This is a genomic window from Methanocorpusculum sp. GPch4, from assembly GCF_012062385.1.
GTDB lineage: Archaea > Halobacteriota > Methanomicrobia > Methanomicrobiales > Methanocorpusculaceae > Methanocorpusculum > Methanocorpusculum parvum.
This window is the reverse complement of the sequence record NZ_SIJA01000076.1, coordinates 167,980-225,650: the sequence shown is the minus strand read 5'-3', so window position 1 is coordinate 225,650 and position 57,671 is coordinate 167,980. Positions and strand designations below refer to the sequence as shown.

General features: G+C 50.4%; 46 protein-coding genes and 1 other RNA gene (2 of these 47 only partly in view). 23 read left to right on the top strand and 24 right to left on the bottom strand.

Annotation, left to right across the window (positions count from 1 at the left end; all coding sequences use genetic code 11):
- Positions 1–1,630, top strand: the 3' portion of a protein-coding gene (locus EYA77_RS07665) for a cation:proton antiporter (protein WP_167816357.1). Its footprint begins 431 nt before the window's first position; the window shows 1,630 of its 2,061 coding nt (coding positions 432–2,061); its start codon lies off the left edge, out of view; the stop codon is at positions 1,628–1,630.
- Positions 1,631–2,751: 1,121 nt separating this feature from the next.
- Here the strand turns inward: EYA77_RS07665 and EYA77_RS07660 are convergent.
- Positions 2,752–3,786, bottom strand: a complete 1,035-nt coding sequence (locus tag EYA77_RS07660) for an MBL fold metallo-hydrolase (RefSeq protein WP_167816356.1) — start codon at positions 3,784–3,786, stop codon at positions 2,752–2,754.
- A 35-nt stretch (positions 3,787–3,821) separates the two neighbouring features.
- Positions 3,822–4,508 carry an HAD family hydrolase gene (locus EYA77_RS07655; protein ID WP_052320061.1) on the bottom strand — a complete coding sequence of 229 codons (687 nt, stop codon included), beginning with the start codon at positions 4,506–4,508 and terminating at the stop codon, positions 3,822–3,824.
- Between the two features lie 86 nt (positions 4,509–4,594).
- Between EYA77_RS07655 and EYA77_RS07650 the strand changes: the two genes are divergently transcribed.
- On the top strand, positions 4,595–4,990 hold the full coding sequence (locus tag EYA77_RS07650) for a hypothetical protein (RefSeq protein WP_167816355.1): 396 nt from the start codon (positions 4,595–4,597) through the stop codon (positions 4,988–4,990).
- Positions 4,991–4,995: 5 nt separating this feature from the next.
- Here EYA77_RS07650 and EYA77_RS07645 read toward each other — a convergent pair whose 3' ends face one another.
- The 3 genes from EYA77_RS07645 to rnpB all read right to left on the bottom strand — a co-directional run bounded on the left by EYA77_RS07645 (position 4,996) and on the right by rnpB (position 6,108).
- A complete protein-coding gene (locus EYA77_RS07645) occupies positions 4,996–5,253 on the bottom strand; it encodes a hypothetical protein (protein ID WP_052320060.1) in 258 nt (85 codons plus the stop codon).
- Positions 5,240–5,725, bottom strand: a complete 486-nt coding sequence (locus EYA77_RS07640) for a YkgJ family cysteine cluster protein (protein WP_042700953.1) — start codon at positions 5,723–5,725, stop codon at positions 5,240–5,242. Before EYA77_RS07640 ends, EYA77_RS07645 begins: the two co-directional genes overlap by 14 nt.
- A 72-nt stretch (positions 5,726–5,797) precedes the next feature.
- Positions 5,798–6,108, bottom strand: an RNA gene (gene rnpB / locus EYA77_RS07635) — RNase P RNA component.
- A gap of 169 nt (positions 6,109–6,277) precedes the next feature.
- Here rnpB and EYA77_RS07630 point away from each other — a divergent pair.
- Together EYA77_RS07630 and EYA77_RS07625 are read left to right on the top strand one after the other, a co-directional pair.
- A complete protein-coding gene (locus tag EYA77_RS07630; protein WP_167816354.1) occupies positions 6,278–7,315 on the top strand; it encodes a pirin family protein in 1,038 nt (345 codons plus the stop codon).
- Positions 7,316–7,485: 170 nt separating this feature from the next.
- On the top strand, positions 7,486–8,052 hold the full coding sequence (locus EYA77_RS07625) for a TATA-box-binding protein (protein WP_042700947.1): 567 nt from the start codon (positions 7,486–7,488) through the stop codon (positions 8,050–8,052).
- A 24-nt stretch (positions 8,053–8,076) separates the two neighbouring features.
- Here the strand turns inward: EYA77_RS07625 and cas1 are convergent, their stop codons facing one another.
- A complete protein-coding gene (gene cas1, locus EYA77_RS07620; RefSeq protein ID WP_052320059.1) occupies positions 8,077–9,009 on the bottom strand; it encodes a CRISPR-associated endonuclease Cas1 in 933 nt (310 codons plus the stop codon).
- Entirely contained in the window at positions 9,006–9,614 is a 609-nt protein-coding gene (locus EYA77_RS07615) for a hypothetical protein (protein WP_042700944.1), read from the bottom strand. The genes cas1 and EYA77_RS07615 overlap by 4 nt, the downstream gene beginning before the upstream one ends.
- 46 nt (positions 9,615–9,660) lie before the next feature.
- Between EYA77_RS07615 and EYA77_RS07610 the strand changes: the two genes are divergently transcribed.
- Positions 9,661–10,059, top strand: coding sequence for a UPF0146 family protein (locus EYA77_RS07610; protein WP_042700942.1), 399 nt, complete (start codon positions 9,661–9,663; stop codon positions 10,057–10,059).
- Here the strand turns inward: EYA77_RS07610 and thiL are convergent.
- From thiL to EYA77_RS07580, 6 genes are all read right to left on the bottom strand, one after another.
- Entirely contained in the window at positions 10,047–10,907 is an 861-nt protein-coding gene (gene thiL / locus EYA77_RS07605; RefSeq protein WP_167816353.1) for a thiamine-phosphate kinase, read from the bottom strand. The genes EYA77_RS07610 and thiL overlap by 13 nt on opposite strands.
- The gene (locus tag EYA77_RS07600; protein ID WP_167816352.1) at positions 10,907–13,219 is read right to left on the bottom strand and encodes a DUF460 domain-containing protein; all 2,313 of its coding nucleotides are present in this window, start codon (positions 13,217–13,219) and stop codon (positions 10,907–10,909) included. The genes thiL and EYA77_RS07600 overlap by 1 nt, the downstream gene beginning before the upstream one ends.
- The gene (locus EYA77_RS07595; RefSeq protein ID WP_042700938.1) at positions 13,216–14,076 is read right to left on the bottom strand and encodes an RIO1 family regulatory kinase/ATPase; all 861 of its coding nucleotides are present in this window, start codon (positions 14,074–14,076) and stop codon (positions 13,216–13,218) included. Before EYA77_RS07595 ends, EYA77_RS07600 begins: the two co-directional genes overlap by 4 nt.
- A 103-nt stretch (positions 14,077–14,179) precedes the next feature.
- Positions 14,180–16,891, bottom strand: a complete 2,712-nt coding sequence (locus EYA77_RS07590; protein ID WP_042700935.1) for a DEAD/DEAH box helicase — start codon at positions 16,889–16,891, stop codon at positions 14,180–14,182.
- Entirely contained in the window at positions 16,888–17,643 is a 756-nt protein-coding gene (locus tag EYA77_RS07585; RefSeq protein WP_167816351.1) for a metallophosphoesterase, read from the bottom strand. Before EYA77_RS07585 ends, EYA77_RS07590 begins: the two co-directional genes overlap by 4 nt.
- A 2-nt stretch (positions 17,644–17,645) precedes the next feature.
- Positions 17,646–18,344, bottom strand: a complete 699-nt coding sequence (locus tag EYA77_RS07580; RefSeq protein ID WP_167816350.1) for a hypothetical protein — start codon at positions 18,342–18,344, stop codon at positions 17,646–17,648.
- 119 nt (positions 18,345–18,463) lie between these two features.
- On the opposite strand from EYA77_RS07580, the gene EYA77_RS07575 reads away from it, so the two are divergent.
- The gene (locus tag EYA77_RS07575) at positions 18,464–19,141 is read left to right on the top strand and encodes a metallophosphoesterase (RefSeq protein ID WP_167816349.1); all 678 of its coding nucleotides are present in this window, start codon (positions 18,464–18,466) and stop codon (positions 19,139–19,141) included.
- Here EYA77_RS07575 and EYA77_RS07570 read toward each other — a convergent pair.
- Positions 19,128–19,685, bottom strand: a complete 558-nt coding sequence (locus EYA77_RS07570; RefSeq protein ID WP_052320057.1) for a uracil-DNA glycosylase family protein — start codon at positions 19,683–19,685, stop codon at positions 19,128–19,130. The genes EYA77_RS07575 and EYA77_RS07570 overlap by 14 nt on opposite strands.
- A 19-nt stretch (positions 19,686–19,704) precedes the next feature.
- Positions 19,705–20,262, bottom strand: a complete 558-nt coding sequence (cyaB, locus tag EYA77_RS07565; protein WP_042700967.1) for a class IV adenylate cyclase — start codon at positions 20,260–20,262, stop codon at positions 19,705–19,707.
- Between the two features lie 90 nt (positions 20,263–20,352).
- On the opposite strand from cyaB, the gene EYA77_RS07560 reads away from it, so the two are divergent.
- The gene (locus EYA77_RS07560; RefSeq protein WP_042700922.1) at positions 20,353–20,736 is read left to right on the top strand and encodes a hypothetical protein; all 384 of its coding nucleotides are present in this window, start codon (positions 20,353–20,355) and stop codon (positions 20,734–20,736) included.
- 2,039 nt (positions 20,737–22,775) lie between these two features.
- Positions 22,776–23,807, top strand: coding sequence for a site-specific DNA-methyltransferase (locus EYA77_RS07555; RefSeq protein WP_167816348.1), 1,032 nt, complete (start codon positions 22,776–22,778; stop codon positions 23,805–23,807).
- 26 nt (positions 23,808–23,833) lie between these two features.
- On the opposite strand, the gene EYA77_RS07550 is transcribed toward EYA77_RS07555, so the two are convergent.
- The 4 genes from EYA77_RS07550 to EYA77_RS07535 are packed head-to-tail and all read right to left on the bottom strand — an operon-like array spanning position 23,834 to position 32,493.
- Entirely contained in the window at positions 23,834–24,700 is an 867-nt protein-coding gene (locus EYA77_RS07550; RefSeq protein WP_167816347.1) for a phosphatidylserine/phosphatidylglycerophosphate/cardiolipin synthase family protein, read from the bottom strand.
- On the bottom strand, positions 24,697–26,541 hold the full coding sequence (locus EYA77_RS07545; protein ID WP_167816346.1) for a DUF1998 domain-containing protein: 1,845 nt from the start codon (positions 26,539–26,541) through the stop codon (positions 24,697–24,699). Before EYA77_RS07545 ends, EYA77_RS07550 begins: the two co-directional genes overlap by 4 nt.
- Positions 26,541–29,960, bottom strand: coding sequence for a helicase-related protein (locus tag EYA77_RS07540; RefSeq protein WP_209315033.1), 3,420 nt, complete (start codon positions 29,958–29,960; stop codon positions 26,541–26,543). The genes EYA77_RS07545 and EYA77_RS07540 overlap by 1 nt, the downstream gene beginning before the upstream one ends.
- Positions 29,947–32,493, bottom strand: a complete 2,547-nt coding sequence (locus EYA77_RS07535) for a DrmE family protein (RefSeq protein ID WP_167816344.1) — start codon at positions 32,491–32,493, stop codon at positions 29,947–29,949. The genes EYA77_RS07540 and EYA77_RS07535 overlap by 14 nt, the downstream gene beginning before the upstream one ends.
- A gap of 161 nt (positions 32,494–32,654) precedes the next feature.
- Here EYA77_RS07535 and EYA77_RS07530 point away from each other — a divergent pair, with 161 nt between their 5' ends.
- The 5 genes from EYA77_RS07530 (at position 32,655) to EYA77_RS07510 (ending at position 39,980) form a co-directional block, all read left to right on the top strand.
- On the top strand, positions 32,655–33,809 hold the full coding sequence (locus EYA77_RS07530; RefSeq protein ID WP_167816343.1) for an HNH endonuclease: 1,155 nt from the start codon (positions 32,655–32,657) through the stop codon (positions 33,807–33,809).
- 152 nt (positions 33,810–33,961) lie between these two features.
- On the top strand, positions 33,962–37,078 hold the full coding sequence (locus EYA77_RS07525) for a DEAD/DEAH box helicase (RefSeq protein ID WP_167816342.1): 3,117 nt from the start codon (positions 33,962–33,964) through the stop codon (positions 37,076–37,078).
- Between the two features lie 591 nt (positions 37,079–37,669).
- Positions 37,670–38,197 (top strand): hypothetical protein, encoded by a 528-nt coding sequence (locus EYA77_RS07520; RefSeq protein WP_167816341.1) that lies wholly within the window; start codon positions 37,670–37,672, stop codon positions 38,195–38,197.
- Between the two features lies 1 nt (position 38,198).
- Positions 38,199–38,750: a hypothetical protein gene (locus tag EYA77_RS07515; protein WP_167816340.1), complete on the top strand. Its 552-nt coding sequence runs from the start codon at positions 38,199–38,201 to the stop codon at positions 38,748–38,750.
- A gap of 66 nt (positions 38,751–38,816) precedes the next feature.
- Entirely contained in the window at positions 38,817–39,980 is a 1,164-nt protein-coding gene (locus EYA77_RS07510; RefSeq protein ID WP_209315032.1) for a hypothetical protein, read from the top strand.
- Positions 39,981–40,489: 509 nt separating this feature from the next.
- Here the strand turns inward: EYA77_RS07510 and EYA77_RS07505 are convergent.
- A complete protein-coding gene (locus EYA77_RS07505; RefSeq protein ID WP_167816338.1) occupies positions 40,490–42,292 on the bottom strand; it encodes a ribosome biogenesis/translation initiation ATPase RLI in 1,803 nt (600 codons plus the stop codon).
- Positions 42,293–42,982 carry a 4Fe-4S dicluster-binding protein gene (locus EYA77_RS07500; RefSeq protein ID WP_167816337.1) on the bottom strand — a complete coding sequence of 230 codons (690 nt, stop codon included), beginning with the start codon at positions 42,980–42,982 and terminating at the stop codon, positions 42,293–42,295. It abuts the gene before it with no gap.
- Positions 42,983–43,183: 201 nt separating this feature from the next.
- On the opposite strand from EYA77_RS07500, the gene rqcH reads away from it, so the two are divergent.
- The 7 genes from rqcH (at position 43,184) to EYA77_RS07465 (ending at position 53,678) form a co-directional block, all read left to right on the top strand.
- A complete protein-coding gene (gene rqcH / locus EYA77_RS07495; RefSeq protein WP_167816336.1) occupies positions 43,184–45,112 on the top strand; it encodes a ribosome rescue protein RqcH in 1,929 nt (642 codons plus the stop codon).
- The gene (locus tag EYA77_RS07490) at positions 45,109–46,137 is read left to right on the top strand and encodes an mRNA surveillance protein pelota (RefSeq protein WP_167816335.1); all 1,029 of its coding nucleotides are present in this window, start codon (positions 45,109–45,111) and stop codon (positions 46,135–46,137) included. The genes rqcH and EYA77_RS07490 overlap by 4 nt, the downstream gene beginning before the upstream one ends.
- Positions 46,138–47,255: 1,118 nt before the next feature.
- The gene (gene twy1 / locus EYA77_RS07485) at positions 47,256–48,191 is read left to right on the top strand and encodes a 4-demethylwyosine synthase TYW1 (RefSeq protein WP_167816334.1); all 936 of its coding nucleotides are present in this window, start codon (positions 47,256–47,258) and stop codon (positions 48,189–48,191) included.
- Positions 48,188–49,768, top strand: coding sequence for an O-phosphoserine--tRNA ligase (gene sepS, locus EYA77_RS07480; protein WP_042700101.1), 1,581 nt, complete (start codon positions 48,188–48,190; stop codon positions 49,766–49,768). Before twy1 ends, sepS begins: the two co-directional genes overlap by 4 nt.
- Before the next feature lie 174 nt (positions 49,769–49,942).
- Positions 49,943–51,097: an LL-diaminopimelate aminotransferase gene (locus tag EYA77_RS07475; RefSeq protein ID WP_167816333.1), complete on the top strand. Its 1,155-nt coding sequence runs from the start codon at positions 49,943–49,945 to the stop codon at positions 51,095–51,097.
- 1 nt (position 51,098) lies between these two features.
- Positions 51,099–52,400, top strand: a complete 1,302-nt coding sequence (lysA, locus tag EYA77_RS07470) for a diaminopimelate decarboxylase (RefSeq protein ID WP_095642044.1) — start codon at positions 51,099–51,101, stop codon at positions 52,398–52,400.
- Between the two features lie 3 nt (positions 52,401–52,403).
- Positions 52,404–53,678, top strand: coding sequence for a hypothetical protein (locus EYA77_RS07465; protein ID WP_042700092.1), 1,275 nt, complete (start codon positions 52,404–52,406; stop codon positions 53,676–53,678).
- Here EYA77_RS07465 and EYA77_RS07460 read toward each other — a convergent pair.
- Complete coding sequence (locus EYA77_RS07460) at positions 53,673–53,858, bottom strand: hypothetical protein (RefSeq protein ID WP_042700089.1); 186 nt, start codon at positions 53,856–53,858, stop codon at positions 53,673–53,675. The genes EYA77_RS07465 and EYA77_RS07460 overlap by 6 nt on opposite strands.
- Before the next feature lie 206 nt (positions 53,859–54,064).
- On the opposite strand from EYA77_RS07460, the gene radA reads away from it, so the two are divergent.
- Both radA and EYA77_RS07450 read left to right on the top strand, forming a co-directional pair.
- Positions 54,065–55,054 carry a DNA repair and recombination protein RadA gene (gene radA, locus EYA77_RS07455; protein ID WP_042700087.1) on the top strand — a complete coding sequence of 330 codons (990 nt, stop codon included), beginning with the start codon at positions 54,065–54,067 and terminating at the stop codon, positions 55,052–55,054.
- A gap of 20 nt (positions 55,055–55,074) precedes the next feature.
- A complete protein-coding gene (locus tag EYA77_RS07450; protein WP_042700083.1) occupies positions 55,075–55,755 on the top strand; it encodes a phosphoglycolate phosphatase in 681 nt (226 codons plus the stop codon).
- A gap of 27 nt (positions 55,756–55,782) precedes the next feature.
- On the opposite strand, the gene EYA77_RS07445 is transcribed toward EYA77_RS07450, so the two are convergent.
- The gene (locus EYA77_RS07445) at positions 55,783–56,034 is read right to left on the bottom strand and encodes a PRC-barrel domain-containing protein (protein WP_042700080.1); all 252 of its coding nucleotides are present in this window, start codon (positions 56,032–56,034) and stop codon (positions 55,783–55,785) included.
- Positions 56,035–56,092: 58 nt separating this feature from the next.
- Positions 56,093–56,971, bottom strand: coding sequence for a CBS domain-containing protein (locus tag EYA77_RS07440; protein ID WP_042700077.1), 879 nt, complete (start codon positions 56,969–56,971; stop codon positions 56,093–56,095).
- A gap of 55 nt (positions 56,972–57,026) precedes the next feature.
- On the opposite strand from EYA77_RS07440, the gene EYA77_RS07435 reads away from it, so the two are divergent.
- Positions 57,027–57,671, top strand: partial view of a GTPase gene (locus tag EYA77_RS07435; RefSeq protein ID WP_042700074.1) — the 5' portion only. Its footprint extends 378 nt past the window's final position; 645 of the gene's 1,023 nt are visible here — the first part of the coding sequence; it begins with the start codon at positions 57,027–57,029; the stop codon falls past the right edge of the window.

Below are 57,671 nucleotides of genomic sequence, written 5' to 3'. Positions count from 1 at the left end.
GCACGGGAAGATCGCGCTTGGACTGCTGATTTTCCAGGATCTGAACGTTGTGCCGATGATGATGCTCGTGCCTCTCCTTGCCGGAAGCTCAGAGACCGATCTTGCAGGATCCGTGCTGAACTTTTTTATCGGTATGGGGCTCCTGGCGGTGATTCTGATCGCCTCCATCTACCTGGTCCCCAAGTTTCTTGAAAGGGTCACTCTGACAAGAAGCAGTGAACTTTTCGTTATGGCGGTCGTGCTGATATGCCTCGGTATCGCCTGGGTGATGTCTCTGACCGGTGTTTCGATCGCTTTGGGAGCGTTTCTTGCGGGCGTTGCCATCTCAGGTTCGGATTACAGTCATGAGGTGATCGGCCAGATCATGCCGATCCGCGATCTGCTGACGAGTTTCTTCTTTGTTTCGATCGGTATGATGCTCAATCTGACGTATCTGAGCGAGCATCTGCTGCTGATCGCCGGGGTTTCCGTTCTGCTCCTTCTGGTAAAGACGCTGATCAATTTTGTTTCGGTGAAGGTGATCGGGATCTCGGCCGGAGCCGCTATCCTGTCTGCGATCGGTCTTTCGCAGGTGGGAGAGTTCTCGTTTATTTTAGGATCGACTGGGCTTGCGACCGGCCTTTTGACCCAGAATATGTATCAGATTTTTCTGGCGATGTCGATCGTAACTATGGCCATCACGCCGTTTTATGTGGCGGCCGGACCGTGGATCGCCGGCAAGATCACCAGCCGTCTTCCGGAAAAACACCGGGACTTCGACGAGTTCTGCATTCCGGGTGAAACGGACCTGGAAAGCCATGTGATCATTGTCGGTTACGGGCTTGGCGGCAGGTATGTGGCACGAGCCCTGAAAAAGATGGGGATCCCTTACATCATCCTGGAGATGAATGCGGAAACTGTGGCAAAAGAGAGGAAACGGGGGGAGAACATCGTCTACGGCGATGCGTCCCGTGAGTGTAATCTGGAGTTTGCAGGGATCGATAAAGCCCAGACGATCGTGATCTCGATCCCGATCATGGAGGCTATCAAGGCGATCGTGACGACCGCACGCCGGATGAATCCGAAGATCTCGATCATTACCCGGTCGAGATATATCTCGGAGACGAACGAGCTTTACCGGCTGGGAGCTGATGAGGTGATCGTGGATGAGAAGGAGGCGGCTCTGCAGATCTTCCGCAGGATCCTGGCTAATCAGCAGATCCCGGTCCAGGAACTGGAGATGTACTCGCAGCAGGTACGAAGCGAAGTGTATAATGAGTATCTCGACGGAACCGGAGGGGGTAAGCCCCCGGCTCCAGGGCAGAAGAACAGCGGAGGGATCCTGGACGCGATCCGTCTGAAGGCGAAGCATGCGGATGAGGTGATCTCGACGGAGAAGACGTGTGTGGAACAGATCAGGGTGGGGAAAGATTGTGACTGCGCGGGAAAACGGCTGTGTGATCTGCATCTGAGGATGAACTTTGGTGTTTCAGTGATCGCGGTACGGCGGGCGGGACGGCAGGATGCGATCGTTTCGCCGGACGGGGAGACGGTACTTGAGGAGGGGGATACGGTGGTGGTGATCGGTAACCGTGATGATATCGCGACGATGACGATGCTGTTTACGGAAAAGGACGGGGAAGAGAAGTAAGACGGGGGAGCTGGTGAGCGGGGGAGCTGGTGAGCGTGAGATTCGGGACGGGTACGGCTGGGTGCGGATAGATGAATTTATTTAACCGCTTCGCCTACGAAGGAATCGCACCCTCTCTGGAAAAGTCCACGAGCTGTAAGCTCGTGAGACGTCTCAAGAGCCTTTGGCTCTTGGACAAATGCTGGGGAAAAACCCGTTCGCAAACCTTTGGTTTGCTCTCCGTTTCGCTTCGCTCACTTGCGTGCGGGTTTTTCTATTGTGTTATCTCTCTCTTTTTTTATCCGGGGTGCGGGGAATGAATGCGGGTTGCCCCGCAGGGGCGGCCTTAGCTGAGCAAGTCGCCAGACTTGCGATTCGGCAAGGGAAGGCTCGCGGTGGGGTATCCTATTTTCTGAGGCCTATATTTGTTTCAAAGTAGTTTGTTGGGTGTGGACACATGAGAAAGAATCAACCGCGAACCGCAAATCAAAGATTTGCTCTCCGCTTCGGGTCTTCGACCCTCGCTTGAATAAGCCCAAATGGGCTTTGTCCATTTGAGGCGGCACGCATGCCTTTGGCTTGCACGCAACGTATGGGAGCCCAAGCAAACAGGATTCCCCACTGCGAATCGAAGTCATACCAACACCGCGTAACTCCTATTCCAAGTACGTCTCTTTTGTTCTCGGTTGAGATCACATGCGATAAATCCTATTTTGAAAAAAAAGCACGAAGACAGGGTCGATCGTATGTTTACAAATCGGATTTAGGAGGAATGGCACGACCCGTACGGTCGCGCCGGAGATAAGCATGGGGAACTTATTCAGCCCGGTCCCATTCCTTTTTGGTATGAAAAAATTGGAGGTGGATGGTGTGTGTGGTGTATGGTGCGGATCTGCCCGGGGAAGCGCATTTGTCGTATCAAACGAACACATCCCCGGGCCGCCGGAACCATAAGATCCCGACGCTTCTGTCTCGCGGCCTTTTCAGACTCGCTTACTAATAGTAAGTTGCATTAGTATAAAATGTTTTACCAAAAACTGCAGAAACCGGCGAACTCCGTAAACCGCATAAAGATATATGAACAAATGGACCATACAGGACGAGGACCGGGAGAGCGGCACAAAAAGTCAGGAAAAAAAGGATCAGGAAGAGCCTGCCGCGTAATACAGCGGCTCGCTGTACGGCGAAAGCATCCCGTTCTCATCCAAAATAGAAACTGCCCCATGGCCGCAGCAGATCAAAAGCCGCCTGCCGGTCCGTTTCAGCTCAGAATCCAGCTCCTTTGCGATCCGCATAAGCTCCCTTCGCTCGATTCTGGCCGTCTCACTGTTCACATTCACCGAACCGATCATCGAATCGGCAATAGAACTGTAATCCGCCCGTTCCTTAGTCAGCGTGGCAAAGTTCAGCAGAGCATCACTCGTAAAAAGCAGCCCTTCATCCGGCTCATACAAAAAGACCTGGCCCGCGATATGGCCGCCGAGACTTGCCCACACCTCAAACCGCATATCCGCAAACGCAAACGTATCGATAACCGAAAAAAGTCCGCGTTTTCCGATCGGCTCGGTTTTACAAAAGCGCACCGTTGCCGGAACATTCATCCGCGAGTAGGTATTGATCGTCGTCGTATAGAACTTCTCCAGGATCTCCCGGCCGTTTGGCGACGCATACCCCCTTGAACCATCCTCCAAAAGAGCCTTGGTCACCGGATGCATCACAGGCAGGACCGGGAAATGCCCCGCCGCTCCGCAGTGATCCGCATCCCCGTGGGTACATACCACGAATTTCACATCGGAAAAATCCCCTGCGCCGACCGACCTGAGCATCCGCTCACAGTCGTTAAAATAACAGCCGTACCCCGTATCAAGGATCATCTTGCCCTCAGACGTCAGAAACACATTCATATTCCCGCCGCCGGGCAGCTGGATCACGAGCAGGGTCTTGTCATTTCTCAGCGGGATCTTCTGATAATGGGAATCAAAACCCGCGCCCGTCGTTTTGCCAAGATACAGCCCGATATTTTCCACCAGCTGCAGATACTCCGCGGGAGATACCCCCTCCGCCTCCCGGATCCGGACCGATTCCTCGCCTTCCGCGATATATTCGGCAAGTTCCTCTTTTGTCAGGGGTTCGATATAAGGAGCGATACGCTTTAAAAAACCTGTATCCAGCATCATGTTTTTCTACTATTGGCTATGCAGCATTACAATATTTATGGTTGCAGGAGACGAAGGATCGCCAAAGGCGTATCAGCGACGAGAACTTTCTGCGGGCAGGGAAGGGACGGATGATCGAAAAAGTTCCTGTCCCCGTACTTCGCATAAACGGCCGTCATCCCAAGAGCTTTCACCGGCTCGATGTCGCGCCGGATGGAATCCCCCACATACGCGGCTTCATGGGCGGACAGTCCCAGGAGATCCAGAGCGCACTCGAACGGAGCATGATGCGGTTTTTTGTATCCGGTCGTATCGTACCCGACGATCACATCAAAATAGGACCGCAGACCCAGATGGCTGAGACGCGACTCCGCAGCATACGAAAAGGCATCCGTAACGATCGCAAGACGGTATCCCGCCGACTTCAGGCCGGCAAGCACCTCTTCGATCCCCGGATAGAGTTCCAGACTGTTCATCTTCGCTTCGTCAAAGACGCCGACCGCCTCAAAATACTTCTCCACGGAAAAGCGGTTATGGGCCATCATATAATCCTGAAGATTGGTGTGGTCCTCGAAGTGATACTTCCACCGGAGATAATAGCCGAGAAGTTCGTCCCCGGTCCCTTCCCCGACCGACGCGGCGGCGGCTACGCACCCTTTTTTCATAGCCTCCACAAAATCATAGAGCGTGTTGTCCATGTCGAATAGGACAGCTTTGAAGGGAGTGGAAAGCAGCGTCTGCATTGAATAAACATCGCACCGGGAAATACTTAGGCATATCGAATCGAGAGTCAAAAGATATATCAGACCCGGCCGACCAGATACAAAGTATGACACATGATGCATGGATCCAAAACCCTGAGGTGCTGGAAAAGATATTTCTTGCATCCAGACTGGTCTGCCGTGAAGAGATCGCGCCGGATAAAGCGGCAGTAAAACTTGCGGAAATGATCGATGATACACCCGAAGCGGTCAAAGTCTACTTCGACATGTATGCCCATATGCGTCAGGGAAGGATCTTCAAACAGTCAGGCGGGGATCCGATGATCATCTACTTCCTGCAGCGGATCGCCCAGGAGGACGGGGACCGGGCGCTTGCGTTCGCACTGAAATCCGTATACGGGTTTTCCGGATTCAAAGAGTCGGTCGGGTGTTATATAGATGATCTGAACAAGGCATGCGCCGATATCCAGCGGATCACCGGCGTGAAACCTGCCGGCGCCTGAGACCCTCACGAGAAGATATTGGAGACGTTGTGGAATCCGTCGCCCCGCTTTTCCGCACAGCCGACGGCGGTCGACCGGGGGATATCGGGCACTTTGGTGACCCGTTCGACCTGACAGAAGGCAAGAGCCGGCGATTTTTCCTGTTTTCCGCCGATGACGAAGTAGCGCGAGTGCATGCACATCCGGCATTTTTCCGGGCTGACGGTCCTTCCGTCGGTGCAGATGAGGACACCGTCTTTTACGGGGATCTCATTCACTGTCATAGAACAGAATAGAATAGCCGTGTCCTGAAAGCACGGACTCGATGTGGTCACGGGACGGATCAGGATGTTTCTGCACGTTTTCCCGCCAGATCCCCTGGAGTTCCTCGTCTTTCGTAACGATGGAAACGCGGCCTTTCACCCGGGCGGCCTCGATTCCGTTTTTGTAGATACGGGCGGCGCAGCAGTGATAATCTTTGCAGATGAAAAGCCGGTAGGGATGGATCGTGCAGACGTATTTTCCGTCAGGCTTTCTCCGCACAAAAAAACAGGCCGATGTATTTTGTTCCTGGACGGAGTGATCGTTGTCGAAGAGATCCCGGTATTCCGGCGTGATGAGGGCCTGACGCATCTCCCGGACCACTTCGTTTTTCACGATGAATCCATACTGGGACAGCTGTTTGTCCATTCTCACGATCTCGCCGATCCCAAGACAGCAGAGCCCGCACTGAGTACACTCAAAATTCCCTCCCATATTTAATCAGACTTTAATCGGCGCCGAAGCTATTTAGTGATACCGGAAACGGACCAAAAGAAGAAGATGCGTGAGTCGGAGTAATAAGCCTCCTCCTGTTTTTACGGCATTCGGCTAAGCGTTGTACCCGGATCATTGGGTCAGGCACCCGTAGCGACCCTGTTCCAACTTGCACCCACAGAGATTCGCCGTTCCATCGATCCCTCAGCCTCGACGCTCAACAGATTATTTTGCTGCTTCATTGCTCAGAAGAGGACGTGTCGTTTCTGTTCCAGAGCTGTGACTCTCGCCACCCGGACTTGCGTCCGGCTGTGTACCTGAGCGGTGGGAGGACTTTCCTCAGCGGTCTCGAATTGACCACCGTCAGCCGTGTGCTCCCTCTCACGCGGATACATATTGGACATGAGGAATTATGAATGGATCGGGTAAAGGGGATGGCCGGATGAAAAAAACGCGCCGTATTTCTAAGATCCGCGACCGAAGATGCCGCCGGGATTCTGCCGCCTCACGCACATATATAATGGATAGGGGAGTTGTATTCACATACGGGATATGAGAGAGAAAGAAGATTTCAGAATTGAGAAACTCGGCTTTCCGTTCGAAACAGAAAACCCGTTCCTCTTCTGCGCACACCACAAAGACCAGTATCCGAAAGGAGAACGGGACCTCGGACCGGCGGTCTCATTGTCCGGCAGAAATCTTGGCGATGACTTCGTCATCAAAAACGGATTTCGGATGTATCACGGCCAGCGGGTCCCGGGATTTCCCAAACATCCCCACAGAGGATTTGAAACGGTCACCATACCTCTTCAGGGATATGTCGATCATGCCGATTCACTGGGAGCTGCCGGGAGATATTGTAATGGTGATGTCCAGTGGATGACCGCCGGAAGCGGCTGTCAGCACGCGGAGATGTTTCCCCTCGTTCATCAGGACCGGGAAAACCCGCTCGAGTTGTTCCAGATATGGCTCAACCTGCCGGCAAAGGATAAGTTCGCCAAGCCGCATTACAGAATGCTTTGGGCCGAGGATATCCCGGAAGCGGGCGTTACAGACAGAAACGGAAGGAAAAGCACGATCAGGATCATCGCCGGCGTTTGGGACGGGAAAACATCTCCCGCCCCAACGCCCGCTTCCTGGGCAAATGACCCGGAGAATCATGTCAGGATCCTGCTCATAAAAATGGATCCGGGAGCAGAGCTGACCGTTCCAGCGGTCACGCCGACCATCTCCCGAAACCTGTACTTCATCAGCGGGGACAAGATGACAATAGCCGGCAGAGAGATCCGACCCTATACCCGTGCGTCCCCGGCCGGTGACCGGGATGTTTTGATCCGGGCCGGGGATCTTCCCTGTCTCCTTCTGGTTCTGGAGGGCGAGCCGATCAATGAACCGATCGCAAAATACGGACCCTTCGTCATGAACACCGCCGAAGAGATCAAAGATGCCTACCGTGACTACCGGCAGACCGCGTTTGGCGGATGGCCGTGGGATGTTCCCGATCCGGTCCATGATATAGGGGAAAACCGGTTCGCCCGGTATGTCGACGGACATACCGAAGAGCGCCGCTCCTTTCATGGATCCGGATAAAAGCAAATGCCAGGAATTCCTGAGAATAATCCTGATCCTAAAACCTTTTTTCTAGCGAACATATCATCAGCTGCGGATCGTTTTTATAAAAACCCCTGCGCATTTTTTCACGAAACTTCCCGCATCACTAACGCGAAGTATTATGCTTCTGCATGCACCATTTATTAAAGATGGATGGGAAAACATACTCCTCTCTGAAGATTGAAAATATCGTCGCTTCCGGCGTGATCGCCGAGGAGATTGATCTTGCAGAGATATCTGAAAAAATCGACGGGTGTGAACTCAATACAAAACGTTTCCCCGGTGCAGTGTATCGTATCGACAATCCGAAAATGGCGTCGCTCATCTTTTCCTCGGGAAAAGTTGTGCTTACCGGGATCAGAAATGAAGCCGCACTCGATGAAGGGCTCGCAAAGGTCCTGGCCTCTCTGAAAGAAGCCGGCGTAAAGGTCCTGGATGTACCAAGGGTCGCCGTGACCAACATAGTCTGTTCCTACGACATCGGACGGTTCATCAACTTAAACCGTGTCGTCGCGACCCTATCTCTCGAAGCGATCGAGTATGAACCTGAGCAGTTCCCGGGGCTTGTTTACCGGATCAAAGATCCAAAGATCGTCGCACTGCTCTTTTCTTCGGGAAAGATCATCCTGACCGGCGGGAAAAACCTCGATGATGTCAGAAAAGGTCTGGACTTCCTTGAAGAGAGCCTCAAGGATGTCTTAACTGAACAGAAATAACTCTAATACTTTTTTTCGGCCGTCTTAGTAATGGAACAGGATCTCGCGGCCGTCTTTCACTGACTCGGCATACCGGCTGACGTTTTCTTCGATCAGTGCGCTGTCGATCGAACCATGCAGCCGTTTCATGAACTCCTCTTTGAGTTCATCGGAAAGAAGACACCGGTTCGTCAGTTCATACGCCCCGTTGAGTCTGCCTTCCATCGCCATCCGGATAATGACCCGGTCGACCATCGAAACGGTCGCCGGCTCCATCAGATCCAGAACACATCCGCTGCGGCCGCCTGCCGCCGGAACGATCTGACCGTAAAGCGCTCCGCGGGAAAGGTCAAGGCCTGCTCCGGTGCAGGCGAGAGCGAAGTTCGCATACAGGACCGCATAGCCGTGGGACATCATCACGTTCACCGGATCGGTAAACGGCGGCGTGCTCCTCCGGCGGTAGCCAAGTTCCTTGGGGATCATGCGGCCGATGATCTCATAATACATCGTTTTCGTCAGGGAAAAGGCGCGGCCGATCTCAGGCAGCGTGATCAGGAACTCAAGCTCCTCGCGTGCGGCCTGCAGGATGTCGAACTCGCCTTTAAAGTAGAGACCTTCAGGATCCGACTCCGCAAGTTCGTTGATGTATCTGAGGCGTTCGTCCAGGGATGAACGGATCGATGCCATCGCAAATTTATGGACCGGGATCTCGCGCTGCGCTGCCGCGAGTGAAGGAGCCCCTCTGCCGTAGAGACCGCCGACCGGCTTTCCGTGCGCCGTGAAAAACGAGACCGCGACCCCCCGTTCCGCGAGCCTTTCCAGGACGGAGGTATGCAGTGTATGGCCGCCGGCGATCAGGAGATGCCGCATATCATCCAGAGCATAGCGTGTCAGACCGTCTTTGCGCCGTATAAGCAGCGAGTCGCGGGTCGCTTTTATCTCGGAGCCGTACCCCCATACCGTCACCCAGGGGATCATGAAAAGAGTTCATCCTCCGGGGTATCCCCGTTGAGCCGGACACGGCAGTTTCCGCAGAAGTATTTTCGTTTCCGGTCCAGTTCGTCCAGATTGCGCGGACAATACATGATGCAGCCCGGATTATCGCAGTGATCCAGGCCGAACAGATGACCGATCTCATGCGCACTTTCCTTGACCAGCCGGTCGATCAGTGCGGAGTCGTCGGCATATTTGCCGTAAAACTCATTCTGGAGGCGGTGCGGGGAGACGATCCCTACCCCGAGCTTCGGGTAGGCAAGGCCGAAGACAAAGTCCGCCAGCGGTTCAAAGAGGTCACCCGGCGTCACCAGAAGGATCTTTTCGTGGAGATGATTGAATTTGTTATAAAAGTCCAGATCCATATCAGCGGGTTTGAAGATCTGCGGCATTCTCCGCCGAAACATATCCAGTTTCAGCAGGATCTTGACGGCATCATACTGATTCCGTACCGGATCGAAGCCTTCGAGCGGAAATATGCCGTCATCTATCCGTGAGACCGGCATCTCAAGGACCGCGGAGAGCTCCTCGGAGACCGGACGCGAAAGACCCACAGGAACACGGCTGTCCCAGAAAAGATGTATCCCCATTTGTATAGGTATTTCTCTGTACAAAGCGATAAAGGTACCTCATTCTATGAGAAACAGTATCGAGACCGCGGTCGGACGCTACATCGCGGCGAATTACCGCTCAGCCGTTGAGGTGGGGTTCGGCGGAAAAACCGTCGCAGCGGAGATCGTGAAGGCTGCCGGCGTGCCGATCCTGTGTACGGATGTCCACGCATATCCCGGCTGCCCGGTCCCTGCGGTCGTCGATGACTGTGTCGAGCCGACGTTGTCACTCTATTCCGCAGACGTTATCTACGCGATCCGCCCGGGAACGGAGATCGTCCCAGCGCTGATCGAGCTTGCTTCCTGCGTGAACGCCGATCTGATCGTGTATCATCTGGGTTTTGAGCTGTATGAAAACGGCGGGGAGCGAATCGATGTAAAAGGCGTTATGCTCCACCGGTATGTGCGTTCTCACCAGGAATGAGCATATCCCCGCTTTTCGACAGGATCCCCGTCGCACCACACCCCTTTTTCTGAGACAACCGTTCCGATGACGGTATAATCCGTATCAAGAGCCGATAAACACGCCGGCGGTATACAGAACAAAAGACCGAAGTCCCCGCCGCCGTATAAATAATACTCGCGTGCGGAGCCGGAACAGACATCCGGAAGGTTGAACTTCCCAGAATCGAGGACGAATCCAACGCCGGACGCCTGCGCCATATCGTAAAGCGAGATCGCCAGACCGTCCGAGATGTCCATCATCGAGGAAGCTTTGGCGCGTGCGATCTTCTGCCCGGCTTTTACCTGCGGGACCGGGGTGAGCAGATTTTTCCTGTACCGTTCGTCCCCTTCGAGCGCCGCCATGGCAAGACCCGGTGTCCCGGTGATGCAGACCAGATCGCCGGGCGATGCGCCGGTCCTTCTGCAGCAGCAGGATCTTTCCACGATCCCAAACCCGGTGGTGACAACGGTCAACTCGGTATGACTGTCGATATCCCCGCCGGCGACCTTTGCCCCGACACTTTCTGCGCAGGCGACGGCGCCTTCCATGAAAGGAACGAGACGGGCGGGGTCGTCCAGTCCGACCGCGACCAGGAGCTGGATAGGCTGCGCCCCGCAGCTCGCGATATCCGAAAGCGTGACGGCGGCGCTCATCCATCCTTTTTCGAACTCGGTCATGCCTTTTGGGAAGTCGGTCGTCTCATGCAGCATGTCGGTGCTGGATACAAGGATCCTGCCGTCTGAAAGGTCGAAACCGGCGCAGTCGTCCGCGGTCTCGTCTTCACCGATCAGATGACGGATGGAATCAAGAAGAGAACGGTCATCCATTACTTTTTCAGCTCCTTTTTACGCTCTTCGCGGTACTCGGAGAGCACCCCGAACAGTATTTTTTCCGCTGAGCCGGTTTCCGGGCCGGGCGGAGCGGATCGTTTCACCGGCTTTTCCTTTTTCGGAGCAGGTTTTGCTGCGGGTTTGGGCGCCGAAGGGACCGGGCGGACCGGACCCGGTTTGGGCACTGATTTTTCCGCGGGCCGTGAGACGGGTTTTTCTCTCGGGGCAGGCTTTTCTGCCGGCGGGAGAGGTTTTGGTCTGAACACGGCAGACGGTTTTTCAGGAACAGGAGGAGCAGGGCGGACCTCGGGTTTTGGCCGCTCGACTTCGAATACGAGAGACGGATCGATCCCTTTTTCCCGCACATCCTTCACCCGTTCCACCTGATACTCCTCCACCATCCCGCGGATCTCGCCGATCTTCTTCTCGTTTTGGTAAACTTCCTGGGTCGTTTTCCAATCGGCAAGAGCAGACTCGAACGCCGCAGTGTCCACCACGCCGATCTTTCCCTTCACCCGGGGCGAGAGGTTCGCTCCGTCCAGGATAGGAATGTCCGCCTCGCGGAACTCCTCGATCAGATGCTGGCTTTGCGCCCGCTGATAGGTGAGCCGCGGCAGGATCACCGCCCCGATCTTTGCCTCCGCAAGATCGCGGATGACCGATCGCCCCCATCCGTCGATCGTGAGAACATACAGGATGTCCTCTTCGCCGACCCCCATCTCATCGTCGAGACTTTTCACATGATCTTTTGCAAGAAGCTGGAGAACTTTGAGGGCAGTGCAGCCGTCTCCGGCCTGCAGGGAGATGAAATGCTTCATCCGTTCCAGACGGACCCGAAGCGTTCTGCTTCGCCGTTCCTCTTTCCTGAGCGCTTTTTTGACCTGGACGAGCTCTTCTTCCCGGGAGGAGACCTCCGCAGAGGAGAGGATCTTCGTCTCCCGCTCGTCCCGTTCCAGAACCAGCCGTTTTTGCAGAGCTGCGATCGCCTTGTCTTTCACCTCGACCTCTTCAGAAAGACTGCCGACGAGTTTTCTGAGTTTGGCGACCGATTCTTCGAGTTTTTGGATGCGCTCATCCTTTTCATCAGGGACGGGCTCTTCTTCGATGATCACCGGTTCGTCGGGCAGGTCTTTTGGATGCTTCAGCGTTTCGAGGATCTGCTCAAGAGAGAGGCCGCGAATGATCCCGGCGCGGACCAGATCGATATCGGTTCCCGGCGGCACGCGTTTTTGAACCGATTCGAACTTGTTCGCATAGCTGCGGTATGCAGAGACCGCCGCCGAGAGGGCGTCGCGTTCATGATCGTTGGAAAAGTCATACCCTTCGGCGAGATCATATTTTTCTTTGATCAGGACATCCTTTCCGGGAGTCCAGGCGGCAGCGGAAAACGCCCGCCTGACCTTTTCGACTGCAAACGGCATCTCGGCTTTGTCGGTCGCAATGAGAACGGGGCGTCCGACGGAGAGGATCGCGGATATGATCTCGGCCTGACCGAGCGCACGCGAACTGGAAAGACTGACCAGATCACCTTCAAGATCGAGCGCGGCGATCCCGACGGTCGTTCCGGGGTCGATCCCGACGATCAGATACGGCGGTTTTGCCGTGAGAGGGACGAACTCAGGGAGATCCCTGCGGGTTCCGGCGACATGGATCTTCACGCCGCCGGATCGTCCGGAGGTGACCGGGACCTCATGACGGGGAGCGGAGACGGTGAACCGGGCGCCCCGGTCCCCTTTGGACGACCGGGAGAGGGAGGAGACGAACATGAGTCCTTTGGCCAGAAGGTCGGCCTCGATCTTTCGGGAGACGGACATGACCGGACCAAGCATGCGCCTGGCACGCCGGTTCCTGTGGATGCGGATCAGAGCACGGGCCGGCGAAACGGTGACGGAGGTCTCCCCCGCCCAGACCCTGACCTCCTCGCCGCCGCCGAAGGATGCTATCAGCGCGGAGGTCTTGGCAGCCTCCATGCGGTTGCTTTTGTCGAATCTGAGGTTGTATTTTGCAGCTGCCTGGGATAGCGAAACGGCCGGACCATTGCCGATGATCCTGACAAGTCTGGTCTCATAGGGAAGTGCGTCGGTTATCTGAAAAAGAGCGGTGTTGTCGGGGGCAATATCCTGAAGTGAGCCGGCGGCGACGAGGGCCGGGCGTTCCGTTTCGATGAGATGCAGGAGCCGGGAAAAGGTCAGGTCCCGCTCTTCGGACTCGATCCGGGAGTCGGTCACGCGGACGAGACCGTATACGGCGTCGGAGACGGGGGCGGCGGATCGTCTGATCATGTCGATACCGAATACAAGCTGGGTCATGGGGTCGTTACGAAACGTACCGCCTCTTCTAAATCATAGGTCGTCTGGTATTTCTTTGCGAAGTAGGTGATGACGGTCTCGAGGTCGTGGCGGAGGGTCGCGTCGGCGTTCTGATGGGTCGGGGGGATCCACTGGGGCCAGTCGATGAGCCAGACGAGCTGGCCGTCGGTCATGATGTTGTACTCGGAGAGGTCTCCGTGGATGAATCCGGCGGAGTAGGCTTTTTTGACTTCGGTCAGGATGTCGGCATAGATGGTGTCAGGGTCTTCCAGAACGCAGCGGAGGAGGTTGGCGCCGGGGATCTGCGACATGACGATGACATGCCGGTTGATGTCGATCGGGACGGGGACGCTGACTTTGCCGTTTAAGGCTTTGAGCGCTTCGTATTCGCGTTCGGCGGATCGTGCGGAGGCGAATATCCAGGGACAGTGTCCTTCGCCAGGCATGTATTCCCGGTTGGTTTTGAGGGTCTGGAAGGATCGCTGGCCGACTTTATGGAGTTTGAGGATAACGACGCCGAAACCAAGCGCTTCGTAGATCTCGGATTCTTTGCCGACACCGATCATGCTGCCGAGAGCGGAGATGGTTTTTTTGCCGGCGAGGTCGGATAAAGCGAGGGCGTCGTAGCCGGCGAAAACGAGGGTGTAGCCTTTATAGGGGACGGAGTCGGAGCGGATGAGGTCCCGGTGGATGAGGTTGCCGAGACGATATTTCATTTCCGGAGGGGAGAGTTTGACGGCGGCCCGAAGATCGTCTTCAGGGACCCAGCGGTAATGTTTCATCATCCGCTCAAGGGCATGGAGGATACGTATTTCGTATTTATGGAGGGATTTTATAATGTCTGCATCTATGGGCATTGGTTATATATGTTTGGCGGTGATGGGACAAATAGATAATTGAGAGAGCAGGAAACAAAAGCCTGAAAGGGCGGCGGTTTCGGGTGGAAACCGCCCTCCCCCTTCACCCCCAGTATTTATGCGTCTGCACGAACTTGCGTTCCGCTTTCAGGATCTCCCGGTAAAAGTTATCCCCGGTCGCAAACGTGTTCAGGATCCGGGCCGCCGCCTCCGGACCCACGCCGCGGCCGGCCAGTGCTAAAACGGCCTTTTTCCCGCTCGAAAGGACCATGTTCGCGTTCCGCATCATCCTGGTCTCCGCCTCCCGCTCCTCCGTCGAGAGGGTCTTCTTTTTCAGGGCCGCAAACGCCGGCTCCTCGTAAGGCTTCAGCGCCGCGATCAGACGGGCGCCGCAGACCGGACACTCCGGCTGATCCGGGACCCTCGCGACCTTCGTCTTCGACTTCCATTTCCTGCAGTGCATACAGGCAAGGATCACATCCTGTTCGTCGAGTCTGTGCTTCACGCTCTCAATAATCGCCTGATCCTCGCCAGGCGGCACGACCACATCCCGGCCCGTGAAGAGTCCCTCCGCTCCGATGATCGACAGCCGGCTCGTCTTCGTCTCCATCTCATGGTTTTTCAGCATCGCGACAACGGTCTTCGCGGACGCCACATCCATACTCGAGAAGAACAGTTCGCGGAACGCTTCTTTCTCGATCACTGTTCCGTCGAACAGATCGAGAAGACGGTTCATACTGATCTTTTCATAATCCGCGTCCGCGTCGATCGCTCCGAACTTTTTTGCGATCTGCACGAGTTTCCATTTGTACAGAGCCGTTTTTTTCAGCGCAAGGATCAAAATCGCTTCCAGATGTTCCGGTTCGAGAGAGAGGAGGACCTCCTCCACGTCCGGGGCCCGCAGAAACTGCGGGAGCCTGAGAAGGATCCGATAGGCATTCGTCTCGATCCCGACCGACGTCCCGTATCTTGCAGAAAGCAGGATCGAGAGGACCCGCCCGATCGTCTCGTTCACCTTGTGCCCTCCGCACAGATTCACCACGACCCCCTCGTCCGAATCCTCCAGAACGATCAGCTTGTCCGTCGCCGTTATAGACCGGTTCTTTTTCATCTCGGAAAGGACCTTTTTTGCAAAGCGGACGGACTTCTCATCCGCACGGTACTCATCGAAGTTCTGCAGACGGCGCAGTCTCCCGACCTCGGTCGCGACCGTAAAAGGCACCGGGATCTGCTCGCCCTCCCAGGACGGGAGTTCTCCTTTCACGTTCTTCGCCGGCTCGACCATGATCCGATCCTCATCGATGTCGAGGACCCGCCATATCCGTCCCCGGGCAACGAACACGGCGCCCGACGAGATCCAGCTGATCACAAAAGACTCGTCCAGAGTTCCGACCGGTTTTCTCGAGACCACATCGAAGATCATGCTCTTCTTCTCATCCGCGATCATCGAAAGATTCAGCGAGAGATACTTGCGTGCCCGGGACTTCGTGATCACCATGCCGTTTTCGGTCCGGATCAGGTAATGTTTCTCCATCCCGGCGATCACTTCCCGGATCAGCGGCCCGGCATTTTCAAAGCAGAAGCTCCGGGAAAAGATCTGCTCGATCTTTTCGATCGCGATCTCGCCGCGTTCCACCGCGAGGGCTGCGATCTGGTTCGCGATCACATCCGCCGCATTGATGTGCGGGCGGATGTTTTCCGGCTGATTGCTCATCGCCTTGCTGACGATCACCATCGACTCTAAGATATCGTCGAACCCGGTCGCAAGGATCATGCCTTTCGAGGTGGCATGGATCTGATGACCGGCTCTGCCGGTCCTCTGCATAAGGCGGGCGACCTCACGCGGCGAGTTGAACTGGATGACATGATCGATCTGTCCGATATCGATCCCGAGCTCCATCGAGGAGGTGCAGATCATGCCCCGCGTCATTCCGGCACGGAACTTGTCCTCGGCATCGATCCTGACCTCGCGGGAAAGGGATCCGTGATGAACATCCGTGTCTCCCCGCGGAAGAAGAGCATGGCCTATCGCCTCGGCGACGCTACGGGTGTTCGTGAAAACAAGGGTCGAGGTGTGGGCGTCGATGCATTTTTCGATCAGCTTCGTCTGGTCGCCAAACGACTCGCCGGCAAACTTCACGGAAAGGTCGAGGGTTTTGGCGACCGGGACCTGCACGATCGTGCATGGACGTTTCCCGCAGAGGAACCGGCCGACGACCTCGGGGTTCCCGACGGTTGCCGAGATCCCGATCCGCTGAAACTCGCCGGCGAGTTCGGCGACCCGTTCGAGCGCAACGGAGAGCTGGGCGCCGCGTTTTCCGTCGGCAAGCTCGTGGATCTCATCGACGATGACGTAGCGGACTGCCGCAAGATGTTTGCGGAGCACTTTTCCCATCATCATCGCCTGCAGGCTCTCCGGCGTCGTGATCAAAAGATCCGGCGGATGGGTCGCCTGTTTTCGCCGGTCGGTCTGAGTCGTGTCACCATGCCGGACCGAGATCTTCAGCCCGAGTTCTGCTCCCCACCACTCCAGCCGGTTCATCATGTCCCGGTTGAGGGACCGAAGCGGCGTGATGTAGAGTGCCGAAAACCCTTCGGGCAGCGGATCGGTGAGCATGTGATGGAAAACCGGCAAAAGCGCACTCTCGGTTTTTCCCGTGCCGGTCGGCGCGATCAGGATCGCGTTGATCCCGGAGATGAGTTTTGGGACCGCACGCATCTGGATCTCGGAGAACTCATCGAATCCCCGCTTTTCCAAAACGGCCCGGAGTTTTGGGTGGAGCGAGTCTTTGAGCTCCTGGATCGCGGATGTCATGCTCGCTCCAGAGGATCGGGACGGAGTTCCGCAAACGGCGCGACGTATGTTCCGTCTTTCAGGAACACCTCGGCGGTTTCAGTCAAAATAGCCTTGGCAATTGGAGAGATCCTGCCGCCCGGGATCAGCCGGATGTCCATCCCGCCGGCAAGTTCATAGAACGCCGGGACGAGCAGGACACGGGTCGGGTCGGCCGGCACCGGTCCCCAGACCGAAGGGTCGATCTCGGCAAGCAGATAACCCGGCGTTCCGCGAAGTGAACAGCCGACGGCATCGTAGATGTTCACGACCGGGTGGTGATGACCGCACAGGATCAGGTGACCGAGGAGAGCAGGATCCGGGATCGTATGGCCGTGGAAATAGCCAGTTCCGTCGATCAGGGCCCCGTTCATCGGGAGGAGTTCATCCTTTTCGAGATACTGTTCAAGACCGGTGTCGTGATTTCCGGGAGCGAGCCGGAATTCGGTCTCTCTCCGGATCTTTCTCAGGACCTCGGGCATCTCGGTCCGTTCCTGGTAGGTGACGTACGGGATCATATGCTTGAGGTCGCCGAGCACGATCAGGTAATCTGGATCGGCCTGTTCGATGACGGCAAGCAGTCTCGCCAGACGCGAATCGGTCGAACTCTGAAAGTGCAGACCATGCCGGTGAAGGTCGGCCTCGACGCCGAAGTGAGGGTCGGCGATCACCAGAGAACGCTCCTGCCTCCCGATCAGGACCGCGGGTCCTTCTGCATAAAATTCCGGCTGCATGATCAGGCGATTTTGATGAACTCGGTCGTCGGAGTGTAGCATTCCCCTTCTTCCATCAGCATGCCAAGACGCATCTTCGCTGACTTTTCGTCGAGACCGAGGGAACTTAAACGGGCGATGACGTCGAGTATCCGGGCTCCTTTCTTTTCGGATAGGGAGGAGATGATATCGAGGATCTTTTCGTTGGTGACCTCCTCTTTCGGCCCGGGCGGGCGCACTGAGGAGAGCGCTGCACTGATCCGTCCGGCAACTTCTTTCCTGAGATCGGACGGCGGGGAGTTTTCCAGCCTGGGGATCGCGGACTCGGCGGTGCTTACGATCCAGGCGTCCCGGGCCTCACGGGTCGAGGGGGTGATGGTCTCCGGAACGATCTCGAGAAACGTTCTGCCTGCGTATTTACGGAATCTGACTGTTCCAAATACGGCGACGAACGAAGGGGCCTCGATCTCGTCTGCTGTTTTGAGGAGAGCGGTGTTCTGCCAGCTCATGGAGCAGGAAAACACCCCGGTCGGGTCGCTGATGCGAAGGGACGAGATCTTTTCGTCCCGGAGAATTTTTTCGGTGAGGGTGCCTATGAGAAATATTTTGGGGGAGAATATGCCGAACGGGGTCGTAAATCCGATTTCCGCTTCCGCTGCATGCATGAGTTCGCCGGCGAATATACAGGATGCCGGGAGAAGCCCGGTATTGGGTGTGTCCATTCCTTCTATTATTTGGTTTGAGGGAGCATTAAACCGACCGAGGGGGATATATTGCCCGAACTCATCACGGACCCATGATTTAGAAAGTTCATATCCTATGACCGGGATATATACAACTAATGACTGACATTGTGTTTATCACCGATATCCACGGGAAGTTCGACACCGTCTATGAGATCTTCAATAGAGAGAGTCCGGATTATGTACTTATCGGCGGAGATGTCACCGATCTCGGCCAGACGCTCGACGGCGTGATACCGTTCATGGAAGATATTCCGGCCCCGACGTTCGTGATTCCCGGAAACTGTGACAACCGGGACATCATCCCTGTCCTCGAAGCTTCCGACGCGATTTTGATCCACAGAAAAAGCATCGATCTTGGAAATATCACCATTTCGGGGATCGGCGGGTCCAATGCCACGCCGTTTTCCACACCGTTCGAACACACCGAAGAGGAGCTGACGGCGATCGTCAAAGAAGTCACCGCCAAAACAGGAAAGAACCGGTGGAACATCCTCGTCACCCACGCGCCGCCGTTTGGCGCCCTGGACGAGGTCGCCCCGGATGTGCATGTCGGAGCGTTCCCGATCGCAAAGATCGTCAAAGAGTTCGACATCATCTGCTGCGGGCATATCCATGAGCAGAAAGGGATCTGTGAACTGGAACGGCGTATCTGCGTGAATCCCGGCCCGGCATACAACGGGAATTATGCGGTCATCACGCTGGATGAAGAGGAGGATGAGCCGAAGATCGTTCTCAAAAACACCAGGGACGAAGTCGAAGTCACGGAAGAATAATTTCCATCATCTTTTTTATATCCTCCGTGATCATCTGCGTCTTGGATCTTTCGATCAGAAGGTTTCCGCCGGTCATGATATAGGAGGGGATGACCCGCACGTTTCCAAAATAGAACTCGCCTGCCCGCAGTTTGTAGGTCGCGCCGGACGGGATGCAGTTTTTGCCGGCCGCTTTTTTTGCGATCATATTGAACGACTTTTTTGCAACATCGCCCATCAGCATGATCACCTGAACATTTGGAAACAACGCAAGCTCCTCTTCCAGGAGAGGCAGACTGTGTTCGATCGCGGAAAGTTCCACAGCGTATCCGGTTTTGGGAACTTTTACCGCGTTCGTGAGATAGATCCCGCGAGCAAGGAGTTCTGAGACTGAGGAGACATCGACGCCGGCCTGCCGGAACAACGCGACCGCCGACTTTGCATAATCGGCGTCAGGTCCTGCGTAAAAATCCTGGTCCGGATCTTTGGGGACGACTTCGCTGATCATGACTGCCCGGATCGTTTCGGGGTCATTGTTTTCGAACACGGATCTTTTGTCTGCCATAAAATGGATCTTCCAATAATCAGATCTTTTTGGAATCCAGCATGATCTCCAGATAGGATCTGGTCAGCCGTTCGCCGACGATTCCGGCCATCTCTGCGGTTTTATTGATCACGGATATCGCTTCTTCCTCTGAAAGATCAAAGGATGCTTCGATCTCCGAGAACGTGCCGACCCCGGGCAGATAATCCAGCGTGACGATCGCGTCTTTGCACTGATAGATCTCCCGGTGTTTGACGACCTCGGCGGTCAGCCGGAAACCGAGCCGCTCAAGGATCAGACAGTACTCCTCGGCAGAAGAGAGATCGACGATGAGCTCTTCTCTGGATTTGAAACCCTCTCGGCCGACTTTTTGGCCTTTGTAGGTCACGTTCGGGGGCATAGCCTTCCCGCAGGTCTGGTTGGTCAGGTACCGGATCCTGAGCGCTTCGTCGGTCACGGCAAAATCACGGTGGGGAGCATTATAATACAGATCATGTTCATCCTGTTCGGCGATCAGGACCGAGCCGTTTTCCAGCAGCTTTTCCCTGATGGGATCGAGGGAAGGGACCTTCACTTTTATTTCTATTTCAAGAGCCATTGAGATATATTTGCATGAGGAAAAGGCATAAGCATTTGCTTATCGATGCGGCGGGAACTTATTATATGATAAAGGCAAGATATCCTTTGCATGAAAAAGCTGATAGTCTTACTCGGACTCATCGCAGTTCTCGTTGTTGCCAGCGCAGGGTGTATAAGCCCCGATGTCCCGGCAGTGAACAGCACCGGGACGGCCGACCCGATCGTCGGTATCTGGCAGAGCACGGATTCTTACACCGTTGACGGAAAAGAGGTCTACATCATCTATGAGATCAAAGACGACAACACCGGGTATGCGATGATGGCGGAGGGCGGCTCATCCGAAGCAGCGAAAGTCGATATTTTCTGGGGCAACGACAAAGGGAAGTATGTGTTTGCCTACACAACAGACACCAAAACCGTCTATCCTCACACATTATCTGCTGATAAAAAGATCCTGACCGACCAGTATGGCGGCACATATACCAGGATCTGATCTTTTTTTTAGTAGGACTTACGCGGTGTGGTTGTGAATCCAATTTGGGAAGGGTACGGCTGGGTTTGGAAACATGAGATTATTTAACCGCCAATTAGCCCAAATGAGCTTTGCCCATTTGGGCTTCGCCTACGCAGAATCGCACCCTCTCTGGAAAAGTCCACGAGCTAAAAGCTCGTGAGACGTCTCAAGAGCCTTCGGCTCTTGGACAAATGCTGAGGAAAAACCCGTTCGCAAAGCTTCGCTTTGCTCTCCGGTTCGGGCTTGCAGCCCTCGCTTGTTCGCAAATCAGAGATTTGCTCTCCGTTTCGCTTCGCTCACTTGTTCACAAACTTTCAGTTTGCTCTCCGTTTCGCTTCGCTCACTTGCATGCGGGTTTTTCTTATCTTGCATGTCTTTTTTTCTGCAAAAAATAGATGAACAATCCCTTTTCTTGATCTGGGGTGCGGGGCCGCGACTCCGGCGGGGAGGCGGGTTGGACGCGGAACGCGGCCGACCTCAGCCGAGGCGGCCCGACACATAGGGGCGGGCTCAGCCGAGGCGGATCGACGGCGCAGCCGGCGATCTTAGCGGAGCAAGTTTTCGAAGGAAACTTGCGAGCAAGTCGCCAGACTTGCGAGTTGGCCCGCGGTGGAGTATCCTGTTTGCTGAGGCCCCTATTTGTTTCAAATCCGTTCGTCAGGGGGTGGAAAAAATCCCGGTCTTCATCACCCGTGTCCCGTTTTTTTGCATCAGAAAACCCCCTCCTCTCTCAGTGAGAACGCCGTTTCCGCGAAAAGAGGGGGCATTATCGACTCGCAAATCATAGATTTGCTCGCCTGAGGTCGTCGACTTCGTCGCCAACCCGCCACCACGCGGTTTTGGGCATAAATATTCCTGATTCAAATTGTATTGGTGAGGACAGGAGGTTTTATAGGATTACTCCTGCCCGAATGATATGCCCAGATCTCGACCAAACGGGTCGAGTCGGGGCGGGCCAATGCTTTTTTTCTAAGACCCCTCCTCTTGGTGAGGGGGAGGGGCACTCTTCTTGATCCTGGTTTGGGTACGTGAGAAAAAAAGGATTACTAGCGTTTTTCAACGTTCGGGCAAATCCGGTTCACCGCCCCAGCGGCTCCCGGGATGGGGGAGAGGGTCCTGTTTTTTGCATTTTTTGTACGGTATCTCTCTCAGTGAGAGCGGCGTTTCCGCGAAAATCGGAGGCATTATCGCACCGCGCGGTCAGGGGTTTATAATGCGTGACGTCTTAGGTTGTTTATGTGTTCGGGGATACCCGGACTGGAGATACGTTATGATGAGTGATATTCCGCCGACGCTGCAGGATAGATTGAAGCCGCTGTTTTTTCAGAAGGATATGTATGCGGATAAGTTATGCCAGACCGGGAAAGATATCCGAAGAGTGCAGCTCGAATTGATGAAGCGGGGTGAGCCGCAAGGCTCGCCCTCAGCTGAGGCGGGGACCTTTCGGTCCCTTAGCTGAGGCGGGGCCCGGTCCATCGGACCGGGTTCAGCGGAGGCGGGCCGACACATAGGGGCGGGCTCAGCCGAGGCGGATCGACGGCGCAGCCGGCGATCTTAGCAGAGCAAGTTTTCGAAGGAAACTTGCGAGTGGAGGGTGAGATGGAAGAGGGGTGAGATTCGGGAAGGAGTTTGTTGGGTGTGGATACATAAGAAAAAAACCAACCGCGTTCGCAAATCAGAGATTTGCTCTCCGACTCGCTTCGCTCGCTTGAATCGGCGCGAATCCCGCCCTTCGGGCTCCCAGAATCGGATTTGCTTCTCCTCACTCTCGCAATCCAGCTATGCTGTATTGCTCGTCCCTTCATCGGGAGCGTTCGGGCAAATCCTGTCGCCGCCCCAGCGGCTCCCATAAATAAAAGGGATTATTTTTCAGCGCATTGCTGTTTTTCTGGATTGAAAATAGGATGAAATATTTTGTCAATATTGATGATAGTTTGATATGTGCGCTGCAAAAATGATCATTTGATGATCCTCCTCATGAACGGTTAGGATAGTAGATCTTGGCTTAATTGATAGTAATGATTAAGCTGCGTGAAGAACAACATAATACTCAATTTGGTGTATTCTATATGGCAAACGAACAATATTTAAACAGGATCACCTTTGGGGATTGTGGAGATATCTTAAAAGATTTTGATGATGATTCTATCGATTTGATATTGACATCTCCGCCTTATGCAAATCAACGAAAATATAAAATCGAAAGTCAATCCATTATGGCCGAACTCCACCCCGACAGATATGTCGATTGGTTTCTCCCCAAAGCAAAAGAATTATATCGGGTTCTAAAACCTAATGGGAGTTTTATTCTCAATATTAATGATAAAACAGTTGATAGTTTTCAGCATCTTTATGTTTTTGAACTTGTAGTCAAACTCTGTAAGGAAGTTGGGTTCCATCTCGTACGGGACTATGTATGGTTTAATCCAGCTACACCTCCAAATTCATTCTCTACCGGAAAATATGGTCGAACAAAAAAATCGCATGAATATTGTTTCTGGTTTAGCAAGGGTGATACGTGGACATTCAATATGGATGATATTAGGAGACCGTATTCCAATGCTATGAAGATTTATCTGAACGGTCAGGGTAAGGGAAATAGAGAGCATAATACACGCCCAAGTACCTATTCTTTTGACTGCGAAAAAGTATGGGAAAATAAAGGAGGGGCAGATCCAGGAAGTGTATTGCACATTGAAGATCCTTATTCACAGATGAATGAACTCTCGGATAAATACATCCAAGAACCGGGAGACGTTTTGGCTATTAGTAATACTGGTAGCAAGAATTCCTTCAAAAAAATGTATTCACAAAATATTAAACATCCGGCACGTTTCCCGGAACGACTTGCGGAATTCTTTATAAAAGCAGGTTCAAACGGAGGTGATTGTGTCTTGGATCCTTTCATGGGTTCTGGAACAACTGCCGTTGTTGCAGAGAAACTTGGTCGAAATTGGATGGGGATTGAATTATCTGAAGACTACATTCAGTTAGCAGAAATACGATTACAAATCGAGAGGGAGCAACTCGCAGCAAAAAAAAGCTCATAATGAGAGAACTCCATTTCCCAAAATTATTATCCATCGGTTATGTTTACACGTCTTGCATAGTCCCACATCTCTTCAACTAAAGAAATTACGGGAAGAATAGATTTACCCTCAATAATAACCCCCAACTCAAAATTATTTCTCATACTGTGTTCTGTTAAGTTTGCACTTCCAACGTAAGCGGATTGGTCTGATATGAGCATTTTTGTGTGAAGTGCGTATTTTTGTTTACCATCTTCACCTCTCGAAAAGAAATCCCGATATTCAAGATAGTCAATTAATCCTTTTTGCATAAATTCTGATGCAATAAAGTGAAGTGATTCTTTTAGAGGAAGATTCCCCTCAAAATCCCTTCCGATCATCTTAATTTGAACTCCATGTTTTGCTGCTCCAATTAGCGCATCAAGAATCATATTTGCACCAAATTTATCGAAAAATGGATTAATGATCCAAATGGAATTCTTTGCTTTTGAAATAAGGCGAATTAGAGCTGGTTCTATCTGGTGTGTTTTCTTTGTTATTGCATGCATCTCATTTGGAATTGTTGAAACAAAGCTAACCCTATCATTTTCAGATTCACAGGTTCGATCAATATATCTTTCGATCACCTCAGCTGCGAGTTCTTCACCAGTAAAAAAATTATCAATATCATCACAGTTTAACTGAAACTGATAATCATGGATAGATGGGGCCGATTTTATGTTGATCAATACTCCGTTTTCCTTAAGGGTATATAGTATAGATTCACTTTCACTTGCTGTAGAAAATTCACGTAATGGATTTATGATCTGCCATCCTTTCAGTATATGATTTTCAGAGAATACGAGCAATAATAGTGTCTTTATCTCTGATACTCGTGTTTTTGATTTTAATAAGATGGCAAGATCATATTTCATTTATCCACCGATTCAAGGAAATCTCGTTCCCAGAATCCAATCGTTCGCTCCCCAGTAGCTTCAGTTCGTCCAATAAGGTAATGGCGTCCAAGATCTCGATTGAAATGTTCACAGGCACCTTCACTTAGATGTAAACATGCATGACACGATGCCTCTGATGATATACAAACAGGATCATACAAACAGGACATGGCACTCTCTTTAGCCATCTCAGTCCACGGAATAATCCCTGTATCAAAAAGTGTATGCATACCTCCAATCTGAAAATCATGGACATTATTAGTGTAAATTAATATCGCTGGAACTGCTGGGAAAATGATCTCTCCAAGTGAGTCTTTATCGATTCCGACTAGACCGGCTGCTTTTCTAATCAAAACATGCGACATGGTGTGGAGAAGTGAATAGACATACTTAGTAATTTGAAGATCCGTAGGTATTTCATCAAAAACTGGGATGGATTCCACATCAATATTGTTTAAGAACCAACTCTTTAATCCTATATCATCGTCTGGAGACGGAATCGATGATATAATATTGTTCATTTTTAACCATTTGAGAATCTTGTATCGATCAATTTCAAGAATAATACCCTCAGTTTCATTTGAATTGACATATATTGGGGTTTTTTCAGGGTAGTTTTCATCTCTTGGGAATGACCTTAAAGTACACTCTTTTGGATCGACAGAAACGCGAGTATAACCAAAAACAACTGAAACAAGTGGTAAATCACTAACGACATAGGCGTTCGATACGCCAATATCATGCAATGCTTTTGGAAATTGGCAGATGGTTGTAAAATTACTCTCTGCCCGCTTCTTCGCTTCTTCGATTACATCACGTATTGTCTGTGATCCTTTGAGATTTAATGTCTCATTAAAACCTTGTAATGAGGATACTATGGTATTCAATTTTTCTTGGGAAAGATTAAGGATCTGATCTACATTTTTTATGGCATTGTCACGCATATTTTGAGTCTCAGATCCATCTAATGACCCTAATACATCATCAATATCTTCTTTTGAAATACCTATATCCATCAGTTTTTGACGAGCTGCTAAAACCTTATCATTCTTTCCCAGTTCTGTGTCAGAATTCCGTATTTCATCATAGTCCTTGTCTGAGATAATACCAAGATAGTGGGAAAGATATAATTTTATAAGATTCAGATCCTCAAATGTTTTCAAATTATGATTACCTATCGTATTGATAAGCGAGAATGAGTGAGGATAAAACACTTGACTTTGCCTGAATGGAGCAGTTTTCATCCAATCATCGCATTCATAGCATTTACTCTTAAGAGAACCCGTTTTTTCACCACAAATCCCACATTCCCATCTCCAGTCGGCAAGTCTTCTACTACCACCTTTGTATAATACTATATTTTGGTATCCATGTTTCGAACACTTGCTAACTTTAGGACTCTCTATTTTTCCACAATTATGATAGTGAACGAGATCCAGTTGTTTTAATGATCCCCCACATACGCAATGATAACCATTTCGTGCAAATACTTTCTTAAATGACTCTAGATTATTGAAAGTATAGGCTTTACCACATTTATTACAAATAAATGTCAGGGGGAATATCTCCACGTTAACCTTTTTCGGCTCTAAAAAGATGAATGAATCAGATTTTGGTTTATCTGGGTATCCCTTTTTAGATGGAAAGCGTTTTAGTCTTCTCTCCACAATTTCATAATAGATCCGCCCCACATTCAAATTTTCGAGATTTAATGGGATCGTGTTCCATGAGACGACTTTCCCGATAGTGTGGGTATCTGAGAAATCTATTACAGATTCCGGAAGGTAACGAAACATGACCTGACTTTTACCACGCTGCATTATTGCACCCCCCCAGATTCTTGAACTCGAATTTGATCCATGGGGTCAAAACTTTCTCCCGTGGGCTTTACTATCAGTGGGGAATCTGTATCCCGTAAACTTCTCATAGGCATATCTGAAAGCATACCTGGAATGAATTCATTCTTTTCTGAGATGCGAATTTGATCAATATAGTTTTTTACTTTGTCAGATATTATCTGCTTAAAATATGCACCCATCTCATTCTCTTCAACTTTGTAGCACTTCAAAATGAAATCTAATATATCCTCCTCTGTGAAGGCGCGACTATCATACCCTTCTTTGAAATTTTTTGTCATATATGGACTTATTCCATCTTTTCCTTCCAGGTAATTGAGAACACAAGCTGAGAAAATTCCTGGAAGAGTACGTGTTATAGAAAATTTAGCCCATCGACTAATTGGGACTGGTTCGACAAGAATATCTTTGTATTCATGATATTTAGGAAAGTATTTGTAGTAACTCTGATCTCTTTCTCTTGTTGGGTTGAAAATAACGAACACAATGCCAGGGTACTTTCTTCCAATTCGACTCAGAGCTTGAATATACTCAGCAGTATTTCTTGGCATCCCCATGAAAACCATAAAATTCAAACTGTCGATATCAACACCGTGAGATATCATACTTGTGGCTATAATCAAATCTATGTGATTCTCCATATTACCATTTTCAATAGTAGAGAGGATTTCTTTTACATCTCGGAACGTTACATCTCCAGTCATCATTTTAAGGTTCATTTTATGGTATTTCTTCATCTCCAATGAATCATTGATTACTGTAAGAATGGAATTGGCTATTGCATCACCTTCACGTTTTGCAAGGTTGTAACACAACTCAATTTCATAATCTTTTAATGTTTCCAGAACTTCCTTTTCTGAGGTAAAACCCACATTCATCTTTAATGCAAGACTTGGATTCGCTTTTAAGTTTTCAATTTCCTCATAATAAATCTGCATTGTGTCAAGAACTGCAAAAATAACTGTTTTGTTATGGGGCATGATTCCCGCCACAAATCGAGAATGTTCTGTTTGATCCTCATAAGCATAGAATGGACTATATGCAGGGAATTTGTGGGCTTTTTTCAGATATAATTCCCGAATCTGGGCTTCATAGTCTGTTACCGTGGCTGATGAGCCAATTATTTTGATTTTTTTACCATCTGTGATCGTCTGGATGTAGTTATCTAAAAACGATTCATAATGAGAATCATATGTACCTAAAGATTCACGAATCAGATGGATCTCATCTTGAATCATCAACGTAGGGGAAGGATCATACAATGATACAGGATCATAGGACTCTTGTGTACATGCATTTGGATCCTTTACATAGGTATCATGATACATACAGGCTTTTCCTGAGATGTAACCATGTTTAGGGCACCGTCCATTGATTTTACCAAAGAGCATTTTAAACTCTTTGCTCCAACTGGCGGAAACCATCTTATCTAATGTTGAGACAATAAATGTTGGAAGATAACGAACTACTTCTTGATCAGAAATATATACCGGGATTTCTTCCCCACATTCTGGATTTGTACATTTGTGGATGATACGTAAACTATTTAGATCCCCAATTAATTTGACAGTATTCTTTCCACAAAAAGGACACTTTGAGATGATCTTAAATTTTTCCTGTAGGTCTGGATCAGTATTTACTCTACTGATATTATCGATAGGTATCCCTGTGCCGAACTCCCAAGAATATACTTTGTTTGGGGTGTTTTCATCTCCAACATAGTAACCTGTACTGAATTGTGCATATCCTACCTTTCCAATGATTGGATGCTGCCTTCTAAGAAGTTCTGCTTGACCAAATATATCTGCTATCCTTTGAAGTTGTTGAAGAGATAACAGTCGTAGCGGGAATCGAGTAATTGCGGTTACTCCATCTTTCTTCCCCCTTAACCGATCATAGAATGCAGTAAAGACTGCCAGTCCTAAATATGCCTCTGTTTTTCCACCGCCAGTGGGGAAGTATATCAAATCTACATCTTCAAGTGTTGCACATTTTGTTTTTGTCGAAGAAGCAATCACATCTGCGATTTCCATCACAATGAATACTATTTGGAATAATCTCCATGACTGGTAGCCTTTTCCAGAATTAGCAAATGCTGCATTCATTAATTTGAATGCGTCCATTGCATGTTTATTCGTTCTTAGGATATCACAACTCGTATCAAATCTTTGTTTTTCTTGAAGGAAATCATCAATTTCTGTCTTAAGTTTGTTTATTCCAATTTCCGATACATGCTGTAAGGAGGGGATACTATCTGTAAGCCGCTTTATCTCTTTACCCATTGCCTCGGAAATTTTCTCGAGAACATCACTTGGGTTTTCAGAAAGGGCAGTAAATTTCGGTGTGATGTCTGTCTTTGATTTGTATTTGCGTTGGGAGAAAATTGGCATATGTTCAATTTCCATAGTGTTGCCTTTTTTCACTACAGTACAATTGAAACCATTGGCATGGATATTTCCATCATAATTCAAATCATCTTTCAGATAACTCAAAATATAATCCTGAAATACAAAATTGATGGGGTCAACTTGAAGTTGAGTCTCGAACATTGAGTTATCAACCGCATTCAAAGGTGTATTTTCAGTAAATTGATTATCAATCGTCAGTTTCAGTTTAATTGATTTGTCATCAAATTCGGATATAGTATAATTGAGTCCAGATTGCCAATGAGGAGTTTGAATCGTCGTCCCCCATGAACGTATAAATGCATTGAATGTTTCCTCATTTATGAGATCCGCTTCTGTGACTTCAAGTTCTTTATCTTTTTCACTACGGGTTTTTCCAATATGGGTTTTAGACCGGAACTTATTTTCGTCTTTAGAAAATATTTCTAAAGCTTCTGTTGCTAGGCGTTCACCTTCTGGAAAATTATTTTTGGTAGGTAATCTCTCTTTTATCAAGTCGGAGATATTGACCTCAAAAACAACTGGTTTGGGTTTAGCTTTTTGATATACGCTTCTGAGTTTAAACCCACTTAACGATGCATCACCAACTTCTCCATCGTATTTATCTCCTTGAGAATCAGGATCTCTACGAAATCTCCCATCTCTTTCTAAGTTGTAGATTTCAAGTTGTTCTTCACGTGTAGGAAAAACCTTGTAATAAAATACCGCCCCTGCTGTTATTCTGATTCGGGCCGTATCAATATCGTTCTTATTGATCAAAACTTCAAGTCCCGCACTTGAAGGAGATGTTTTAGAGTAAATGGTTGAGAGAGTATTAAGAGGGATACGAGGAGATAAATTCCCAATAAATAATTTGATAGAGGGTTTATCATCGTATACTTTTTCATATAGCGACCCTGTACAACGCCCTTTGATCTTATCCAACAGGGAATTCACAAATTTTTCACGAACGGAATTGTCAGCACTATTTGTTGTCATTTTTACCATGAGCATCAAAATTTAGTTTGTCTAATTGAGAGATAGGAATCTCTCCTACTTTTTCGCAAGAAGTAACTATCTCCAGAGAAATACTGTTTCTGAAGTCTTCTAAAGATAATTCTAATTCTTCATCGATAATTGTGTTTTCTGATTCTTGGTTTTCATATTCAATTGCTGCTTCTGGGATGAGATGATATAATTTCCTTGCTAAACCTCGATGGATCCCACGTAATCTCTTAATAGCAGCAGCTACGAGTTTCCAATCTCTGATCAATAGTTCCTTGTTATATATTTCACCGATCCTACGTATGTTCTCAGGATCCTGTGGCCCTAGGACCGCTTCTTTTAACCATAAATAAACAGCTGTTGGTGTTTCTGGTGATTTCGCTCCCTTCTCCCGTAATTTTTCGAGGAGGGTATTTGGAGTATCATTATGTTCAAAGACACCATCACGTAAACATTTGATCCAATATTTTTGATAAAAAATAACTGTAGTCATTTTTGGATCAGATCTGACTTTAGAGATGATGGAGGAGACAATTGTTTTCTTAGTAGAATTTTCAACTAAAATTAGGATATTATTCTTTACTAAACTACTAGCAGTAATATCATTTACTTTCTTTCTTATACTATCAAATACCTGAACTTGTTTATTAGCTCTCAATAATATCGATTTTCCACTAGAAAAAGAGACTTTTATTGCTGGAACTGTATTTCTGTTATCTTTTTCAGAAAGAACATCATCTATATCAAAATCTTCTGCACATTCGTTTTCAATGTCAAGTTCTTCCATGAAAAAATCTGACATTATGGAGTCATAAGTAAAATCCCCCATTTGAGCGTCAGTTGGACATATTGTGATTATTTTAGACCTTAAATCTTGTTTTGAGGAGTTAAGAGGGTAATTTAGAATATAATTTATTAATCTTTGAGAAGATAGAATATCACTTATGCTTTTTCCTTTTTTCTCTGATGAGAAGATATTCTTATTATCATCGATCACGTTAAGCATCGTCATTAAAAATGGAATCTCTGATTCATAGACAATTATACCAAGCCTTTCAGCTTTAGCTAGAGACAAAATGAAATTATTGTAATATCTGGGGCAACCATAAAGAATGCATGTAGTAACTGCTCCTATTTCGTTGAATGCTCTTGAAATATCATCCATTGAGGAAAAATAGATTCCTTTCTCGTTTAATTCTAGAATATTGAGGTTTTTTTCTTCGATTAGATAGTCTTCGAGAGCCAATCTATAAATCCCATTTTTCGCAATGATAACAATTTTCTTGTTGTTTTGTAAGGCTTCATTAATTATTTCCAGGATTACTAGATATTTCCCGTTCTTTTTTTCCAACATGTAATGATAGATGTCGTTTAATCTATCAACAGCATCAATAGCATAAGTACTAAAAAATGGTGATTCTTTCTTAATTGATTCGGCTTGGGATGCCAATATTTTAAGTGATCTGATAGCCGAGGTATAACCCCATCTTCCTTCAAGATGTTTTTCGCTGTAACTTAATGGTGAAATAGTCTCTTCTAATGCATTGATACATCCAATATAACGATGAGCAAATGAGATTCCTGAATTTAATCTGTTCTTTCTAGCACTCTCAAGTAGTTGAAAATAGATCTTTCTGCATTTTCTAAATTCTTTGTTGAGGTGGTCCTCCTTAACTGGGACAATAACTTTGATTATACCACTAAATTTGTTCTGTATTTCACCGAAATTCTGGCAGAAAAGCTGATTTAAATCAAAATCTCCAGCTTTCAAACTGGATTCATCGAACTGGGAATCTGCTTTTAACTCCCCAGCATTCCATCCCCAATAAGGAAGCAGCCTTGATTCTATTAAATTGTAAAAATGTGGTGGTGTGGGATCAGCTGCTATCCAAAACAAGTGGGGGATATTGGATCCAGTAATCCAATTTCTCAACTCCTTATCTTTATCTGAATTCCAAAATGGGTCCGCTTCAACAATAACACTAAATATTTGTTCTGCTAAATTTTTTGCTGGAAGTGCATCTAGATTTGGAGATATGTATACTTTAGGTTCAACTTTTGTCTTTTTTAAATCTGAAAATCTATTGAAACCTCCATTTGATGTAATCCGAGCAACAGGGAAGAGTTCATAATAGATTGGTAATGAACCAGCTTTTAACATCTTGAAACAATCACGGATTTCATTTCGAAGAGATAAACGACTGCTAATGATGAGAATTTTATCTCTCCCATTGAACCTCTGCTTGTTATCATAATTATAATACATCCCCTCAAGAGCTAGCAAGGAAGTAATGGAGAGATCACGAGTTGGGTAAACAAGCACCCCCTCTTTTTGGTGCCGTAAACAACATTTATAAAAAGAAATGGATTGTCTATTTATTGCATTTAAATAGATAGGTTGACCAGTAACGTTTAAAAATTTCTGACTTTGAATCCAAACAACACGGCTTCTATTTTCTGGAATTTCTGTGAATATCTCCTCCCATTCCGATGTGAACGGATATTTTGGAGGGTAAAAATGATTCATATGAGTTTGATTATTGATTTGAGTTAATATAAATCTGCCGAAAAATACTATATCGACAATTATTAATATTGATGTGGGGAAGTTATTTTCCTATACTCCCAGAAACTGATGGTATTTTTGCATCCATCACCCCACCGCCGAAAAATATATGCAGATACATCATGAATACATTATCAATGCCCTCTGACACGTTTTCAAGCATCAACTCCATCATAGAACGTGACAAAACAGACACCCCATACAAATACTCTCTTCTCCAGTCTGTTATTGAATGCTGCCAGGAATATCCCCAGTATGCATCCTTAAATCAGCAAACAAGACGGATACACATCCCGACAGGTCTTTGCGTCGCCAAATGGCTCATCTATTACTACCCCTTCTTTCTGCCGGGAACATTTATCGCCATGAAAAAAGGCGAACGAAACGGAAACCGACAAATCACCTTCCGTCCGTTATTTCAGGAGGTCTGCCAATATTATGAAAAACACGGCGGTCTTTCAGTATTTTACGACGAACTTGTATCCGGTAACGTATCAGGAGAGATACGAGACACCCTCGCAAAACTCATCAGCCAGATCCGATACACGATCACCGACAACCCCATGCGTCATCTTGGATACTCTCAGACGGGAAAAGAATACTCGGTCTTCTCTCTCGAAAAAAAGCCGGCCGCGATAAAAAAATCCGACACCCTCTCTCTCCAGCTCCTGATCGAACGATGCGGCTCATTTTCCATCTCCTCAGAACTCTATAGTGTTTTTCGGGAACTTGGCGGCTTCATAATCGGCAGCGGATGCATAGCTCAGAAATGGATGGAATTTTTACAGAGGCAAAACACTGATTCCGGCATAACTGACGGAGAACTCATGGAACGCTTCTCGATGTACCCGGTTTCCGAAAGGAATGTTTCTGATGCTGCAAAATTATTCCACGAACACAGCCGGACGGGTGCGTGTTCGTGCGTCTGGTCTGGTCAGAGATTAAACGAATCGACACTTGCTATAGATCACCTTCTCCCTTTTGCAGTCTGGAGATGTAATGATCTGTGGAATCTCATACCCTCCGATACGAAAGTCAACCTCCGTAAATCAGACAGCATTCCTAACCCGCTGTTTCTCCGGGAACGGAAAAATGAGATACTCGAGTGCTGGGATCTTCTGTATGCTCTCTATCCTGAACGGTTCGAACGTGAGATCACTGTCGGACTGCTTGGAGGGGTCTTTATGGACAATTGGAAAGAACGGGCTTTTGAAAGATTATGCGAAACTGCCCGGTATCTCACCGAGGTCAGAGGATATGCGGATTGGCGAAATTAGGCGATGGGTAATAATTGAAAAGATGAAATAAACCTACATACAACTCATTTTTTTATCTCCACACGTCAGCACACGTATCTTTCACCTTATGCCCCCCTTCTCCCTGTCGTTATCCTTATGCATTTGCCCACCAATCTATTCTTCACGCATCCATGACTCTCTCCCCAGGCATCTACGAACAACTCATCTCCACCCTCATCCAAAAAGACATCAACACCCACACAGAAACCGGCTCCTCCATTCTCACTCGCCCAATCGACCCTGCCGAAGCAAAACACATCCTCTCCCAATACCTCACCGAAATCATCGAAAAAAGCCTCCCTCTTCTCAAAGAAAAAAATGACGACCTCTACCTGCAAAATCAAATCCACACCGCAAACCAAATCATCGAACTCCTCGCCCAAACAACCAACGATCCCGACATCAACTTCCAAAAAATCTCCGGAGTAGACCAACTCATCGGCGTCCTTGAAAACTCCGACCAAAACCAACTCATCAGACCCGAAACCTCCATCTCCATAAGCACTCTTTTCACCGGCTCAAAACTCGAACCCTCCATGATGAACGAACTGAAAAAAGAAATCCTCAGCTCCGACAAAATCGACATGCTCGTCTCCTTCATCAAATGGAGCGGCCTTCGGCTCATCATCGAAGAACTCAAAGCATTCACCAAAACACACCCCCTTAGAATAATCACCACCTCCTACATGGGAGCAACCGACCTCAAAGCAATCAAAGAACTCCACAACCTTCCCAACACCGAAATCAAAATCTCCTACGAAACCAGAACCACCCGCCTCCACGCAAAATCCTACATCTTCCACCGACACAACGGATTTGGAACCGCCTATGTTGGCTCATCCAACATCTCCAACGCCGCCCTTGGAACCGGGCTCGAATGGAACGTCAAACTCACCGAAAAAGACATGGCTCATGTCCTAAAAATCATCACCGCCACCTTCGACACCTACTGGAACAACCCTGACTTCGAAACCTACACAAATGACCGAGAACCAGACTTACGCAAAGCCCTCAAAGCCGAAAAAATGTGTGGCGAACACAACGAATACCTCTTCCAAATAGAACCCTATCCCTTCCAGAAAGAAATCCTCGAAAAACTCCAAACCGAACGAACCCTCCACAACAGATGGAGAAACCTCATCGTCGCCGCCACTGGAACGGGAAAAACCGTCGTATCCGCCTTTGACTACCGAAGACACTGTTTAGAAAATCCAAACAAACCCAACCGTCTTCTCTTCATCGCTCACAGAACCGAGATCCTCAAACAAAGCCTCGCCTGCTTTAGAGGAGTCCTGCGAAACCAAAACTTCGGCGAACTCTTTGACGGAAACAACACTCCTGAAAATTATGACTACCTTTTTCTTACCATACAAACCTTCCAATCAAAAGAGTTCCAGACCTTAATCCCACCAGATTACTACGATGTAATCGTTGTTGATGAATTCCATCATGCAGCAGCAAAAAGTTACCAGACCTTACTCACCTACTTCACACCAAAAATTCTCCTAGGACTCACCGCCACTCCTGAACGGATGGACGGACACGACATCACCGAATATTTTGGCGGGGTAACGGCTGCCGAAATTCGTCTGCCCGAAGCAATCAACCGCGGCCTCCTCTCACCCTTCCAATACTTCTGCGTAACAGATCCCGTCGACCTCTCCACCATCAAATTCGAGTATGGCAAATATGACGTCCACGAACTCGAAGAGAAGTATATCGGAAACAAGGAACGAACACGGACTATTTTAGATGCAGTTGACCGATATGTCACTGACATTTCTCAAGTAATCGGCCTCGGTTTTTGTGTCAGCAGAAAACACGCCCAAGAGGCCGCAGAACATTTCACGACAGCCGGCATCCCTTCCACCTACTTAGATGCTGAATCCAGTGAAGAAGAACGACAATCGGCAAAAGCTAGCCTGCAAAAAAAGGTGATTCACTTCATCTTTACCGTGAATCTCTACAACGAAGGAGTGGATATTCCCGAGGTTAACACCATTCTTTTCCTACGGCCAACAGAGAGTTTAACCGTCTTTTTACAACAACTTGGACGGGGTCTGCGTCTCAGTGAAGGAAAGGACGTTCTCACCGTCCTGGATTTTGTGGGGCATTCTCATCAGAAGTATAACTTTGAGCAAAAGTTCCGCTCTCTCTTGGACAAGACCCGGCATTCGATGAAATACGAGATGGAGCATGGATTTAGTTCTCTGCCGAGCGGGTGTTTCATTCAGATGGAGCGTGAGGTGATGAAAACCGTTCTTGAAAACATCCAGAGGTCTCTCCCAAATAAGAGAAATATTCTGAATAAGCTTCAGTATTATCAGCGTGATACGGGTGAAGTGCCGACCCTGAAAAAGTTCATCCAGACCTATGACCTGGAACTTGCCGATGTCTATCAACATGGGATGTTTTGGCAGTTGTGTATTGAGGCAGGGGTTTCGATGCAGACCTCATATCCAAATGAGAGAGTGTTTGGCAAAGCCATGATACGCCTAACCCATATCAATTCTCGGCGGTGGATTAATTTCCTGCTTCGCGTATTCCGTGATGGGGGTAATGTGGAGACAAAAGAGGATGTCGAGATGCTGACGATGTTGTATTACACGTTCAAAGCCCCAAATCTGCCAAAGGCGGCAGGGTTTAACACTCCGAATGATTTTGTTCGACATATCAGAGAGATGCCTTTGGTTTGTGCAGAGTTAGTGGAGTTTTTGGAGATTCGCTATGAACAGATCGAATTCCTGGATTCAAGAATTGAGTTAGGGTATCCATCAGCACTGGATTTGTACTGTTCGTATTCTCGTGATGAAATTGTCTCGGGTCTTGGCTGGATTAATTGGGATTCGTATGCCGGGATGCTGGAGGGTGTGCGGTATATTGATGGTCTCAAGACTGTTATTATGCTCGTAACACTCCAAAAGAGCGAGAAGTTCTATTCACCTACAACGATGTATGAGGATTATGTTATTAGTGAGGAGCTTTTCCATTGGCAGTCGCAGAATATCACATCACCAGAGAGTAAGGTTGGGCAGAGGTATATTCACCATGAGAAGATGGGCATTTCGATATTGTTGTTTGTGAGGCAGGCGAAGAGTGAGGGTACCCAGACGATGCCTTATGTGTTCTTAGGAAGAGTGCATTATGTGAGTCACGAGGGATCGAAGCCGATGAGTATTGTGTGGAGGCTGGAAAAGAAGATCCCGATGCGGCTGTATATGGACCTCGCAGATACGAAGAATATGTGAGGGCATTGGATCGGGGATGCCGGTCTGGGGTTTTCATCTCATGTTTTTCTCAGGCGGGCTATCTCATGTCTCCACACCCGGCCATAACCATCCAGAATCTAATTTTCCTCCCATTTTCATTCATCTAAACAACCCTCTCCCCCTCCCAATCTCATTTTTTTGCATCCTAAAACACCCTACCCACTCACTGAGCCCCGCGTTTCCACCAAAAGCGGAGGCACTATCGCACCGCGCGGTCAGGGGTTTATAATGGAATATGCTGATATTGTATATAGGTCAGAAAAAGACAATGTATCTGGAAATAATTTTCAGTATAGCAATGATGCACCTCTGGATTTTTCCGCCTCTATCCGAATCAGTCCATGTAAATGAATCCAATACTTGGTGAAAAGTGGTCGAATTTGATCACTTTAGAATACAGGCAGGTATTTTTACTATGAGGGGTGCAATGATATATGTATCCACTGAAATATAAGATTAATGTGCAGAAAACGAACAAATATCATTTAGAATGTAAATATATAATACATGATATTTATTCAAGATTAGAATTGTGTATAATAAAAGTTGAAATGAACAAAGGTATTGAAGATGGAATCAGCCAGTTTTGAGTCTGAAGAGAAACTACGTCGTGAATTAATTGCAATTCTCCTCTCAGCATCGAAGAGTCCAGTTCCAACTCGAATTAAATTCCAAAAAGAATTATTTTTATTGACGCGATCCTTTCCAAAATTTGAAAAATTATTTCCATTTACTGCATACAGATTTGGTCCCTATTCATCAAATGCTGAAGCCATACTTGAAAATAATGATGAGTTATTTATAGAGGATAAATATGGAATCCATTTGACTGATAGTGGAAAAAGACTCCAGGAAAAAGCGGAAAGCACCATGAGTCCTAATAATAGAGAGATGTTAAGGAAGGTCTCTGAGATGATATCAACCATCTGTCAAAATATGAATGATGAGGAATTAATGTACCTCATTTATACAACGTATGGATACGAAAAACACTCAGATATCTATCAGCACCTCTATGAAAAGCGAGAGACTATAGCAAAAAGACTCTACAATAAAGGGATAATTAGTTACCAGAAATATCAGGAGTTACTTGAATAAGATGATTGTAATCCCTGATACCTCATTTTTTGTCTGTTTCATTGATGATTTGGCAGATTTCGTTCCAGAAAATGATAGATATCAGTATCTTAATGTTATCTCCACTGTATATCAGATAACTGTGACTCCAGAAGTTCGTAAGGAAACCTCGTGGAATCGAGTCCCAGAAATTATTCAAACACAATGTTATTACGCAGAGAATATACTATCACCCCCAACAATTGATCCAATTATAGAACAATTACGACTGCTTCTTGGTAAAGGAGAAATTGATGTTATATCTTACTCAAATATGTATAAAAAAGAGAAAAATAATGATTTCAAATTCGTATTAGATGATGGGATGGCACGTAAACTTGTCTCAGAAAATCTTCCAATATTAGTTACAAATATGGTTGGGACAGTCGGACTTTTAAAGATATGTGCCTTGGAAAAGATATATGATAAAGTAAGTATCATAAACATTCTTGAGAATATAAAAGTAAGCAAATTTAGAATTCAAGATGATATGGTTTGTAAAATAATTATCGAAATAAAAGAATCTGGAGGGTAATGTACGACTGAAATAAATGTCCATGTAGATGAGGTTGATGAGGACGCGTTGTTTACAGCGAAGACATTGTCCTTTGGTTCATTAAAATTTCAAACCCCATGTAAACTATTTGATTTAAATGGCCTCAAAATAGATGAAATTTCTCCATTGAAATCCTTAGATACATCACTATTTGATTCAGTAAAGATTCTAGAACGAAGCCATTTAGTTAGCCCTAAAATTTTTTGTCAAGCAGCGGATGATAGTAATCCAAATCTCCTAAAGAACTATCTTAAATTGAAGCAGAATCAACTTTTTAAAAACAAACTTCTTGTAAATACACTCACATTAGAATTTAATCCATATAATATCTCAGATGCGGACGAATATATTGAAAGTGTAATGGCACTGTATCATGGGAGAAGTGATCTACTTCTCATTCCTAATCTAAAAATACAAAAGTATGTATCTCCCCCTCTTCAGAAATCCTATAATGAGACGATCACACCACAAGAGGATTATCTGAAGTTTGTCGATATTGCATATGAAAATCTAAAATTCCGCAATTCTAAACCGATATTTGTACCAATTCCTCTAAGATATGGTACACGAAGATTTACGGGCATATTGAATTCATATCTCTCTGAAGGATATCGTAATTTTTGGATAGATTTTGAAGGTGGAAGTGAACTCTCAAAAATTCAGTTTATTCGATCCTATCATAAGAAAGTTGCTGACATGAAATTAGAGGAGGAAGTAGTTCTTTATGGTTCAAATATTCGCCGTGAACAACATCCCCGGAGAGATGAAGTTGCTTGCCTTGCAGGAGATATCCTATCTGCACCACTTGGTATAGATATTATAGGCGTTAATCGTGAACCAAAGAAATGGTCACCCAATCCGCCCCCTGGGAATATATCTCAGGCTGAGAAAATAGAATATCAAGGGCGCATGTTGGATCGTGAAAGCTATATGTATATGCATCATTCTGAACATGCTAACCACGATGAGTTGTTGGGGAAATACCATATTGTTCCTGATCAGATTGCTCAAGCCCCTAAATTTTTTTCATCAGTCATTAATACATTTGAAATGAATGAAGAATTCAAATTTAATAGGGAGACAATCGATGAAAAAGGATCGATTATGTCCTATTTGGAGGGTAAAAAAACAATTGATGAGACTACTCTCAAAGGCTTTAAGAAAATTGAGAAAAAATCAAAATCTATATCATTAGATGATTTCTTCTAATTTCAAATAGGACATACTCGGTGTGATTTCAACCGAAAATAACAACTGAAGTCCTTTGAGATGTACGTCGTTTTCGTGTAAGGCATTCGATTTGACACAAGAGAAAAACCAACAACCTCCTTCCTTAATTGTATTCTCCACTCCTGATGAACTACTTTGAAATGTATAGGGGCCTCAGAAAATAGGATACTCCGCAGCGGGCCAACTCACAAGTCTGGCGACTTGGTCGCAAGTTTCCTTCGAAAACGTGCTCAGCTGAGCCCGGCCCTATGGACCGTGCCGCCTCAGCTGAGGTTGGTCGCGTTCCGCGTCCAACCCGCCTCCACGCCGGAGTCGCAAGTCTATCGACTTGGTCGCAAGGCAAAGCCTTGCTTGGCTGAGGGCGAACCTGTTCGCAAATCAGAGATTTGCTCTCCGACTCGGGTCTACGACCCTCGCTTGACGGCTCACCCCGCAGGTAAAAAAAATGAGATAGGAAAACCTCAGCCGGGGCCCTCACTTCGCCGAAGTTACTCCTCCTTGCTCCCCTCAGCCGCCAGAGCCGACTCCGCAGCATTATAGTAATAATACTCCCCTGCCGCCTTCTGCTCCCGGTCCAGATACGACCCCGGATTATTGATCCGCGGCCTGCCCGTCTTATCCCTGCGGAACGTGATCCCCAGACTCGAAAGGAACAGATTCATCCCGTCCTTCATCTCAAACGGACCCCGGGCAGTACCTTCCTTACCCGGCACCCCGTCAAAGACCAGCAGCCGCTCACTGATCATATCGATCGTATACATATCATGATCGATCACCATGATCCCGGCCCCCTTATCCTCCGCCGCACGCTTGATCACCTTCGTCGTCACAAGCCGCTGCTCCACATCCAGATGCGCCGACGGCTCATCAAGAATATACAGATCCGCCTCACGCGAAAGACACAGAGCGATCGCCACCCGCTGAAGCTCTCCGCCCGACAGATTCTTCACCTCCGACTGCAGGATCGGCATAAGACCAAGAGGCTCCAGGATCTCATGCTGATAATACGACGTATCGAACCTGCGGGTCACCGCCCGGAGCGTAAATTCGACTGAATCCGACGAATCCGCCGTCACATACTGCGGCTTATACGAAACACGCACCGTATCGAACTTCTTCCCGCCGTCCGGCGTCTCCACGCCCGCAAGCAGCTTTGCAAACGTCGACTTGCCGATACCGTTCGCTCCGACGATACCAAGCACCTCGCCCCTGCGGACCTCGCCCCCTTCCACCGTCAGATTGAAACCCGGAAACGACTTCGTCATCCTCGGGATCGTCATCAGCGTCTCGCGGTCCACATCACTCTCATGACTCCGCGTCTCAAAAAGCACCGGATAATCACGGATCCGGACATTCTCCTCAGCGACAAAGCCTTCGAGATACTGATTCACCCCGATACGGACCCCCTTCGGCCGGGAAATGATACCAAAAGCCGACGGCTTTCCGTACCCGATATGGACCGTCTCCGCCACCATATCGAGGATAGCGATATCATGCTCCACTAAAATAACCGGATGCTTTGCCGCAAGCTCCCGGATCAGGCGCGCCGCGATCATCCGCTGATAGATATCCAGAAAAGGAGTCACCTCATCAAGGAAGTAAAAGTCCGCCTCCTTCGAAAGAGCCACCGTCAGCGCGACCCGCTGCAGTTCTCCGCCCGAAAGATACGTCAGATCCTTATCGAGGATCGTATCAAGGGCCAGCTCCTTCGCGTAGTAATCGAGCATCCTCCGCTCATCATTCTTTTCCAGAAGAGATCTGACCGTCCCCTTGAACGCCTTTGGGATAAAGTCGATATACTGCGGTTTGATCGACGCCCTGATCGTCTTTGTGGCGACCTGCTTGAGATAATCCAGCAGCTCCGTTCCCGCATAATGCTTCAGGATCTCCGCCCACTCAACTTCATGATCGAAGATACCCAGATTCGGGCGAAGCTGTCCGGCAAGGATCTTCACCGCGGTGGATTTCCCGATACCGTTCGGGCCTAAAAGTCCGGTGACTTTTCCCGCCACCGGCTGGGGAAGCCCGTAGAGAACGAACGCGTTGGGCCCGTAGCGGGTCACCGGCGTATCCAGCTCTTCAGGGAGCTGGATGATATCCAGAGCCTCGAACGGGCATTTCTTCACGCAGATACCGCAGCCCACGCACAGCTCTTCGGAGATCTCTGCTCTGCCGCTCTCCCCTATTATAATGGTCTCATCACCGGTACGGACCCGGGGACAGTACGCGATGCACTCTTTGCCGCATTTTTTGGCATGGCACCGGTCTTTATGAACGATGGCGAGTCTCATTTATGCGGAGAGGAGGGAGGTCGAAAGCATCAGTGTCCAGGAGAGATACCAGGTCGCAAAGGTCATGAATGCCTGATAGAACCAGTCTTTTTTGCCGAGTTTGGAGGTGTCGATCTTGAGGACCATGAAAAGGGACTTCTGGATAACGATCGCCACAAGTAAAACCAGGACCCCTACAAGAGGAGTTGCCTGAACGCCTGCAAGGCCTGCCTCGATCATCGAGTCGTTGACCGGGTTTGGCGTGCCTGCAAGATAATAGGAGACGATACCCGCCGCCATACCAAGACCGCAGGAGATCGCTGTCCGGATGACGCGCTCGGCATGCCGCGCTTTTTTCGAGGCGATCTTCTCTTCCGGCGTCTCTTTCCTCTTCGGCGGCGCGGTCTGCTTCACGGCCGTTTCTTCAGCCGTGACCTCGACTTCTTCGGTCTTTTCTATCGTCTCAAGCTTCTCGTCGATCTCGGCGTCGAGGGGTTTTCTGTCCGGCCGGGTGACCATCTCGATAGCCTTCTCAGGACAGATCTTCACGCATTTTCCGCATCCGTTGCATAACTCTTCAACGACCGTTGCTTTTTTATTCCGTCCGATGAAAATGACCGGCTGATCTTTGCGTGATGCCGGGCAAAACTTCACGCAGCGGTTGCACATCGCCGTGTTGCATTTTTCTTTTTTGATATAGGCTACCTGCATATGATATCTCCGCGATTTTTCAGTCTGATTATATTAGTATTCAGGTCTTATCTATGTTATCTGTTCTGTCCCGCGGTCCGATGACGGCGCGCCGGCGATATAGGCGGAAGATTTTTCGAAGTACCTGCAGAAAACAGCGATCTCCAAAGCAAAGGGCCGTGTCGGTTTATAGTTCTGCACGTCCTATCTAGTTATCATAGAATGGCGACGATATCAGGAATGAGCGGAGCGGACGTAAAAGCGATGACAGCGGAGCTCGCCGCGCTTTTACCTTTGTGGATCGGGAAAATATATCAGTATGACAATGCCTCGTTTGGTTTCCGCTTAAACGGGGAGGAGAAGGCGCGTCATCTTCTGTATGTGGTAAGGGGCGTTCGGGCGCATCTTGTGTCCGAACTTCCGCCTGCGCCGAAAAACCCGTCAGGGTTCTCGATGTACCTCCGGAAATATATCGAAGGCGGAAAGGTGCTCGGAATCGAGCAGAAATCGATCGAGCGTGTTCTGATCATCACGATCGGCAAAGGACCGTCCGAGTACAAACTGATCATCGAACTCTTCGACGAGGGGAATCTTATTCTCACGGACGAAAAGTACACGATCATCAACGCCCTCGCCCAGAGAAGATTCAAGGAGCGGGAGATCATCGGCGGCGCAGAGTATTCGATTGCGGCCGTATCGCCCGAGAAGCTGACCTTTGAGGAGTTCAAAGAAAAGCTCGCCGGAGACGAAGGCGAGATCGTGCGGGCTCTCGCGACCAGACTGCAGCTTGGCGGTATTCCGTCCGAAGACATCTGTCAGCTAGCCGGCGTGTCAAAAGCCCTGCCCTGTAAGTTTGCGACCGATGTCCAGCTTCGTCCGATCTATGAAGCGATGAAAAGCTGGATCGCAAAACTTGAAAAGGACCGCGATCCGGTGATCGATCCCAAGGGAGCGTTCCCGTTCCCTTCGCCCGCACGGGAGCCAAAAGAGCATTTTGCCACATTCTCCAAAGCGCTCGAGGCGTTCTATCCTAAACCCGTGGCAGAAAAGGTCATCGAGCAGAAGATAAAACTCTCCAAAGAGGAGCGGATCAGAAAACAGCAGGAGGCCGCGCTCATCACCTTCGACAAGAAGATCGCCGAGGCGACGGAGATCTCGGAGATCATCTACTCGCATTACGGCGAGGTCCAGGAGACGATCGACGTGCTCTCTGCCGCAAGTCAGAAGCTTTCCTGGCAGGAGATCGCGGCCGTTATAAAACAAAGCGACGCCCCGGCCGCAAAACGGATCATCTCGGTGGAGCCGAAGAATGCGTCCGTCGTGATCGATCTGCAGGAGAAGCACAAGGTGACGATCTTCGTGCATGAGAGTCTGGAGGCAAACGTCGGCAGATACTTCGCGGTCGTGAAGAAGTTCCGCGCGAAGAAGGCCGGAGCGCTGCGTGCGATGGAGGCAGGCATCATCCACCCGGAGAAGAGAAAGGCGGCCGGACCCGGACGGCTGAAACCGAAATGGTATCACCGGTTCCGGTGGATGGAGACATCCGACGGGGTCTTAGTGATCGGCGGCCGAAACGCGGACCAGAACGAGGAGATCGTGAAGAAGTATATGGAAGGAAAGGACACCTTCCTCCATGCGGATGTGTTCGGCGCGTCCGCGGTCATCGTGAAAGGGGCGACCGAACGCATGGATCAGGCGGTCCAGTTTGCCGCGTCCTACTCGCGGGCCTGGGCCGGCGGCGGGGCGTCCGTCGATGTGATCGCGGCCTCGCCCGGCCAGGTGAGCAAGACGCCCGAGTCGGGAGAGTATGTGGCTCACGGTTCGTTCATCATCAGAGGCGAACGAAAGATCTACAAGGATGTCCCGCTCGAGATCTCGATCGGCATCCGGACCGAACCGGTCCTTGCGGTGATCGGCGGAACGCCGTCGGCGGTCGAGCCGCTGACCTCCCACTCTGTGCGTCTCGTTCCCGGAACGTTCGAAGGCAACGATGTTGCGAAGAAGGTGCTTCGAAAACTCAAAGAGGCGGTCCCGGAAAGCGGGCAGAAAGCGCTCAAAGCGATCCTGAATACCGAAGGGGTCGCGGCGTTCGTGCCGCCGGGAGGGTCGGATCTGAAGTTCGCTTCAGGCAGTGAAGGAGACCTGGAATGAAGGCGGAGGTGCCCGAACCGCTGAAAAGAGACGGATTCGGTGAGTATAAACTCATCCCCGAATCGGTCGACGATCTCTGGCATCTTTCGCATCTCATCAGTCCGGGAAATACGGTCTACGCAGTCACGCTCCGGACGGTGGACGGGCCGACGGACAAACTCCGTTCGGAAAAACTCGAGAAGCGGCCGGTGAAGATCGGCGTGAAGTGCGAGAAGGTGGAGTTCGTGCCGGAATCCTCCAGGCTTCGGGTCTTCGGGCTCATCAGCTACGGGCCGGATATGGGCCAGCACCACACGCTGAACATCGAAGCAGGCTATGAAATAAGCGTGGTCCGGCAGTGGAAGCCGATCGATCTTGCCCGTCTGGAGCGGGCGGTCTCCTCCTCGGTGCACGGCGTGGTCCACATCGTCGCGATCGAAGACGGGGAGGCGGAACTCTACCGTGTCCGGCAGTACGGACCCGAACGGATCACCACTCTCACGGTCGGCAGCGGGAAATCCGCCGAGCTGGACTCAAGACAGGCATTGTTCGTCGAACTCCTGTCATTTCTCGAAAAAGTCACCGGATCCATCGTCGTTGCCGGACCGGGATTTGTGAAAGAGGACTTCGTCAAGTTCGCAAAAACCAAGGCGCCGGCGATCGCGGAACGGATGCTTCTCGCGGATACAAGGCGGTGCGGCTACGGCGCGGTCCAGGAAGCTATCGGAAACGGCGTCCTTGCACGCGTGGCAGAGGATCTGCAGCTCGCAAAAGAGGTCTCGTTCATGGACGAGGTGTTTCTTCGGATCGGGCAGAACGGCGCCGTCGCCTACGGGAAAAACGAGGTGCGCCAGGCGGTCGATTACGGCGCCGCCGAGACGGTCCTCGCTGCCGATTCGGTTGTCAGGGACGCACGTATCGAAAAAATGATCGAAGGGGCCGAGCGGCTCGGCGCAAACGTCGTCGTCCTCTCGACCGAGTTCGAACCGGGTACACGACTCGTCGGACTCGGCGGGGTCGCGGCCCTGCTCAGATATAAGATCTGAATAAGGGTTACGCTGGTTGGGTGTACCTCCAATTCGGGAAGGGTGCGGCTGGGTGTGGAAACATGAGAAAAAACCAACCGCGAATCGGCGCGAATCCGCCCTTCGGGCGAGGCTAATCGGATTTGCTATTCCTCACTTTCGCAATCCAGCTTCGCTGTCTTGCTCATCCCTTCATCGGGAGCGGGTTGGACGCGGAACGCAGACGACCTTAGCTGAGCAAACCGAAGGTTTGCAAAAGCGTTCGGGCAAATCCTGTCGCCGCCCCAGCGGCTCCCATGAGGGAGAGATTCATCGAGCAGCCCTGAATAGGAAAAATGTTCTTTTACTGATCATCTCGAGATGAGACGGAGAGGGAAACCATCATTGGGAGGCGCTGGGGCGCCGACAGGATTTGCCCGAACGCTCCCGATGAAGGGACGAGCCGTTGGGTCGAGCGGGTTGGCGACGAAGTCGACGACCTTAGCGGAGCAAGGCTTTGCCTTGCGACTTGACCCAACGAGCGAGAGTGAGGATAAGCAAATCCGATTCGCCTCGCCCGAAGGGCGGATTCAAGTGAGGGTCGAAGACCCGAAGCGGAGAGCAAAGCGAAGCTTTGCGGTTCGCGCCGATTCGCGGTTGATTTTTCTCATTGATCCACACCCAACACACTCCTTCCCGAATTGGATTAAGGTAACACCGCGTAAGTGCTATTTCAAGAGAGGGTGCGATTCTGCGCAGGCGAAGCCCAAATGGGCAAAGCCCATTTGAGGCGGCACGCAAATCTTCGATTTGCACGCATCAGCCGGAGCAGAGCACCCGAACGTAAGGAAAATGCGATTCGCGAGGATTCGCGATTGCGTGCAAGCCGAAGGCTTGCGTGCCGCCTCAAATGAGCAAAGCTCATTTGGGCTTATTCGCGGTTAAATAGTCTCATGTGCCCGCATCCAACCATACCCTTTCCGAATTGAATCCACACCAACACCGCGTAACTCCCCTCTAAAGAAGAGTTCCCGTCTCCTGTCCTTCCAAAGAAATAAAGCAGTCTCACGCAAAGACACTACTATACACGCCGTACCGGTTCCCGGATCGGATTTCAACCATCAGGCGTGAACAATACAAAAATCAGTCCTCTGATACCCATGTCGAGAAAACGAGCCCCGTCAACAACCCCGAAAACCTCCCTTCACCGGCAGGGATACAACTTCATCGCTGAAGGCGCGTCCGCCGCCGTGAAACCCTGCATGTGGTGCAAACGCGCCCTTCGCGGCGGAGAATCCTGCTATAAACACCAGTTCTACGGGATCGACACCTGGAAATGCGTCCAGATGACACCGACTTTACGCTGCAATCAGCGGTGTCTCTTCTGCTGGCGGTCCATGGAACACGAGATCCTGACCGAGACGGAGCTTTCTCCGGAAGAGATCGCCGCAGCTCTCCCGAAGATGCAGAAGAAGGGACTCTCCGGCGACAAACCCTACACCGATCCGGCAAGGTGGGAAGAGGCAACGGAACACCCGACCCAGTATGCGCTCTCTCTCTCAGGCGAGCCAACCCTTTACTCAAAACTGCCCGAGCTCATCGAAATTCTCAGAAAAGATCCCAAAAACAGCGTGTTCGTTGTTTCCAACGGAACGATCCCCTCTATGATAGAACGGATCCGGCCGACCCAGCTCTATCTTTCGCTGGACGCCGTGGATGTATCATCCTACGAAAGGATCTGCCGGCCGATCGGGGATCCGGCGGCCATGTGGGCAAATATCCAAAAATCCCTCGCCCTTCTCAGGAAAAAAGAGGAGGAAGGCATCAGGACCGCGGTCAGGATCACCCTCGTTAAGGGGTACAATGACACAGATGAGGAAGGTTTTGCCCGGCTCATCGAAGAGGCAGGTCCCCTCTTCGTTGAAGTAAAGGGATACATGTATTTGGGATACAGTCGAATGAGATTAACAGAAATGCATGTCCCTGACATGGAAACCATTCGCAGTTTCGCCGCAGAAGTTGCCAAACTCTGCAACTATGACATCATGGATGAAAACGCCGCGAGCCGCGTTGTTTGTCTGAAGAGAAAATCATGAAATTCGATATTGAGGAGTTCAAGGAACGCAGAAAAACCGATTTCGAGGGAGCCTGGCATGCCGGACCTTCGGTCATCACCCCGCCGGAATCAGCAAAGATCTATCCGCGTTATGCGTATCGCCGGGCGAAAGTCCACCCGATCTTCGACACGATCGCCCGCCTTCGGGCCGCATACATGTCGATGGGATTCGATGAAGCGATGGTCCCGGTGTTCATCGACGAACAGGACGTATACCGCCAGTTCGGTCCGGAAGCCGCCGCGGTTTTGGACCGGGTCTACTATGTCGGCGGCCTTCCCCGTCCGAATGTAGGGATCTCCAAAGAACGTCTGGACGCGATTTCCCAAATCATCGAGAAGCCTCTCGCCGAAGGCACGGAAGAGAAGCTGATGAAGTGTCTGCATGCCTACAAGAAAGGCAAATTCGACGGCGACGATCTCACGCACGAAATGTCGGTCGCGTTAGGCGTGGACGACGGAGTGGTCGTTCACATTCTCGACACGGTCTTTCCAGAGTTCAAGGAACTCGCCCCGGAGTCGTCCCGAACGACGCTTCGTTCCCATATGACCAGCGGCTGGTTCCTCTCGCTTGCCCAGATGTGGGACAAAAAGCCGATGCCGATCCGGATGTTCTCGGTCGACCGGTGTTTCCGCCGCGAGCAGGAGGAGGATGCGACCCATCTTCGGACCTATCACTCGGCATCCTGTATCGTCGCTGGCGAACATGTCACGATCGAAGAGGGAAAGGCGGTCGCAGAAGGTCTTCTTTCGGCATTCGGATTCACCGAGTTCAGATTCCAGCCCGATGAGAAGCGCTCGAAGTACTACATGCCCGAGACCCAGACCGAAGTCTACGGCAAACACCCGGTCCACGGCTGGGTCGAGGTCGCCACGTTCGGGATCTACTCGCCGGCTGCCCTCGCTGAATACGGGGTCGGCGTTCCGGTCATGAACCTCGGCATGGGTGTCGAGCGTCTGGCGATGGTCCTGACAGAGGCAGAAGATGTGAGAAAACTCTCCTTCGCCCAGCTGTATCCGCCGGTCTACTCGGACACAGAGCTGACGAAGGGTATCGGACTGAAAGAAGAACCGCAGACGATAGAGGCGCGCCGGGCAGTCCGTTCTGTCATGGAAACTGCCGCCGCCCACGCGGCTGAACGCTCGCCGTGTTCATTCTCCGCATGGAAAGGCGAGCTGTTCGGTCATCAGGTGGAGATCACCGTCGAAGAGCCGGAAGAGAACACGAGTCTTCTCGGCCCCGCCGCGCTGAACGAGGTCTATGTCAGAAACGGCGCGGTCCTCGGCGTTCCTGATACGGAAAAGTTCGCCGACGTCAGAGCCGAAGGGGTCCCGGTAGGTATCTCCTTTTTGTTCTCAACGGCAAATCTCGCGCTCGCCCGCATCGAAGAGGCGGCAAGGGTCGGCGAAGGGACGAGCGTTCAGGTGAAGATGTCAAAACACCCAAGCGACGTGAACCTGAAGATCGAGGAGTATGTCATGCGGTACATCACCGACAATAAAAAGAAACTCGATCTCCGCGGCCCGGTCTTCATGACGATCACCTCAAAGATCCTGTAAAATACATCCAACCTTTTTTTTATTGCTGATCGTTTTTGGATCAAAGAGCCTCCCGGAAAACAACACATCGCCGCCGCGCTCTTTCATTGTCAAGTCCAAACTCCTCTCTCTTCATCACCGCATAAATCTCCATGACAAACGTCTTAATTTATCTGCAGGTCCAATAAATATGCGATGTATGCAAAACGGCTAGACAACTTACCTCCGTATCTCTTTGCCCAGATAGATGCATTGAAGGCACAGAAACGTGCCGAGGGAATTGATTTGATCGATCTTGGTGTGGGGGACCCTGATTTACCGACGCCGAAGCATATTGTGGATGCATTATGTGAGGCTGCACGGGATCCTTCGACCCACCACTACCCAGATTATCTGGGGATGCTTGCATACCGTCAGGCAGTAGCCTCCTGGTATGACCAGCGTTTCGGCGTCAAACTCGACCCGAAAAAAGAGGTCCTCGCCCTGATCGGATCCAAAGAAGGTATCGCCCACATACCCGAAGCATTCGTAAACCCCGGAGACTATGTCCTCGTCTCCGACCCCGGCTACCCGGTGTACAAAACCTCCACGCTCTTTGCCGAAGGAAAATCCCACCCCATGCCCCTGCTGGAAGAAAACGGCTTTTTACCTGACTACGCCGCCATTCCAAAAGATGTATTGAAGAACGCAAAACTCATGTTCATCGGCTACCCGAACAACCCGACCGGCGCATCGGCCTCGATCGACTTCTTCGAAGAGACCGTCGAGTTTGCAAAAGACAACGACATCATCGTCGTCCACGACAATGCCTACTCCGAGATCTCATTCGACGGCTACAAATCTCCGTCCTTCTTACAGGCAAAAGGCGCCATGGACGTCGGTCTTGAGACCCACTCGCTCTCCAAGACCTACAACATGACCGGCTGGCGTATCGGAATGTGTGTTGGAAATGCCGGTCTCATCGAAGCATTCGGCAGAGTCAAGACCAACATCGACTCCGGTGTCTTCGACGCGGTCCAGCGTGCCGCCATCACTGCTCTGACCGGCCCGCAGGACTGCGTCGCCCAGGCCTGCGCCGTCTATCAGGAACGCCGGGACGCTCTCGTCACCGGCCTTCGCTCGCTCGGTTTTGACGTCACCTCCCCGAAAGCATCCTTCTACGTCTGGATGAAAGTTCCCGACTCGGTCGAGTTCGTCGCAAAAATGATCAACGAAGCAGGTATCGTCATCACGCCGGGAACCGGCTTTGGCGCATCAGGCGCAGGATATGTCCGCTTCGCCATGACCCGCCCGGTCGACCGGATCAATGAAGCGGTCAGACGCATGAAAGAATGCGGCATCAGAGGATAACATGAACCTTCCCGAATCACTCTCCGTAAGAGGGGGTCATCTCTACTGCGGAGACGCAGACTGCGTTGTTCTTGCCGAACGATACGGCACCCCCCTGTATATCACCAACGAAAACCACATCACCGGAAACTTCAGACGCTACGAAGCCGCGCTGAAAAAGTACACCGGCAAAGTCCAGCTCCTCTATGCCGCAAAGGCAAATGAGAATCCGGTCATCATCCGGTCGCTTGCCCGCGAAGGAGCAGGCGCCGACGTCTTCTCACTCGGTGAGATGCGTGCCGCCCTCGAAGCCGGCATCCCTGCAGGGATCCTCCTCTTCAACGGCAGTTCGAAGACACAGGAGGATCTTCGCGCAGCGATCGAAAAAGGGATCATGATCTCGGTCGACTCGATCGACGAACTCCGTCAGATCGACGCCATCTCAAAAGAGCTGAAAAAGACCGTCAGGATCGGATTCCGGGTCAACCCGGCCATCGAGGTCCCGACGCACCCGAAGATCGCCACCGGGATCAAAAACAGCAAGTTCGGCATCCCCGCAGAGATGATCCTGGACGCCTACCGCGAAGCGCTCAAAATGGAGTATGTCATCCCGGTCGGCATGCACTGCCATATCGGATCCCAGATCCTTGAGATACCTCCGTTCGCCATCGCCTGCGGCGTCATCATGAAGGTGGCCGATGAGGTGACCAAGATCGGCGTCAAACTTGAGTTCATCGACTTCGGCGGCGGACTCGGCATCCCCTATCACCGCGAAGGCACCGTCGACAAAGCCCCGACACCCGAAGAGTATGCCGCCGCAGTAATGCCGGTGTTCCTCGAAGGATGCAAAAAAGCAGGCATCTCGCCCGCGTTCTGGGTCGAACCCGGCAGATGGATGGTCGGCGAATCGACGATCCTTCTGACGAAAGTCAACTCCGTCAAAAAGGTCCACAAAACCTTTGTGAACGTCGACGCAGGATTCAACCTCCTGATCCGTCCGGCGATGTATGACTCCTGGCATGAAGTCGTTGTGGCGAACAAAGCGGACCAGCCGGCCGACGGCACCTACACCGTCACCGGCCCGATCTGCGAAACCGGCGACATCTTTGCAGCCGACCGCAGACTTCCGGCAGTTGAGGCGGGAGATCTCATCGCCGTTCTGGATGCAGGCGCATACGGCTATGCGATGTCGTCCCAGTACAACTCGCGGCCGAGATGCCCCGAGGTGCTGGTGAACGGCGGCAACGCGGAACTCATGCGCCGTGCTGAGACCTACGAGGACATGACCGCCTGCGTGGTCATCCCCTCCTGGCACAGGAAATAAGGAATGCATTACGCGCTCGTCTCCGATCTGCTTACGCAGGAAGCCTTTGAGGAGCGCGTGGAACAGAAATCCGCCTCGCTTGGCGGCCTGGTGGATGAAGTCACGGCCGCGATGATGGTTGTGGACGAGCTTGGACGAAGCCATATAAAGATCGGCAGCATCCCTTCGGCCAGGACCCAGGTCGTCTCTTTTTTCGGCAGGATCCTTGAGATCAGGCCGCCCCGTGAGTTCACCCGCGAAGGCGAACCGCCGGGTCTTGTGGCATCGGTCGTTCTTGGAGATCCGACCGGCACCGTGGTCATGACCTTATGGGACGATCGGGCAGAGGCTGCCGGCGAGCTGGAGACCGGTTCGGTGATCGAAGTGATCGCAAAACCCAGACCCGGAAAAAAGGAGGTGACCTGTCTTGCCCTTCGGGAGAGCAGAGTCACGATCGTCGAGACAAAAAAACCGCCGAAGTCCGAGGTGATGGCGTCACCCCTCACCGTCCGGATCCTGGTCGTCTCCGAAGTGCGGGAGATCACCCGCCGTGACGGGACACCGGCCTTTTTGCAGGAGTTCATCATCGGTGATGCTTCCGGAACGGCCCGCATGGTCACCTGGACCCCGGAGCTGTTCGCCGACGTGGATGAGGGATCCTGCATCTCGGTCACCGGGGTGCAGAGAAAAGAGGACGACGGGATCGTCGAGTATGTCGTCTCCGACTCTGCAGAGATTAAGATCATCCCCGGAGAGATCGAGGTGCTTTCCAAAGATGCGTCCGAGGTGACCGAAGGTCTGAACCCTGTGGTCACCGGGGTTGTGACCTCTGTCTCTGATCTCAAAACGTTCATCACGAAACGCGGGACCGAGTCGCGTGTCAGAAATATCCAAATCCGCGGGTCTGCAGAAAAAAGCGGGGTGAATGCCGCCGTCTGGGGAGATGCGGCAGATATGCTGTTTCTTCCGGGCGACGCCGTGCAGGTGGTCAATGCCGAAGCAAAACTGAACCGGTACGGCGAGCTCGAGCTCTCGGTCGGCCGCGGTTCGGCGATCAGGATGGTTCCCGTTCCCGGAAAAGCGTTCTTTGGAACAGGGATGCTGATCCGGCGGCCGGAGGGTCTTTCGCTGGATGACGGGACCGCGGTCTGGATCCTCGAGACCGATGAGACGCCGGTGATCGGGACGACGGCGGATGTCGAAGGCATCTCCGGGAACGGCCGGGTCGAAGTGACCGGTATTTGGCCCCGTCCGGCTGATCCTTCGTCTGCCGCAGCGCGTCTTCGCCCTCTGTTATAATCCGAGTTTATCGGTTATCTTGCGTTTGGCATACTCGCCGAACGCCTTTCTGCACTCCGGAGACCGGATGAAGTCATAGATGAGCTGATCGATGACAGGTTTGATGAGAGGATTGGCTGCGAGTTCGCCGGCCATCTCCATGAGGGCATTTTTGTATTCGGTATTGTCCTTTTCGGCCATACCGATAGATGGGGCGATGACGGCAATAATAGTATCGGATGAGGGGGGCAGAGATCAAAATTTTGCACGTGAAAATGTCCTCCTCTCTGAGTGGGAAGGGGGTTTTTCCAGGGGAGGGGGGGCATTATCGCACCGCGCGGTTAGGGGTTTATATGGCCAGATGCTGATGTATGAGTATATCTAAAAAAACAGGAGTACAGGAAGATATGACAATGCTTGATATAGAAGACATTCCGGGTGTAGGACCGGCGACCGCTGACCGACTGCGTGATGCAGGCTACATAACTGTTGAAAGTATCGCGACTGCCACCCCTATCGATCTGGCGGAGGCAGCTGAACTTGGCGAGTCCACGACAAAGAAGATCATCAAGGCCGCCCGTGAACTGGCCGATATCGGCGGGTTCAAGACCGGGACCGACATTCTTGCACGCAGACAGGACATTCTCAAACTGAAAACCCTTGTTCCGGAGATCGATGAGCTGTTCGGCGGCGGTCTCGAGTCCCAGGCGATCACCGAGCTGTACGGCGAGTTCGGATCCGGGAAGTCCCAGATCGCCCATCAGCTGGCGATAAACTGTCAGCTCCCGACCACACTCGGCGGGCTTGCCGGAAGCTGTCTCTACATCGACACGGAGAATACCTTCCGTCCCGAGCGTATCGAGCAGATGGCCGAGGGACTGGAGCTTGCGGATCTGCCGGAGGGCTACACGCTTCCGACGGCCGACGAGTTCCTTGCCAACATCCATGTTGCCCGTGCAAGTTCTTCTGATCATCAGATGCTTCTGATCGATGCGGCCCGCGATCTTTCTAACGAGCTTGCAGGTGCCGGTCTTCCGGTCAAACTGATCATCATCGACTCGCTGACGAGTCTCTTCCGCTCGGAATACGCGGGCCGCGGGACCCTGGCCGGCAGGCAGCAGAAACTCAACCGGCACATGCACGACCTCTTCAAACTGGTCGATGACCTGAATGCTGTGGCTTTGGTCACCAACCAGGTCATGTCCAACCCCGGACTTCTCTTCGGCGACCCGACAAAACCGATCGGCGGCAACATCGTCGGGCACACGGCGACCTACCGGGTGTATCTGAGAAAGAGCAAAGCAGGCAAACGTATCGCCAGACTTGTGGACAGCCCCAACCTGCCGGAAGGCGAAGCGACCTTCACCGTCGAAACCGCAGGTATCAAAGCCTGCTGACCCCAATACTATTTTTAATCATGCCAAGGGCCCTTATCACCGATATCGACGGAACGCTGACCGACGACCGGCGCAGACTCTCAACAGAGGCCGTCGATGAACTGCGCAGGATCATCGACGCAGGGATCCCCGTCATTCTTGCATCCGGAAATACGCTCTGTTTTCTGGATGCCTTCTCGCACATGATCGGGACCGACGGGACCATCATCGCCGAAAACGGCGGGGTGTACCGTCTGGGGTACCTCGGCGAAAAACATATCGCCGGCGATCAGGAGGTCTGCCTTGCCGCGTATCAGAAGGTCGTGGACGAACTCAGGCCGAAAGGCGATGATCTGCGGCTTTTCAGCAGCAGATACCGGGACTCGGACATCGCGTTTTCCCGGGATGCTCCGGCCGCTTTGATCAAAGAGATCCTCAAAGATATGCCCGTCGAGGTCATCGACACGGGATTTGCGATCCATCTCCAGATCCCCGGCGTCACCAAAGGCGCGGCTTTTGAAAAACTGGCGGCAGAGATGGGTCTTGCCCCGGCCGATTTTCTGGCGGCAGGCGACTCGGTCAACGACGTCTCGATGCTGAAACTCGGCGGCATCTCCGTTGTTCCGGCAAATGCCTCCCCCGAAGCAAAAGAAGCGGCAGACCATGTCATGGAACGGTCCTTCGGTGAAGGGACGGCGGATGCTCTGCGGAAATACTTGTAAAAAAATGGAGTGAGGTGCCAAAAAACTTCAGCGGAGCATGTACCGGTCTACCACAATGAAATCGGTGATATCTTTTACTGCCTCAAACGGCAGCGTGATCGCATCATTTTCAAGCTTGTAACCGGTCGTATCAAAACCTGCATCCGGGCGTATAAGAAGAGCCTTCAGCTGCCCGGTCGGCGCATCGAAGGTAACGTTCCTGATCTGACCAATGATCTTCCCGTCAGTACTCATCACACGCTTTTTCCGGATATTATGGGTAAACTGCTCACTCTGCATGATTAATCAGCTTTAAAGTTTGACAAGCAAGTATATATCCGTTTGTATAAGGCATGCCTCACAGAGAGGGGAACACCCGGATAATATCAGAATGCGTCAGTATGCCGACCGGTTTTCCCTCGTCGGTCACGATCACCCGCCCGACATCCTGCTCCTTAAACTGTTTGATGACCTCATACAGCCGCATATCCGCCGGCATCGAGATGACCCGCGTCACCATCACCTCGGACACAAGCGACGTCGTCGGCATCTCACGGTCCAGTGCGGAAATAACATCCGTCAGCGTCACGATCCCGCATAAGATCCCGTTTTCAACGACCGGCGCCCCGTGGATGCGCCGCTGAAGAAACGTCTTCATCGCATAGGCAAGCGTCATATCAGGCTCCAGCGCGATCAGGGGAGAGCTCATATACTCGCGGATCTGCTTCTTTGGAAGCGACGTCATCTCCGACGTCGAGATCAATAGAGCGCTGTTGATCTCATCCTTGCCGAACACCTCTCCTTTGATCAGCAGCTTGTTCAGCGGCGTCGGTCCGATCGTGATCTTGTCGCCGACCTCAAACGACCGCACGTTTCCGATGATCTTGATCAGGGCATGACAGAGATCGGCATGCGTCAGGGTCGTAAATGCGATCTCATGCACGCGCACCCCTTCGACCTTCTCGCCGTTCTTCTGGAGGACCACTTCACTTTCTGAGTAGTCCGACGAAACGTTCAGTTCAGAATACGCCCTCGCTGTAGGCTGATATCCGCCTTTCGGCCCCGGAATGCCGTCGACCAGCCCGAGCACCTTCAGGGCCAGCATCTGATTTCTGACCGTCCCGGGGTTTCTCCGGATGATATCGGCGATGACCTCACTCTTGATTGGATGCGAATATTGATGATAGAGCGAGATAAGAGTAATAAGGATATCTTTTTGAATGAGTGACAGATCCATACTTACTGATTCTTTCTGATTGCTATAGTAATAAACCAAATGGATTGGATGAACAATGTACTTCGATAAAATCCCGACCGTTCCAACAGCAGACGAACTGCTCGACCGCAGTTTCCGCCGTGCTTCCAGGAAGATGCGGGAAAAAACAAATAAACGTCATGCAAATGAGGACTTCGTCCGGGCGATCACCCAGGCGACGCATGACAAACTGGTAACTATAATCCAGAGCTTTCCCGAGTTTGAAGAGCTGCCGCCCTTTTACCGGGACCTGTGCGACATATTATTCGGGATGGATGCCTTAAAGAAGAATCTCGGCATGGTGGGATGGGCCGCAAAGAATGTGCGTGACGTAGGAAACAGTATCTCGAAAGGGATGCGCTGGACCGATACCCAGATCGAACGAAGACGTGCGGTCGCACGCATCGCTTCGATCGTGCACCGGGCGGATGACGCACTCCGGTATCTCAACGATGTCAGAAACGTTCTTCGAAAACTCCCGGTGATCAGCACCGATGAGTTTACGATCGTTGTGGCCGGATACCCAAACGTCGGCAAATCCTCGTTCATCCGTCTGGTCTCCAGCGGTGAACCGGAGGTCGCCTCCTATCCGTTTACGACAAAAGGCGTTATCGTCGGACACAGAAATGCTGAACGCAGACGAAAGATCCAGTTCATCGACACGCCGGGTCTTCTCGACCGT

What these genes read in the sequence shown, in the direction of transcription:
- EYA77_RS07555 (WP_167816348.1), top strand. Translation starts at nt 22,776, where the DNA reads ATGATTAAGCTGCGTGAAGAACAACATAATACTCAATTTGGTGTATTC.
- EYA77_RS07610 (WP_042700942.1), top strand. Translation starts at nt 9,661, where the DNA reads ATGAGAAACAGTATCGAGACCGCGGTCGGACGCTACATCGCGGCGAAT.
- EYA77_RS07590 (WP_042700935.1), bottom strand. Translation starts at nt 16,891, where the DNA reads ATGACATCCGCGATCCAGGAGCTCAAAGACTCGCTCCACCCAAAACTC.
- EYA77_RS07525 (WP_167816342.1), top strand. Translation starts at nt 33,962, where the DNA reads ATGACTCTCTCCCCAGGCATCTACGAACAACTCATCTCCACCCTCATC.
- EYA77_RS07595 (WP_042700938.1), bottom strand. Translation starts at nt 14,076, where the DNA reads ATGCCCATAGATGCAGACATTATAAAATCCCTCCATAAATACGAAATA.
- EYA77_RS07505 (WP_167816338.1), bottom strand. Translation starts at nt 42,292, where the DNA reads ATGAGACTCGCCATCGTTCATAAAGACCGGTGCCATGCCAAAAAATGC.
- EYA77_RS07515 (WP_167816340.1), top strand. Translation starts at nt 38,199, where the DNA reads ATGATTGTAATCCCTGATACCTCATTTTTTGTCTGTTTCATTGATGAT.
- EYA77_RS07585 (WP_167816351.1), bottom strand. Translation starts at nt 17,643, where the DNA reads ATGCAGCCGGAATTTTATGCAGAAGGACCCGCGGTCCTGATCGGGAGG.
- EYA77_RS07535 (WP_167816344.1), bottom strand. Translation starts at nt 32,493, where the DNA reads ATGAATCATTTTTACCCTCCAAAATATCCGTTCACATCGGAATGGGAG.
- EYA77_RS07575 (WP_167816349.1), top strand. Translation starts at nt 18,464, where the DNA reads ATGACTGACATTGTGTTTATCACCGATATCCACGGGAAGTTCGACACC.
- EYA77_RS07550 (WP_167816347.1), bottom strand. Translation starts at nt 24,700, where the DNA reads ATGAAATATGATCTTGCCATCTTATTAAAATCAAAAACACGAGTATCA.
- EYA77_RS07560 (WP_042700922.1), top strand. Translation starts at nt 20,353, where the DNA reads ATGAAAAAGCTGATAGTCTTACTCGGACTCATCGCAGTTCTCGTTGTT.
- EYA77_RS07530 (WP_167816343.1), top strand. Translation starts at nt 32,655, where the DNA reads ATGAATACATTATCAATGCCCTCTGACACGTTTTCAAGCATCAACTCC.
- sepS (WP_042700101.1), top strand. Translation starts at nt 48,188, where the DNA reads ATGAAATTCGATATTGAGGAGTTCAAGGAACGCAGAAAAACCGATTTC.
- EYA77_RS07655 (WP_052320061.1), bottom strand. Translation starts at nt 4,508, where the DNA reads ATGCAGACGCTGCTTTCCACTCCCTTCAAAGCTGTCCTATTCGACATG.
- thiL (WP_167816353.1), bottom strand. Translation starts at nt 10,907, where the DNA reads ATGGATGACCGTTCTCTTCTTGATTCCATCCGTCATCTGATCGGTGAA.
- EYA77_RS07615 (WP_042700944.1), bottom strand. Translation starts at nt 9,614, where the DNA reads ATGGGGATACATCTTTTCTGGGACAGCCGTGTTCCTGTGGGTCTTTCG.
- EYA77_RS07570 (WP_052320057.1), bottom strand. Translation starts at nt 19,685, where the DNA reads ATGGCAGACAAAAGATCCGTGTTCGAAAACAATGACCCCGAAACGATC.
- EYA77_RS07650 (WP_167816355.1), top strand. Translation starts at nt 4,595, where the DNA reads ATGACACATGATGCATGGATCCAAAACCCTGAGGTGCTGGAAAAGATA.
- EYA77_RS07475 (WP_167816333.1), top strand. Translation starts at nt 49,943, where the DNA reads ATGTATGCAAAACGGCTAGACAACTTACCTCCGTATCTCTTTGCCCAG.
- EYA77_RS07625 (WP_042700947.1), top strand. Translation starts at nt 7,486, where the DNA reads ATGGATGGGAAAACATACTCCTCTCTGAAGATTGAAAATATCGTCGCT.
- cas1 (WP_052320059.1), bottom strand. Translation starts at nt 9,009, where the DNA reads ATGATCCCCTGGGTGACGGTATGGGGGTACGGCTCCGAGATAAAAGCG.
- EYA77_RS07540 (WP_209315033.1), bottom strand. Translation starts at nt 29,960, where the DNA reads ATGACAACAAATAGTGCTGACAATTCCGTTCGTGAAAAATTTGTGAAT.
- cyaB (WP_042700967.1), bottom strand. Translation starts at nt 20,262, where the DNA reads ATGGCTCTTGAAATAGAAATAAAAGTGAAGGTCCCTTCCCTCGATCCC.
- EYA77_RS07520 (WP_167816341.1), top strand. Translation starts at nt 37,670, where the DNA reads ATGGAATCAGCCAGTTTTGAGTCTGAAGAGAAACTACGTCGTGAATTA.
- EYA77_RS07465 (WP_042700092.1), top strand. Translation starts at nt 52,404, where the DNA reads ATGCATTACGCGCTCGTCTCCGATCTGCTTACGCAGGAAGCCTTTGAG.
- twy1 (WP_167816334.1), top strand. Translation starts at nt 47,256, where the DNA reads ATGTCGAGAAAACGAGCCCCGTCAACAACCCCGAAAACCTCCCTTCAC.
- radA (WP_042700087.1), top strand. Translation starts at nt 54,065, where the DNA reads ATGACAATGCTTGATATAGAAGACATTCCGGGTGTAGGACCGGCGACC.
- lysA (WP_095642044.1), top strand. Translation starts at nt 51,099, where the DNA reads ATGAACCTTCCCGAATCACTCTCCGTAAGAGGGGGTCATCTCTACTGC.
- EYA77_RS07645 (WP_052320060.1), bottom strand. Translation starts at nt 5,253, where the DNA reads ATGACAGTGAATGAGATCCCCGTAAAAGACGGTGTCCTCATCTGCACC.
- EYA77_RS07490 (WP_167816335.1), top strand. Translation starts at nt 45,109, where the DNA reads ATGAAGGCGGAGGTGCCCGAACCGCTGAAAAGAGACGGATTCGGTGAG.
- EYA77_RS07460 (WP_042700089.1), bottom strand. Translation starts at nt 53,858, where the DNA reads ATGGCCGAAAAGGACAATACCGAATACAAAAATGCCCTCATGGAGATG.
- EYA77_RS07630 (WP_167816354.1), top strand. Translation starts at nt 6,278, where the DNA reads ATGAGAGAGAAAGAAGATTTCAGAATTGAGAAACTCGGCTTTCCGTTC.
- EYA77_RS07640 (WP_042700953.1), bottom strand. Translation starts at nt 5,725, where the DNA reads ATGGGAGGGAATTTTGAGTGTACTCAGTGCGGGCTCTGCTGTCTTGGG.
- EYA77_RS07450 (WP_042700083.1), top strand. Translation starts at nt 55,075, where the DNA reads ATGCCAAGGGCCCTTATCACCGATATCGACGGAACGCTGACCGACGAC.
- EYA77_RS07580 (WP_167816350.1), bottom strand. Translation starts at nt 18,344, where the DNA reads ATGGACACACCCAATACCGGGCTTCTCCCGGCATCCTGTATATTCGCC.
- EYA77_RS07600 (WP_167816352.1), bottom strand. Translation starts at nt 13,219, where the DNA reads ATGACCCAGCTTGTATTCGGTATCGACATGATCAGACGATCCGCCGCC.
- rqcH (WP_167816336.1), top strand. Translation starts at nt 43,184, where the DNA reads ATGGCGACGATATCAGGAATGAGCGGAGCGGACGTAAAAGCGATGACA.
- EYA77_RS07545 (WP_167816346.1), bottom strand. Translation starts at nt 26,541, where the DNA reads ATGCAGCGTGGTAAAAGTCAGGTCATGTTTCGTTACCTTCCGGAATCT.
- EYA77_RS07440 (WP_042700077.1), bottom strand. Translation starts at nt 56,971, where the DNA reads ATGGATCTGTCACTCATTCAAAAAGATATCCTTATTACTCTTATCTCG.
- EYA77_RS07660 (WP_167816356.1), bottom strand. Translation starts at nt 3,786, where the DNA reads ATGATGCTGGATACAGGTTTTTTAAAGCGTATCGCTCCTTATATCGAA.
- EYA77_RS07445 (WP_042700080.1), bottom strand. Translation starts at nt 56,034, where the DNA reads ATGCAGAGTGAGCAGTTTACCCATAATATCCGGAAAAAGCGTGTGATG.
- EYA77_RS07500 (WP_167816337.1), bottom strand. Translation starts at nt 42,982, where the DNA reads ATGCAGGTAGCCTATATCAAAAAAGAAAAATGCAACACGGCGATGTGC.